Source organism: Pseudoalteromonas sp. SWXJZ94C, from assembly GCF_015864385.1.
In the GTDB taxonomy this organism is placed as follows: domain Bacteria; phylum Pseudomonadota; class Gammaproteobacteria; order Enterobacterales; family Alteromonadaceae; genus Pseudoalteromonas.
Map to the genome: position 1 here is coordinate 57,672 of NZ_JADYXF010000004.1, position 57,671 is coordinate 115,342.

52 protein-coding genes and 2 pseudogenes (2 of these 54 cut by a window edge) are annotated in these 57,671 nt (G+C 38.6%); 21 read left to right on the forward strand and 33 right to left on the reverse strand.

All coding sequences use genetic code 11. From position 1 onward, the window contains the following. Positions 1 to 502 carry the 3' portion of a dienelactone hydrolase family protein gene (locus I6F65_RS02515; RefSeq protein WP_166109851.1) on the forward strand. It extends 233 nt beyond the left edge of the window, so 502 of the gene's 735 nt are visible here — the last part of the coding sequence; the start codon falls outside the window, past its left edge; the stop codon is at positions 500 to 502. 43 nt (positions 503 to 545) lie between these two features. Here I6F65_RS02515 and I6F65_RS02520 read toward each other — a convergent pair whose 3' ends face one another. Next, positions 546 to 1,469, reverse strand: coding sequence for a LysR family transcriptional regulator (locus I6F65_RS02520; protein ID WP_024612256.1), 924 nt, complete (start codon positions 1,467 to 1,469; stop codon positions 546 to 548). A 157-nt stretch (positions 1,470 to 1,626) separates the two neighbouring features. On the opposite strand from I6F65_RS02520, the gene I6F65_RS02525 reads away from it, so the two are divergent. The 4 genes from I6F65_RS02525 (at position 1,627) to I6F65_RS02540 (ending at position 5,891) form a co-directional block, all read left to right on the forward strand. Further along, complete coding sequence (locus I6F65_RS02525) at positions 1,627 to 2,310, forward strand: type 1 glutamine amidotransferase domain-containing protein (protein WP_166109844.1); 684 nt, start codon at positions 1,627 to 1,629, stop codon at positions 2,308 to 2,310. Between the two features lie 161 nt (positions 2,311 to 2,471). Next, a complete protein-coding gene (locus I6F65_RS02530) occupies positions 2,472 to 3,053 on the forward strand; it encodes a rhomboid family intramembrane serine protease (RefSeq protein WP_166109841.1) in 582 nt (193 codons plus the stop codon). Positions 3,054 to 3,307: 254 nt separating this feature from the next. Further along, the gene (yghU, locus tag I6F65_RS02535; RefSeq protein ID WP_197111420.1) at positions 3,308 to 4,147 is read left to right on the forward strand and encodes a glutathione-dependent disulfide-bond oxidoreductase; all 840 of its coding nucleotides are present in this window, start codon (positions 3,308 to 3,310) and stop codon (positions 4,145 to 4,147) included. Between the two features lie 364 nt (positions 4,148 to 4,511). Then, positions 4,512 to 5,891 carry a VCBS repeat-containing protein gene (locus I6F65_RS02540; protein ID WP_197111422.1) on the forward strand — a complete coding sequence of 460 codons (1,380 nt, stop codon included), beginning with the start codon at positions 4,512 to 4,514 and terminating at the stop codon, positions 5,889 to 5,891. Positions 5,892 to 6,016: 125 nt separating this feature from the next. Here the strand turns inward: I6F65_RS02540 and I6F65_RS02545 are convergent, their stop codons facing one another. Both I6F65_RS02545 and I6F65_RS02550 read right to left on the reverse strand, forming a co-directional pair. Further along, entirely contained in the window at positions 6,017 to 6,469 is a 453-nt protein-coding gene (locus I6F65_RS02545; RefSeq protein WP_024612251.1) for a hypothetical protein, read from the reverse strand. A 12-nt stretch (positions 6,470 to 6,481) separates the two neighbouring features. Next, positions 6,482 to 6,757 (reverse strand): EF-hand domain-containing protein, encoded by a 276-nt coding sequence (locus I6F65_RS02550; protein WP_024612250.1) that lies wholly within the window; start codon positions 6,755 to 6,757, stop codon positions 6,482 to 6,484. A 350-nt stretch (positions 6,758 to 7,107) separates the two neighbouring features. On the opposite strand from I6F65_RS02550, the gene I6F65_RS02555 reads away from it, so the two are divergent. Further along, positions 7,108 to 7,965: a PA4780 family RIO1-like protein kinase gene (locus I6F65_RS02555; protein ID WP_024610940.1), complete on the forward strand. Its 858-nt coding sequence runs from the start codon at positions 7,108 to 7,110 to the stop codon at positions 7,963 to 7,965. Positions 7,966 to 8,037: 72 nt separating this feature from the next. Here I6F65_RS02555 and I6F65_RS02560 read toward each other — a convergent pair whose 3' ends face one another. From I6F65_RS02560 to I6F65_RS02580, 5 genes and pseudogenes are all read right to left on the reverse strand, one after another. After that, complete coding sequence (locus tag I6F65_RS02560) at positions 8,038 to 8,712, reverse strand: response regulator (RefSeq protein WP_197111424.1); 675 nt, start codon at positions 8,710 to 8,712, stop codon at positions 8,038 to 8,040. A 93-nt stretch (positions 8,713 to 8,805) separates the two neighbouring features. Next, positions 8,806 to 10,251 carry an ATP-binding protein gene (locus tag I6F65_RS02565; RefSeq protein WP_197111426.1) on the reverse strand — a complete coding sequence of 482 codons (1,446 nt, stop codon included), beginning with the start codon at positions 10,249 to 10,251 and terminating at the stop codon, positions 8,806 to 8,808. Further along, positions 10,251 to 10,781, reverse strand: coding sequence for a hypothetical protein (locus I6F65_RS02570; RefSeq protein ID WP_024610943.1), 531 nt, complete (start codon positions 10,779 to 10,781; stop codon positions 10,251 to 10,253). The genes I6F65_RS02565 and I6F65_RS02570 overlap by 1 nt, the downstream gene beginning before the upstream one ends. A 9-nt stretch (positions 10,782 to 10,790) precedes the next feature. Continuing rightward, positions 10,791 to 12,370: pseudogene (locus I6F65_RS02575) on the reverse strand (YHYH protein). 99 nt (positions 12,371 to 12,469) lie between these two features. After that, positions 12,470 to 13,078, reverse strand: coding sequence for a flavin reductase family protein (locus I6F65_RS02580; RefSeq protein WP_166109812.1), 609 nt, complete (start codon positions 13,076 to 13,078; stop codon positions 12,470 to 12,472). Positions 13,079 to 13,184: 106 nt separating this feature from the next. Between I6F65_RS02580 and I6F65_RS02585 the strand changes: the two genes are divergently transcribed. The 3 genes from I6F65_RS02585 to I6F65_RS02595 all read left to right on the forward strand — a co-directional run bounded on the left by I6F65_RS02585 (position 13,185) and on the right by I6F65_RS02595 (position 15,802). Beyond that, positions 13,185 to 14,726 carry a cryptochrome/deoxyribodipyrimidine photo-lyase family protein gene (locus tag I6F65_RS02585; RefSeq protein WP_197111430.1) on the forward strand — a complete coding sequence of 514 codons (1,542 nt, stop codon included), beginning with the start codon at positions 13,185 to 13,187 and terminating at the stop codon, positions 14,724 to 14,726. A 2-nt stretch (positions 14,727 to 14,728) separates the two neighbouring features. Continuing rightward, on the forward strand, positions 14,729 to 14,863 hold the full coding sequence (locus I6F65_RS02590) for a DUF2256 domain-containing protein (protein WP_166109805.1): 135 nt from the start codon (positions 14,729 to 14,731) through the stop codon (positions 14,861 to 14,863). Between the two features lie 501 nt (positions 14,864 to 15,364). Then, positions 15,365 to 15,802 carry an OsmC family protein gene (locus I6F65_RS02595; protein ID WP_008136991.1) on the forward strand — a complete coding sequence of 146 codons (438 nt, stop codon included), beginning with the start codon at positions 15,365 to 15,367 and terminating at the stop codon, positions 15,800 to 15,802. Between the two features lie 84 nt (positions 15,803 to 15,886). Here I6F65_RS02595 and I6F65_RS02600 read toward each other — a convergent pair whose 3' ends face one another. Then, positions 15,887 to 16,072 (reverse strand): 2TM domain-containing protein, encoded by a 186-nt coding sequence (locus tag I6F65_RS02600; protein ID WP_166109802.1) that lies wholly within the window; start codon positions 16,070 to 16,072, stop codon positions 15,887 to 15,889. Positions 16,073 to 16,291: 219 nt separating this feature from the next. On the opposite strand from I6F65_RS02600, the gene I6F65_RS02605 reads away from it, so the two are divergent. After that, on the forward strand, positions 16,292 to 17,068 hold the full coding sequence (locus I6F65_RS02605; protein WP_197111432.1) for an EAL domain-containing protein: 777 nt from the start codon (positions 16,292 to 16,294) through the stop codon (positions 17,066 to 17,068). A 48-nt stretch (positions 17,069 to 17,116) separates the two neighbouring features. On the opposite strand, the gene I6F65_RS02610 is transcribed toward I6F65_RS02605, so the two are convergent. Beyond that, the gene (locus I6F65_RS02610) at positions 17,117 to 18,604 is read right to left on the reverse strand and encodes a dipeptidase (RefSeq protein WP_197111434.1); all 1,488 of its coding nucleotides are present in this window, start codon (positions 18,602 to 18,604) and stop codon (positions 17,117 to 17,119) included. A gap of 137 nt (positions 18,605 to 18,741) precedes the next feature. Between I6F65_RS02610 and I6F65_RS02615 the strand changes: the two genes are divergently transcribed. Next, the gene (locus tag I6F65_RS02615) at positions 18,742 to 18,933 is read left to right on the forward strand and encodes a DUF2986 domain-containing protein (protein ID WP_024610949.1); all 192 of its coding nucleotides are present in this window, start codon (positions 18,742 to 18,744) and stop codon (positions 18,931 to 18,933) included. Positions 18,934 to 18,935: 2 nt separating this feature from the next. Here I6F65_RS02615 and I6F65_RS02620 read toward each other — a convergent pair whose 3' ends face one another. From I6F65_RS02620 to I6F65_RS02630, 3 genes are all read right to left on the reverse strand, one after another. Then, positions 18,936 to 19,898 (reverse strand): TDT family transporter, encoded by a 963-nt coding sequence (locus tag I6F65_RS02620; RefSeq protein ID WP_197111436.1) that lies wholly within the window; start codon positions 19,896 to 19,898, stop codon positions 18,936 to 18,938. A gap of 216 nt (positions 19,899 to 20,114) precedes the next feature. Then, positions 20,115 to 22,289 carry a TonB-dependent receptor gene (locus I6F65_RS02625; RefSeq protein ID WP_197111438.1) on the reverse strand — a complete coding sequence of 725 codons (2,175 nt, stop codon included), beginning with the start codon at positions 22,287 to 22,289 and terminating at the stop codon, positions 20,115 to 20,117. Positions 22,290 to 22,422: 133 nt separating this feature from the next. After that, positions 22,423 to 23,721: a PAS domain-containing methyl-accepting chemotaxis protein gene (locus tag I6F65_RS02630; RefSeq protein WP_197111440.1), complete on the reverse strand. Its 1,299-nt coding sequence runs from the start codon at positions 23,719 to 23,721 to the stop codon at positions 22,423 to 22,425. A gap of 360 nt (positions 23,722 to 24,081) precedes the next feature. Between I6F65_RS02630 and I6F65_RS02635 the strand changes: the two genes are divergently transcribed. Beyond that, the gene (locus tag I6F65_RS02635) at positions 24,082 to 25,281 is read left to right on the forward strand and encodes an MFS transporter (protein WP_197111442.1); all 1,200 of its coding nucleotides are present in this window, start codon (positions 24,082 to 24,084) and stop codon (positions 25,279 to 25,281) included. A 57-nt stretch (positions 25,282 to 25,338) separates the two neighbouring features. On the opposite strand, the gene I6F65_RS02640 is transcribed toward I6F65_RS02635, so the two are convergent. The 4 genes from I6F65_RS02640 to I6F65_RS02655 form a co-directional block, all read right to left on the reverse strand. Then, positions 25,339 to 26,385 (reverse strand): NAD(P)-dependent alcohol dehydrogenase, encoded by a 1,047-nt coding sequence (locus I6F65_RS02640; RefSeq protein WP_197111444.1) that lies wholly within the window; start codon positions 26,383 to 26,385, stop codon positions 25,339 to 25,341. Between the two features lie 416 nt (positions 26,386 to 26,801). Beyond that, complete coding sequence (locus tag I6F65_RS02645; protein WP_197111446.1) at positions 26,802 to 27,515, reverse strand: DUF1499 domain-containing protein; 714 nt, start codon at positions 27,513 to 27,515, stop codon at positions 26,802 to 26,804. A gap of 108 nt (positions 27,516 to 27,623) precedes the next feature. After that, positions 27,624 to 28,964, reverse strand: coding sequence for a DUF1501 domain-containing protein (locus I6F65_RS02650; RefSeq protein WP_197111448.1), 1,341 nt, complete (start codon positions 28,962 to 28,964; stop codon positions 27,624 to 27,626). A 10-nt stretch (positions 28,965 to 28,974) separates the two neighbouring features. Further along, complete coding sequence (locus tag I6F65_RS02655; RefSeq protein ID WP_197111449.1) at positions 28,975 to 30,882, reverse strand: DUF1800 family protein; 1,908 nt, start codon at positions 30,880 to 30,882, stop codon at positions 28,975 to 28,977. Between the two features lie 171 nt (positions 30,883 to 31,053). On the opposite strand from I6F65_RS02655, the gene I6F65_RS02660 reads away from it, so the two are divergent. Continuing rightward, positions 31,054 to 31,269, forward strand: a complete 216-nt coding sequence (locus tag I6F65_RS02660; protein WP_024610844.1) for a hypothetical protein — start codon at positions 31,054 to 31,056, stop codon at positions 31,267 to 31,269. A gap of 408 nt (positions 31,270 to 31,677) precedes the next feature. Here the strand turns inward: I6F65_RS02660 and I6F65_RS02665 are convergent, their stop codons facing one another. The 5 genes and pseudogenes from I6F65_RS02665 to I6F65_RS02685 form a co-directional block, all read right to left on the reverse strand. Continuing rightward, complete coding sequence (locus I6F65_RS02665) at positions 31,678 to 33,198, reverse strand: diguanylate cyclase (protein ID WP_331461412.1); 1,521 nt, start codon at positions 33,196 to 33,198, stop codon at positions 31,678 to 31,680. A 278-nt stretch (positions 33,199 to 33,476) separates the two neighbouring features. Then, positions 33,477 to 33,821, reverse strand: coding sequence for a hypothetical protein (locus tag I6F65_RS02670; RefSeq protein ID WP_166109766.1), 345 nt, complete (start codon positions 33,819 to 33,821; stop codon positions 33,477 to 33,479). 64 nt (positions 33,822 to 33,885) lie between these two features. Beyond that, a pseudogene (locus tag I6F65_RS02675) lies at positions 33,886 to 34,349 on the reverse strand (nuclear transport factor 2 family protein). A gap of 98 nt (positions 34,350 to 34,447) precedes the next feature. Further along, a complete protein-coding gene (gene hrpB, locus I6F65_RS02680; RefSeq protein ID WP_197111451.1) occupies positions 34,448 to 36,874 on the reverse strand; it encodes an ATP-dependent helicase HrpB in 2,427 nt (808 codons plus the stop codon). Between the two features lie 83 nt (positions 36,875 to 36,957). Continuing rightward, positions 36,958 to 37,371, reverse strand: coding sequence for a group II truncated hemoglobin (locus I6F65_RS02685; protein ID WP_197111453.1), 414 nt, complete (start codon positions 37,369 to 37,371; stop codon positions 36,958 to 36,960). Positions 37,372 to 37,650: 279 nt separating this feature from the next. Between I6F65_RS02685 and I6F65_RS02690 the strand changes: the two genes are divergently transcribed. After that, positions 37,651 to 37,848: a CsbD family protein gene (locus I6F65_RS02690; protein WP_007581220.1), complete on the forward strand. Its 198-nt coding sequence runs from the start codon at positions 37,651 to 37,653 to the stop codon at positions 37,846 to 37,848. 68 nt (positions 37,849 to 37,916) lie between these two features. Here I6F65_RS02690 and I6F65_RS02695 read toward each other — a convergent pair whose 3' ends face one another. Next, positions 37,917 to 40,178, reverse strand: coding sequence for a xanthine dehydrogenase family protein molybdopterin-binding subunit (locus I6F65_RS02695; RefSeq protein ID WP_166113202.1), 2,262 nt, complete (start codon positions 40,176 to 40,178; stop codon positions 37,917 to 37,919). Beyond that, a complete protein-coding gene (locus I6F65_RS02700; protein ID WP_166113205.1) occupies positions 40,175 to 40,672 on the reverse strand; it encodes a (2Fe-2S)-binding protein in 498 nt (165 codons plus the stop codon). The genes I6F65_RS02695 and I6F65_RS02700 overlap by 4 nt, the downstream gene beginning before the upstream one ends. Positions 40,673 to 41,114: 442 nt before the next feature. On the opposite strand from I6F65_RS02700, the gene I6F65_RS02705 reads away from it, so the two are divergent. Further along, positions 41,115 to 41,312, forward strand: coding sequence for a hypothetical protein (locus tag I6F65_RS02705; RefSeq protein WP_024610635.1), 198 nt, complete (start codon positions 41,115 to 41,117; stop codon positions 41,310 to 41,312). 87 nt (positions 41,313 to 41,399) lie between these two features. Here the strand turns inward: I6F65_RS02705 and I6F65_RS02710 are convergent, their stop codons facing one another. The 3 genes from I6F65_RS02710 to I6F65_RS02720 form a co-directional block, all read right to left on the reverse strand. Further along, on the reverse strand, positions 41,400 to 41,849 hold the full coding sequence (locus tag I6F65_RS02710; RefSeq protein ID WP_166113208.1) for a hypothetical protein: 450 nt from the start codon (positions 41,847 to 41,849) through the stop codon (positions 41,400 to 41,402). Positions 41,850 to 42,171: 322 nt separating this feature from the next. Further along, positions 42,172 to 42,654, reverse strand: coding sequence for a hypothetical protein (locus tag I6F65_RS02715; RefSeq protein WP_197111455.1), 483 nt, complete (start codon positions 42,652 to 42,654; stop codon positions 42,172 to 42,174). A 198-nt stretch (positions 42,655 to 42,852) separates the two neighbouring features. Beyond that, positions 42,853 to 43,620 carry a hypothetical protein gene (locus tag I6F65_RS02720; RefSeq protein ID WP_166113214.1) on the reverse strand — a complete coding sequence of 256 codons (768 nt, stop codon included), beginning with the start codon at positions 43,618 to 43,620 and terminating at the stop codon, positions 42,853 to 42,855. A gap of 168 nt (positions 43,621 to 43,788) precedes the next feature. On the opposite strand from I6F65_RS02720, the gene I6F65_RS02725 reads away from it, so the two are divergent. Next, positions 43,789 to 44,349: a hypothetical protein gene (locus I6F65_RS02725; RefSeq protein WP_197111457.1), complete on the forward strand. Its 561-nt coding sequence runs from the start codon at positions 43,789 to 43,791 to the stop codon at positions 44,347 to 44,349. A gap of 78 nt (positions 44,350 to 44,427) precedes the next feature. Here the strand turns inward: I6F65_RS02725 and metH are convergent, their stop codons facing one another. The 4 genes from metH to I6F65_RS02745 form a co-directional block, all read right to left on the reverse strand. Further along, positions 44,428 to 47,058, reverse strand: coding sequence for a methionine synthase (gene metH / locus I6F65_RS02730; RefSeq protein ID WP_197111467.1), 2,631 nt, complete (start codon positions 47,056 to 47,058; stop codon positions 44,428 to 44,430). 9 nt (positions 47,059 to 47,067) lie between these two features. Then, entirely contained in the window at positions 47,068 to 48,141 is a 1,074-nt protein-coding gene (locus tag I6F65_RS02735; protein ID WP_101163016.1) for a homocysteine S-methyltransferase family protein, read from the reverse strand. Next, on the reverse strand, positions 48,131 to 49,078 hold the full coding sequence (metA, locus tag I6F65_RS02740; RefSeq protein WP_010555178.1) for a homoserine O-succinyltransferase: 948 nt from the start codon (positions 49,076 to 49,078) through the stop codon (positions 48,131 to 48,133). Before metA ends, I6F65_RS02735 begins: the two co-directional genes overlap by 11 nt. A gap of 215 nt (positions 49,079 to 49,293) precedes the next feature. Further along, positions 49,294 to 49,947, reverse strand: a complete 654-nt coding sequence (locus tag I6F65_RS02745) for a porin family protein (RefSeq protein WP_197111469.1) — start codon at positions 49,945 to 49,947, stop codon at positions 49,294 to 49,296. Between the two features lie 340 nt (positions 49,948 to 50,287). On the opposite strand from I6F65_RS02745, the gene ettA reads away from it, so the two are divergent. The 4 genes from ettA (at position 50,288) to I6F65_RS02765 (ending at position 54,014) form a co-directional block, all read left to right on the forward strand. Continuing rightward, on the forward strand, positions 50,288 to 51,961 hold the full coding sequence (gene ettA / locus I6F65_RS02750; RefSeq protein ID WP_024610671.1) for an energy-dependent translational throttle protein EttA: 1,674 nt from the start codon (positions 50,288 to 50,290) through the stop codon (positions 51,959 to 51,961). Positions 51,962 to 52,117: 156 nt separating this feature from the next. Next, positions 52,118 to 52,486 (forward strand): PilZ domain-containing protein, encoded by a 369-nt coding sequence (locus I6F65_RS02755; protein WP_024593523.1) that lies wholly within the window; start codon positions 52,118 to 52,120, stop codon positions 52,484 to 52,486. Between the two features lie 53 nt (positions 52,487 to 52,539). After that, positions 52,540 to 53,448 (forward strand): histone deacetylase, encoded by a 909-nt coding sequence (locus I6F65_RS02760; RefSeq protein ID WP_166113226.1) that lies wholly within the window; start codon positions 52,540 to 52,542, stop codon positions 53,446 to 53,448. A gap of 62 nt (positions 53,449 to 53,510) precedes the next feature. After that, positions 53,511 to 54,014: a TlpA disulfide reductase family protein gene (locus tag I6F65_RS02765; RefSeq protein WP_197111471.1), complete on the forward strand. Its 504-nt coding sequence runs from the start codon at positions 53,511 to 53,513 to the stop codon at positions 54,012 to 54,014. A gap of 1 nt (position 54,015) precedes the next feature. Here the strand turns inward: I6F65_RS02765 and I6F65_RS02770 are convergent, their stop codons facing one another. Together I6F65_RS02770 and I6F65_RS02775 are read right to left on the reverse strand one after the other, a co-directional pair. After that, the gene (locus tag I6F65_RS02770) at positions 54,016 to 55,017 is read right to left on the reverse strand and encodes an AraC family transcriptional regulator (protein WP_024610673.1); all 1,002 of its coding nucleotides are present in this window, start codon (positions 55,015 to 55,017) and stop codon (positions 54,016 to 54,018) included. Continuing rightward, positions 55,001 to 55,921 (reverse strand): GGDEF domain-containing protein, encoded by a 921-nt coding sequence (locus I6F65_RS02775; RefSeq protein ID WP_197111481.1) that lies wholly within the window; start codon positions 55,919 to 55,921, stop codon positions 55,001 to 55,003. The genes I6F65_RS02770 and I6F65_RS02775 overlap by 17 nt, the downstream gene beginning before the upstream one ends. 297 nt (positions 55,922 to 56,218) lie before the next feature. Here I6F65_RS02775 and I6F65_RS02780 point away from each other — a divergent pair, with 297 nt between their 5' ends. Continuing rightward, a protein-coding gene (locus I6F65_RS02780) for a TonB-dependent siderophore receptor (RefSeq protein ID WP_197111483.1) crosses the window boundary here: on the forward strand, positions 56,219 to 57,671 show its 5' portion. 851 nt of this gene lie beyond the right edge of the window; 1,453 of the gene's 2,304 nt are visible here — the first part of the coding sequence; it begins with the start codon at positions 56,219 to 56,221; its stop codon lies beyond the right edge, outside the window.

The following is a 57,671-nucleotide window of genomic DNA, read 5'->3' on the forward strand; positions in this document are numbered from 1 at the left end:
CGACGATGCAGGTAAAGATAAAGGCAATGCAGATAAGTGGGCAAAACCACTTGAGCATCATGATAGCGACACGCAAGCCATTATCGACTTTATAAAGCAGCAGCATTACTGCACAGGTACAGTGGGCGCTATGGGCGTATGTATTGGCGGGCATTTAGCTTACAGAGCGGCGCTTAACCCTGAAATTAAAGCGGCTTTTTGCTTATACGCGACTGATATTCACAGCGACACATTACCGGCAAAATCAGGTAATAACTCATTTGAACGCATGGCTGATATACAAGGCGAAATTCACTTTATATGGGGTAAACAAGACCCGCATGTGCCACAAGAAGGTCGCACTAAAATATACCAGCAATGCGTAAGCACAGGCATTAATTACCAATGGCAAGAAGTTAATGCCCAGCATGCCTTTATGCGTGATGAAGGTGAGCGATACGATGCAGCCCTTGCAATTAATATGTATCAACAAGCGGTTGCATTATTTAGCCGTACTTTATAAGTGTTTTATAAATGCTTTATAAATGCTTTAAAAGCGAAAATAATTAAACGCTTTTCAGCATACCCAAGGCGGTATGCTGTTTTACAAAATATGCTTTTAAGTAATCAATAAATAACCGTAGCTTTTTAGAGCCTGCAGCTCCTGGCGGAAATACTCCGTACAGTTCAATATCTTTGCTTTTATAATCATCTAATATTATTTCAAGCAGCCCAGCTTGTACTTTAGGCCACGCATCGTAAAGCGGAATACGCCCAATGCCATGCCCCGCTTCTACAAAGGCAGTACGTGCAGCTGCGTTATTAGTACTTAACCCTCCTTGCATTATAATGTCGTGTTTTTTACCATCTTTTGAAAGTGTTAACGTTTTACTTCCTAGCTGATAAACCACCCATTGATGATCTGCCAATTCTAAAGGTGTTTTAGGTTTACCAAAATGTGTAAAGTAATCCGGCGCGCCACAAATACAAGTGCTCATTGTAGTAAGCTTGGTTGCTTGCAAGTTGGAGTCACTCAGTGCCACACCCCTAATTGCAAAATCGAACCCATTTTTAATAATATCAACCACATCGTCAGTAAGCTGTAAGTCTATTTGAATTTTAGGGTATTGGCGCTTAAACGTATTTATTGCGGGCACAATTAGCTGCATTCCCACATTTACAGGGCAGCTAATTTTAAGTAAACCTTGTGGCTCACTCTTTATATTTTCTATTTGCTGATTAGCTGCATTAGCTTGTTCGGTAATTATTCTACAGCGCTCATAATAAGCAATACCCGCTTCAGTCAGCGCCATTGTGCGAGTTGAGCGATTTAATAAAGTGACTTCAAGCTGGGTTTCTAACTTTTTTAAATGATAACTTGCTACGGCTCGCGTAAATCCTAACTGTTTAGCGGCAGCGGTTAAGCTGCCCTGCTCTACAATTTGCGCAAATACGACCATGCTCTTTAACTGCTCAAACGACACCTTCATATGTGCTCCGTAGCGTATTTTAAATTCAACCCCTCCATTGTATCAATTATTAAACCAATAAAGTTAAATTTATCATCGTTGTTTAAAGCTCTGTTAGTGCATATAGTAGTTGGTAAGCAAGATAAACTAATTCAAATCATCAGAAGGAATATATTCAATGTCTAAAAAAATACTTATGGTTCTTACATCTCACGCAGAACTCGGTAACACTGGCGAAAAAACAGGTTTTTGGGTAGAAGAATTTGCAGCCCCTTATTATGCATTTGTTGATGCAGGCGTTGAAGTAACATTAGCGTCTCCAGCTGGCGGTCAACCACCAATTGATCCGACAAGTACACTTTCTGATTTTCAAACAGATGCAACTAAACGTTACGACGCCGATAGCGCAGCACAAACACTTATGGCAAACACTAAAGTGTTGAGTGAAGTGAAATCTAGCGATTTTGACGCTGTATTTTACCCAGGCGGTCACGGTCCATTATGGGACCTAGTTGACAACACTGATTCAATTTCGCTTATCGAAAGCTTTATTAAAGAGCAAAAGCCTGTTGCTGCGGTATGCCATGCAAGTGCTGCATTTTTAAATGTTAAAGATACAGACGGCAATGCATTAGTAGCTGGTAAAAAAGTAACCGGCTTTACTAACTCTGAAGAAGCTGCAGTGCAACTTACCGATATCGTGCCATTTTTAGTTGAAGACGAACTAATTAAAAAAGGTGGTGATTATCAAAAAACTGACGACTGGGGCGTATTAGCACTAGAAGACGGTTTAGTTATTACAGGTCAAAACCCTGCAAGTTCTGAACTAGCAGCTAAAAAACTATTAACTAAGTTAGGTTAATAGCGATTATTTACCTGAATTTTAGGTAATAAATCTCTTAGCCAGAGTTCGAGTTAATTAGTAAAATTAGCACAGCTTTTATGCTGTGCTTTTTTAATTGCTTTTCATTACTAAGTACAATTCCTATACTGGCAACTCTTAAAGTCAACTAGGACGATTATATGGCAGCTAAGCCAACCACACAGTTATTACTAACCAGCACACGCTTTGCAATTTTTAGCGTTGTTACTATTTGTTTTGTTTTGCAGATAATTAATAGTCTTCCCGGCATTAATCTCAATGGCTTAGGTATTTATCCGCGTAGCATTCAAGGCTTAATTGGTATTTTATGTGCACCATTTTTACATGGCAGCTGGTGGCATTTTGCCAGCAATATGATTCCTTTTGTGGTGTTAAGCTGGCTAATTTGCCAGTACAGCGTAAAACGCTTTTATAACGTATTTATTTTTACAGCTTTAGTTGGTGGGCTGTTGGTGTGGATGTTTGGTCGCAGTAATATCCATGTTGGCTTAAGCGGTGTTATATATGGTTTATGGGGTTTTATACTGTGCTACGGCGTAGTTAGGCGTTCACTAAAATCCATTATTATTGCCGTGGTTGTAGCAGTCCTTTATAGCGGTTTTATTTGGGGTGTATTACCACAACGTTTTCATATTTCATTCGAAAGTCACTTGTTTGGTGCCTTAAGTGGATTATTTTTAGGCTACAAACTTGCAAAAGCCGACAAGCTAAAAGGTCGATAAATTAAATATTAAAAAACACCTTTAATTAAATTTTTATGACCACACTTATTACTTATATCAATAGCATTAAATAAGTGAGCTATTATAGCGCAAATAAAATAGCACAATAACAAGGCGAAAATTATTCATATAGTTGTGCTACATAAATAATTTTTAATGCAGTTAGTGAGTTATTTAATGCAATAGAATGCTCATGTTTTTAATAAAATTGGTATTATCGCATTTATATGTATTTCATCTAACAGAGGTTATTTATGAGTGATCAAAACGAATACACGCCCCCAAAAATATGGACGTGGGAAAGTGAAAGTGGTGGCAAATTTGCCAGTATTAATCGCCCAATTGCTGGCGCCACTCATGACAAAACCTTATCAATTGGCAAGCACGCATTTCAACTTTACTCTCTTGCAACGCCAAATGGTCAAAAAGCCACTATTATGTTTGAAGAGCTTCTTCAGCTTGGCTGCACCGATGCCGATTACGATGCGTACCTTATAAATATTGGTGATGGCGATCAATTTGGGTCTGACTTTGTAGATATTAATCCTAATTCAAAAATCCCTGCGTTAATGGATCATTCAACAACGCCACCTACTCGTATTTTTGAATCAGGTTCTATTTTGCAGTATTTAGCTGAAAAATTTGACGTACTTATACCTAAAGATCTAAAAGCTAAAACAGAATGCCGTAATTGGTTATTTTGGCAAATGGGTTCGGCTCCTTATTTAGGAGGGGGCTTTGGGCATTTTTATAGCTATGCACCAAGTAAAATGCAATACCCAATTGATCGCTTTACCATGGAAACAAAACGTCAGCTTGATGTGTTAAACCGTCATTTAAGCGAAAATGAATATATGGCTGGTGATGAATATTCAATTGCCGATATCGCTATTTGGCCGTGGTACGGATCGTTAGTTCTGGGTGCTTTATATGATGCTGCAGAGTTTTTAGATGTTGCCTCATACACTCACGTTGTACGTTGGGCTACACAAATATCAGAACGCCCTGCTGTAAAACGCGGTCGTCGCGTAAACCGCACATGGGGACCTGAAGAAGAGCAAATGGCTGAACGTCATAATGACAGCGACTTCTAAATAATAGCCATTATTTATTAAAGTTCAGGTTAAATAAAAATCAGCTGCAATGGCTGATTTTTTAATTTTATAAACCTTCATTTTAAAATGGGTCTGTAGCAATTAAATTAATTACCAATTTATAACGTAAATATACACTCCCAATAATAAGTTCAATTACAAAAAATACATACTCAACCCTAATAACTTTAGTGCTTTATTTAATTAATTGTTACAACCATGCGCTTAATTAAATTGACATTAAAAAACTGGTTAACACATAACCTTACAATTACTTACATTGGGTTAATATTTTATAGTGTAGGCTTAGCCGCATAAATCTAATTACAACCGATATTTTTACTATCGTATAAAAGGAATTTGAATGTTAAAGCCACTTCGTTATAGCTTACTTATTTTACTTGCTCCTATCGCGGTATCCGCACAAACAATGATAATAAAAACCACTAATGAATTAGTCACAACCGACTCTGCATTGGTGTTTGCCTACAATAAAAAACTAAAACAATTAGAGGCTGTTAACTTATTGACCGAGCAAAGCAATGAACTTATTTTACCAAGCAATGCCATTGGCTTTGACGTAGCAACACTTGCCAGCACTGACGATAAACAAGCTATTATTTTAACTAGCGATGGCGTTTATAAAACTAGCAGCGACAAAGCAATACTATTATTTAATTACAAATCAGTACTTAATGATTTGCACGTGGATAAGTTTGAGAAGATAAATTTTATTTTTGATGCTAATAACGATGGATTAAGTGATATTTTACTTCCCGACTTAAATCACTCTATTTTGTACACTCAAAATAAACAGGGTGAATTTACTGCTCACTCATTTGGAAAAAGAGCACTTTTTGATGGTGAATTTACAAACAATGGATTAACTCTCGAAGTAGATATTAATAACAAACCCACTATTATCGATTTTAATCACGATGGACTAAATGATTTAGTTTTTTTAAATAAAGACGGCGCCAATGTACTTTATGCCAAAGTAGATGGTTATGCTGAAACCATGACCGCTGTAAATTTTAATATTGAATTAGGCGAGCTAAATAGTGGTGAAACCCGAAAAATAAAAGAGCTTATTGATATTAATAATGATGGGTATCTCGACTTTATAACCAAGCAATATAAACCAGCACAAGGTATGGATTCACTCGATATAAAAATGGCATATAATTTATATCTGGGTAATAAAAATGGCTTTAGTAATACACCAATTAAGTTATTGGAAACAGAGGGACCGAGTGAGCTGTTATTAAAAACAGATTTTAATAACGATGGTTTAATTGATCTGCAAAAAATGGACTTAGATATAGGCTTTGGCACTATTGCCTCAATGGCTATGGGTGGCGGTAGTACTGATGTAGATATCGAAATGAATATTTATAAACAACAACCTGATGGCTCCTTTGCCAGCGAATCAAGTATTGAGCTCGACCTAGAAGTTGAAATAAGTATGGACGGCGGCAATATTGATCCCCCACTCTACTTAGGTGATATAAATGGTGATAATAAAATTGATGCTGTTTATAAATACAGCAAAAAAACACTGTATATTTATTATGGCGAGCAAGATTCACTGCTTAATAAAAAACGTAAAAAACTTAAGTTAGCATTACCTAAAAATAATAAAGATATTCTTCTGGTCGATATTAACCAAGATGGTAAAAAAGATTTCGTATTTAAATTTACCGAAGAAGACGGCACCAGCAAAATAGAAACACGCCTAAATTAACCATAAACGCATAATTTTAAGCTGTTCAAAATTTATACGCATTGGTATAAATAAAAAAGCCCTGCATTAAAAAATAATGCAGGGCTTTACACCTAAAACATAAATCAAACTCTTTTGATTTATAATTACGCTTTAACACTCAGTATTGAATCACCTTGCGATAAACCGAATTTTTCTTGGACTGCAGATAAAATAGAATCTTTATCTTCATCATTAAGCTGGCTTGAATACTGCTCTAAAAGCTCATCTAAATAACTAACAACATCATCGGTATTTACTTGCTCAAGTGAATTTTGCGGCGGCGGAGGTGGACGCTGACCTTCTGGTCGAGATGCATCACCAATACTTTTAGCATCAAATTCAAGCTCGCCCATTAACTCGGCTAGCTCTTTTGTGGGTGCAATACCTTGTTCTTCAAAAGCGGCTTGGATGCTTTGTGCATCGTCGCTTGTTAAGTTTTCAGGGTCAAATTCAGAAAGTGTTTCTTTTACAAAATCACTTTGTTCTGTTGTTAACTTTGCTGCTTGGCTGCTTTGTTGCGGCATATAGCTCGCAGAACCACTAATACTGTTAATCATTTTAGTATCCTTTCAGCGTTCGCGGCGAGGTGGTTTATGATCGCTTAGTTCTTGTTCAGTAATTTCACCGTTACCGTCTGAATCTATTTCGTCAAAAATAGTTTGCGCATCACCGTGTGGTGGCTTTTTAGCGCTAAATTCTTCAAAACTAATTACACCATCACCATCGGCATCAATAGTCGAAAAATCAGGCTTTGGAGGACGTTCACTGTCACTTTTTGCAGCAACATTTGCTGAAAAAGCAACCGATAATAATGTGATAACTGCAAGTGATGATAAATTTTTCATGGTCGTAACCTTCTGTTTAGTTAATAACTAAACATTACTCTTTAAAAATGCAAACAATGTGCAAATAATGAGGAAATAAAAAATAAATAATCTAATTTAAAACAATCTTACTTTTTTATTCGTATAGCCATGTATTATTTTGCTATTTGAATAGCATTGTTTTAACTTTATTACTTAAATCAATAATTTCATCTATTTATATATTTTAATAGATTTTATAAACTGCTCTAGTTGCATTACTGCCCTTAATCTTTAAAGCTGATATACTGCTTGAGCCAATTATATAAACACATACAGAGCATTTTCGATAAAATAATGATTAATAACCAATCCTACTTAGCAGGCAATCTGTGAAAATACCTAAACGCCTACAACCTCTCGTCGATGACGGTCTAATCGATGAAGTTATCAGCCGACTAATGAGCGGTAAAGAAGCCGATGTTTTTGTTGTTCGCAGTGGTGAACACATACGTTGTGCCAAAGTTTACAAAGATGCTGTTAAGCGCAGCTTTAAAAAAGCAGCACAATATCAAGAAGGCAGAAAAGTACGTGGCGGTCGTCAAGCACGTGCTATGGGTAAACGTTCGAGTTATGGTCGTCAATTAGAAGAAGAAATTTGGCAAAATGCCGAAGTTGATGCGTTATCTCGTTTAGCGAATGCCGGTGTACGTGTACCAGAAACATACGGTTGCATTGATGGTGTATTACTTATGGAGTTAGTGTCTGATGATGCTGGCGACGTAGCACCGCAACTTGGTCATGTAACACTAAGCGAACAAGAAGCTATTGAACAACATAAACTAATGATGCACTACATCATGCTTATGCTTTGCGCTGGTATTATCCACGGTGACTTATCAGAGTTTAATGTATTAGTGGACGATAAAGGTCCCGTTATTATAGATTTACCGCAAGCAGTTAATGCTTCAGCAAATAACAGCGCCGAAGCCATGTTTACGCGTGATGTAAATAATATGCGCCGCTATTACAGTGAATTTGCTCCAGAACTGCTGCAAACTCAATATGCTAAAGAAATGTGGTCATTATTTGAAGAAGCAAACTTAACGCCAAACTCTACTCTTACCGGCGAGTTTGAAGATGATAGTGAAGATGCTGATGTTGGTGCAATACTGGAAGAAATTCAAGCAGCAGCTGATGAAGAACAAGAACGATTAGCGCGCATTAGCGGCTCAGATGACGATGAGTAACTTAAGTTACTCATCATGCTTATGTAATTTAACTAAAATATAAGCTAATTTAAAACGCTTTGTTTTTATTCACTACCCTTGTGGATGAACAAAGCGATAACCCACACCATAAACCGATTGAATTACACTGTCGGTTTGAGTTAACTCATCAAGTTTTTTACGTAACTTTTTTATATGACTATCAATAGTGCGGTGGCTCACAATGCGCTGATCGGCGTACATTGTATCCATTAAACTGTCTCGCGAATAAATACGGTTTGGGTTATTAAACAAAGGTTTAAATAACTGAAATTCAAAGTTAGTAAGCTCAATACAGCTGGTTTTAAATTTTACAGTGTAGGTACTTTCGTCAAGTTGCATAACCGTTGCTTTTGGCTCTTCGCTATTGAGACGTCTTAAAATAGCTTTTACACGAGCCACCAGCTCGGCATAACTAAATGGTTTGCAAATATAATCATCTGCACCGAGCTCTAAGCCAAGCAAGCGATCAATTTCTTCTACCTTTGCCGATACCATAATAATAGGCACATTAGAAAACTGTCTAATTGCTTTACACAATTCAATACCACTTTGACCAGGTAACATTATATCGAGCAAAATTACGCTGGGTCTGTTAATTTCAAGCCAAGGTAATACTTCATTTCCGTGATGTATTTGATGAGTAACAAAATGATGGCTGCTTAAAAAGTCACTCATTAAGTTAGCCAGCTTTACTTCATCTTCTACAATCAGTATTTGTTCGCTCATAGAGTTCTCTGTTATTAGTAATCCAAACTTAGGATGAAAATACCATATCAAATAAAGTGCAAGTTACGTATTTTTTATATTAATCAACTAAAGCTAAATAGCTGGTAGCCTAATAATAATAGCAAGACCGCCTAAAGTGGCTTTTTCAGCGGCTATTTCACCTTTATGCCCTTTAACTATATGCTGGCAAATAGATAAACCTAAACCCGAACCACCCTCTTGGCGATTACGCGAGCTATCTACTCGATATAAATACTCAAACAAATGCGATAAATGAGACTGTTCTACACCTACGCCATTATCTTCAATTATAAGCTCTAAGTAGGTTTGCCCTTTAATGCTTATATTGTTAGCCGTTAATGAAATAGTGGTGCATTGTGCATAATGCACCGCGTTCATTAAAATATTATCAAGCAACTGTAAAAGCCGGGTTTTATCTGCTTGTACCGTTATATGCTTAGCGCTATTTAATAGGTAAATTTTAATATTGTGCTGCTCAAGTATAACCTGATATTTTTGCTCAATAGTATTTAATAATAAAGCCATATCAGTAGGTTGCATAGTGTAATGCATACCACCTAACTCTGCGCTATTAAGCATATGCAAATCATCAATCAAGCGTTTTAAATGTAATGCCTCGTCGTTAGCCGAGTTAATGTTTTTTGCATTAGGCTCACGTATGCCAAGTAACATAGCTTCAAGCTCACCGAGCAAAATACTCATTGGCGTTCTAAGCTCGTGAGAAATATTGGCAAGCCAGCGTTTACGCACTTGCTCGTCTTTAGCGAGTGTAAATGCAAGGATATTAAAATCTTCGCTTAATTGACCTAACTCGTCTTTTCGCTCAAGTGTAAGCTTAGTCTCATAATTACCTTGCGTTAAGCGATGCATACCGTTAGCAATTTGCTTTACTGGGCTAACTAAGTGGCGAGACAATAAAAAGGTAACTAGCAATGTAAGCAATACCGCAGCTAAAGCAATAAACCATAAGTAGTTAGTTTGCTGCTGTAAAAAATCAAGCTCATATCCATCAACTAAGCTGTCTCTTTTAGATACGGCTAAATAACCAACTGTTTTATCGCCAACTATAATTGCTGTTTTTATATAGTTTAAATCGCTGAGGTATCTACCCATTATTCGCTGTTTATTTTCATCAAGTAATGCGTAGTGAGCAATATTTTCAGGTGGTGGGCGGCTTCCCATTCCAAAGCCAATATGATCCGGCGGCGGTCGTCGCATCATTCGCCCACGAGGACCTGGACTTTCGGATAGCCTAGGTAAAAACTGGCTATTTTCTAGTTGTGATTCAACAAGCTCTCTAAAGTTTTCGTCATCGCCAACAACACGTTTCCATGAGGGGGTTTGTTCGTACTGTTTTGACAGCTGCGCAACAAGTGGTTCAAGCGCTTTTACTTCTTTTGCATTAACAAAATCAATTACGCCTTGCCCTATACTCCACTGTATAAGTACCACCAGCCCTGCAATAACACTAAAAGTAAAACTAAATAGTATTAAAAAAAGTTTATTATGAATCTTCATTAATGCGTGTTTTCAACCTTGCTAGGAAAGCTTTCAAAACGGTATGTTATAAACTCTTTGGTTTGATCGTTAACATACAATGTAGCAACTATTTTTTTGCCCTGAGCGGTCCAATACATATGACCATGATTATTTAAAGTAACCGATACGGTATTTATACCACTTTTAAATAAGTTAGCAGGTAAATGTAATGCATGTCCGTAAATTCGCTGTATTTTAACCCCATTAATATACAAATGAGCATGTCCTCGTAAAAAACCAGTGTCATCGTTTGTAGTAACGCTCATCATTTGTTGCATGTTCATTGCGCCCTCAGGAGGCACAGATAAATCATAGCGCTGCGTATCTAAAATTAAGTTATAACCCGACATACTATCTTTTAATAGTTTAAGGCTTAATGCCGGAATTGGCGTATCACTTGGCACTGCTATAGGCATATGGCTATGATCCATCATTTCCTGCTGCGCAAAGAGCTTAAAGCTCAATAGCGCAGCAGTAGTTAGGATCAATGCGTATTTAAAATAACGCATAGTAACTCCTTACATTCCCGGTGGTGGACCCATTGTTTCGCCAGTATCACAGCGACCAATTGAATTATCGGCTAATTGGCCTTTAAAACGAGGCCCTATTTGATAAGGGAAAGAAGGCTGTAATTTACCATCACTGTCTAGCGTTAGTGTTATATGGTAATGATAACCCTTGCCATCGTTTGTATTATGTCCGTTATGCTCATCTAACTGTGCACCAGTTACTGTTTTTTGTGCATAGTAGAAGTCTTCAAAATAATAACCGTCATCAGCATTTAATGTATTACCTGAAAGCGTAGTCACTTCTGCGCCAATAGCAGGTCCTGCATCGCTTGTTTGTGTACCTAGGCTAACGTCGTATTGATCGACTAAAGTACAGCTTCGCTCACCCTCAGTACCACAACCACCTTCACTTTCTGACGCGCCATAATCACGCATTTCCCAGCCACTTAATGCAAGTTGACCGTTACTTTCATAAGGACCATAAAGTGGATAACCATCAGCTGCAAACCCATAAATAGGTGAATGCGCATCGCCATCATCTTCAAGTAAATCAGCTAAACAACTAGTGTAAAAATGGTGATGATATTCACCGTTAGCAGCATGTCCGCCACACACATCAACATCGTATTGCTCTGCAATTGGCGCTAGTGTATACCAAATATTATTACCGTAGCTCATACCATCGCCCCAGTTAAATATACTGGTACCATTAACCATTAAGCCAACTGTACCTAAACCTGTTTCACAAGTTTCAGTGTCAGATAAATCGGTAGGTGTTATCGGAAAATACGCCTCAACTGCTTGTTCTGTCGGGCAACCTGGTCCTGGAGGCCAATAGCCTGCACCGCCTGTGTCATCACAGTTTTCAGTGCTGCTGTTATAGCCAATATTTTCACCAAACGAAATAGTTTGACCTGCTGCTGCAGAGGTTACACCGTTATAAAAATCGGTAGCTGCACGCGGGCGATTATTTAGCGTGTCTACTTGGTCTTGTGTAAGCGTTACGTCATATTTAGGAATGTCAGTTGTTTGCACATACATGTATTCAACGTCAGCATCTTCCTCAGTAACGGTAACAACCTCAACTGATTGAACATCTTCAACCACTGCGCCATTGTTTTGTATATAAGTAGAGGTTGTATCATTATTAATTAACCAGCTAGAGAGTTTTACACTGGTATCACCATCATAATCTGATGACGCCACTACCGTAACCGTAACGGTATCAATAACAACATCATTAGTACCGTCATTTGCACTGAGTTCAAATACGAGTGCTTCATCGGTTAAAACTTCAGGTGCAACAAATTCAGTTGAGGTTGCTGTATTTGAAGATAAGCTAACGGTAGTGCCCGATGTTTGTGACCAACTAACTGATACTTCACCGTCATCTTCAACCGTTGAACTTAAATAAACGGTATCGCCCGCATTAACGGTTTGATCAATACCGGCATCAACTGTTGGAGCGCTATTTTCAACCACATCTGTTTCTGTTGAACTACTTGAATCGCTATTACATGCACTTAAAGCAATACAAAGCGCACTAAGTGTAAATACTTTACCTAAATTATAATATCTTGTTTTTGAATGCTTTTTCATGATCCAACCTTTATGTTAACGTTTAATAAAACAACATTAACAATTAAAAGTGCAAACAATGTGCATTAAATAAGGTAAATACCTCTCTTTTACAACTCAGGGCGCTTTACTGTAAATTTATCTCTCGTTGTTGAATAGTAATCACCACCCATTCGACCCACAGTGTCTAAATGTGCAGGATCAATATAGCCATTAACAAGCACTTCATCGTCAATACTAATGCCAACGATGTCTAGCAGCATCATTTGCCCACCACCGGGTTCGTTTGAAAAAGTAATAACGTCACGTAGCGTGCACTCGTAACGTACTTTCGAGCCAGCTACACTTGGAACTGCCACCATTTTGCTATCAACTTTAGCTATATTTGCAGCGTCAAACTCACTTACATCACTTGGATAATTAGCACAGCTTTGATTCATTTTTTCAACTAACTCATGACCTACAATGTTAATCACGCACTCTTTAGTCGCTAATAAGTTAATTAACGTGTCTTTAATTGCCTTATCGCGTGGATTTACTTGAGTAACGCTCAGTACCGGTGGATTACAACTTGCAATTGTAAAAAATGAATAAGGCGCTACATTAGCGACACCATCACTACTTAGTGTGCTTACCCATGCAATTGGACGAGGGCTAATACTACCAACTAAATACGAATAAACATTGAGATCTTTATTTGCGGTTAAATCTAAAAACATTACTTTCCTTATTAATACTTAAATACTAAATCGAAATTTTAATTAGCTACGTATACATGTAGTACTAAGCTAATTCATTTTCTCTTTTAAAACAATGTACTGATACATGAACAAAAAAATAAACATAGTCTGGTTTAAACGCGATTTACGCCTTAGCGATCATCAGCCTTTAAAAAATGCGTTCAACAATGAGCTACCTACCTTATTGCTTTACAACTTTGAGCCGTTGTTACTTAAAGACGCACATTACAATGAGCGGCATTGGCGTTTTGTATACCAGTCAATCGTTGATTTAAACAACCAACTAGCTCGATTTAATACTCGCGTTTATATATTTAATTTAAACATGAGCGACTTACTTGATTCATTAAAGGCACAATTTGAAATAGTAAATATATATAGCCATCAAGAAATAGGCTTAAACAAAACCTTTGAGCGCGATAAAGCTATTAAAATTTGGTGCCAGCATAACCACATTAACTGGCAAGAGTCGCAAACAGGCGCGGTTATTCGCGGTAAAAAAAATCGTAATAATTGGAACGAGCGCTGGCAGCAAACAATGCAAGCACCTATTGCTGTTCCTAATTGGAAAAACATAAAAACAATTACCCTCAACAACTACCAAGCACCAGCGCTACCAACTACCTACACGCAAGATCACGACAGCTTTCAACAAGGCGGTCCGCTGCATGCGCGAATTGTAATGCAAAGTTTTTTTGCCGAGCGTGGAAAAGGTTATCAAAAAGGAATATCGAGCCCAAGTTTAAGCCAAACACATTGCTCTCGGCTTTCCCCGTATTTAGCGTGGGGGAATATTAGCCTTAGGCAAGTGTATCAAATGGCAATTGATGAATATCATTCAAAACACCCTGATAAAAGAGGCTGGAAACGCCCACTAGCAGCGTTTGTATCGCGCTTGCATTGGCACTGCCACTTTATGCAAAAGTTTGAGAGCGAATGCTCTATGGAATTTTTAGCCCTTAATCCGGGTTATCATGTATTTCCGTACCGTGATGATGAACATGTGAAAAACGATATTGAACGTTGGGCGCAAGGTCAAACCGGTATTCCAATTATTGACGCTTGCATGCGCTGTTTAAAAGCCACCGGCTACATAAACTTTAGAATGCGCGCGATGCTTGTGAGCTTTGTAACGCATCATTTAAATATAAGCTGGCAGCAAGCAAGCTTTCCTTTAGCTAATTATTTTTTAGATTTTGAACCAGGTATTCACTACCCGCAAATTCAAATGCAAGCCTCAGTAACCGGCATTAATACCATTAGGCACTACAACCCAATTAAGCAGTCGGAAGATCAAGACCCAACTGGCGCATTTATAAAAAAGTGGTGCCCCGAACTTGAAAAACTCCCCATTGAATACTTACATCAGCCTTGGGAGCAAACTCCGATGGAAGCACTCTTTAATGACTTTAAACTAGGAGAGGATTACCCAGAACCCATGCTTGATTTAACCACTGCCTCAAAAGAAGCACGCGAGCGCTTATGGCAATACCGTGAGCGAGCCGACGTTAAACGCGCCATAGGGAAAATTCTTAGAAAGCACGTTGCAATTACACCAAAAACAAGCCAAGCGAAAAATAAAACTAACACTAAAAGTATTACTGAAAGTAACAGTAAGGCTAAGTAAGTATGGCGCACAAAAAACTAAACTTGCCTCAAAAAATATGCCCTATTTGCAATAAACCTTTCGCATGGCGTAAAAAATGGCAACGCGACTGGGATAACGTTATTTACTGCTCAGAGCGTTGCAAGCGTAATAAATAAAACCAAATCTTCTTTAAGAAAAAATGATTGACTACCAAATCATCTAAAAAAAAATTTATTTACTCCTTTAAATAAATCTATAAATGACAACAACATAACTCAACTGACGAAACCGTCAACTAAATCATTGATAATAAAGGCTTTTATTTGATTTAAATCTACTATATGCTGTATTTTAATAATCAAATACAGGAGAAGTTTAAATGAATATCTCATTTAAAATTGAGGGTGAATTAACTATAAATCGAGGAGTGATTTTTTTATTGCTTCAACTATTCATTCCCTTATTTTAGTAATAAACACAGTTACATGAGGAGCCAAATACCTTTAAATTAAATATTACTATTTATAGATTTAATTTTTCTGTAGTTAGATCTCATGTAACTGGCGTCTATTTTGCAACATCATCAGTAATTAGTGCTTTAAGGCTTTTATTTAGACTTATTTTGTAAATAACGCCTATCTAGTCTGAAAAGCTTACATTCAAGCAAGGAGAAGATGATGACGATTAAAAAAACGGCAAGTTCAACATGGTCTGGCGACATTAAAACAGGCAAAGGTAGCATATCAACTCAAAGTGGCGCGCTTAATAAACAACCTTATGGTTTTAATACCCGCTTTGAAGATAAAGCAGGCTCAAACCCTGAAGAATTAGTAGGTGCAGCGCACAGTGCATGTTTTAGCATGGCGCTTTCACTTGCATTAGGTGATGCAGGCTTTACCGCAGATAAAATTGATACTAAAGCCACTGTAAGCCTTGATGAAGTAGATGATGGTTTTTCGGTGACGCATATTGCCCTTGAGGTAAAAGCGCGTATTGATGATATTCAAAATGAGCAGTTTCAAGCATTATGTGAGCAAACCAAAAAGAACTGCCCTATATCAAAACTCTTAAATACCGAAATATCACTAGATGCGACACTTCAATCAGCATTTTAACTATTTAGACTTAACTATTTAGATTCAACTATGTAGACAGTTCCTTACTAAAAAAGCCAAGTAAGTAATTACTTGGCTTGCTTATTATAAAGAATTATTTTTAGGTTTATTCCAGCTCAAAGTACTTACTACAAGCCCTATTCCCATCCCAATTACTGGCCATACTATCCATATATAACTAGGCGAAGTTAGTAAATTTATAACGGTGAGTAAAGTTAAAATAAGTAGATATGTTTTAATTTTTTTGCCTAATGTCATTGTATTGCTCATTTTTATTCTCCAAATAATGTATGCCACTATTATTGTTTTAACAAGCACCGTGCACAGCTGCTAAATGTCATTAAATAGCATGACATTAGTCATTACTCCCCACCTAAAAATGTAGTTATTTATCATGCATCAATGCATAAAACCCAATACTTTAATCCGTTTGTGTTAGGCTCTAATTTCAACTAACCTTAAACAAATAAACATAAGAGGATGAGCTAAATGAGCGAAAAATCAAAAGATTGCGAAAAAGTTACGTGTAATAACTGTGCTGATGCTAACGATCTCGAATTTGATTTTTCAATGGCTTTTCAACCAATTATAAACTGTAAAACTAACCTTATTTATGGCTATGAAGCACTGGTTAGAGGTTTAAATGGCGAGTCTGCTTATTCTATTATTTCAAAAGTGAATGAAGACAACCGCTATGCATTTGATCAGCTTTGTCGTATTAAAGCCATTCAACTAGCCTCAAAGCTGGGCATAACATCAATGCTAAGCATTAACTTTTTACCTAATGCTATTTATAAACCTGAGCGATGTATACGCACCACACTAGAAGCGGCAAAAAAGTATAACTTCCCAATTCAAAATATTATGTTTGAATTTACTGAAGTAGAAAAAATAGAAGACACCGCACACATTAAACGCGTTGTTGATTACTATCAGTCTCTCGGATTTAAAACCGCCACCGATGACTTTGGTGCAGGTTATTCTGGTTTAAATCTACTGGCTGACTTTCAAACAGATATTATTAAGCTTGATATGGCGCTCATACGCGATATAAGCAACGACAAAAAACGCCAATTAATAGTAACTCATTGCTTAAATATGTTTCGCGATTTAAACATAACCCCATTGGCTGAAGGGATTGAAACAGTACAAGAATATATATGGCTTAAAAACGCAGGTGTTGAGCTTATGCAAGGGTATTTATTTGCCAAACCAAGCTTTGAAAACTTGCCTGAAGTAAATTTTGAGGACATAGGTGCTGATTAATACTCAACACCTATTATTTAAATCTTATTGAATCTAAGTACGCTTAAACTACATATTACCTAGCTCTATCATCATTGCTGTGTACATACGTAAATTAAGCTTAAGTTGCTCAATGGTCATAAATTCATGCTCTGAGTGACCGGTGTAGCGCTTACCTGGCATTGAAGGACCAAACGATACCGCGTTATCAAACAGCTTTGCGTTAGTGCCACCACCTATTGATACAAAGTCAGCTTTTTCGTCGCCCGTAAAATGCTTGAAAATATCAAGCAGCTTTTGTGCATGCGGCGCGCTATCAAGCAGCATAGGTGTGCCAATAATTGTTTCTATGTTGGCAAGCGTTACATTGTTAGTGGCTTGCCAATTAGCGAGCGCATCATCAATTTGCTTTTGTAATACAGCTTCGTCTTTACCCATAGGGCGACGTGCATTTACAGCAAGTGTTAGCGCATTACCATCGCGCTCAATAACTGTTGGTGCCACTGTCATCGGACCCATAAACTCGTGCTTATAGGCTATTTCGCCAAACTGTTTACCATGAATATCTAAACCAATTAACTGATTTACAAAGTCGATTAGCTCGCCGTCACTGTTATTTTCAAGCTCCACGCCTTTAAATAACTCAGCTAAATACGCAATCGCATTTATACCCGACTCCGGCTCTGATGAATGCGCCGACATACCTTTAACACTTATTGCTAAGGCATCATTTTGCTCACTAAAGTTAAACTCAACTTTATTTAATGTTTTGGCTTTTGCTTTTAATGTATTAATAAGTGCAGCGTCTGCATTGTGAAGTACTAAGCTGGCGTCTTCTGGAATTTGGCTTCTAAACGCACCGCCAGTTACATCCTTTACATATAAACCCGTTTGTGGCGATGTTGCATTAAAGGTAGGAGCAATTAAGCTCCAGCCTTTCTCGGCAACCACTACAGGATATGATGCATCAATCGTTACTGCATATTTTGGTTGCTCATACGTTTTCATAAATTTAGTTAGCGGACCCCAATCAGACTCCTCAGCAAGATAAATCATCAGCTCAATACGGTTATTAAGCGTTATGCCTTTATCTTTAATTGCTTTCATGGCGTAAAGCGCTGTTGCTATTGCACCTTTATCGTCTTCCGTACCACGACCAACTAATTTACCCGGCTCAGATGTATCAATAATAAAAGGACTTTGTTTCCATTTGCTAGCATTAGCAGGTTGCACGTCGCCGTGCGTTACTACCGTTACTTTTTCGCTTTGCTCGCCCATACCTATTAATACGGTGTACCCTAAATCTTGATAGTCAAAACCAAGCTCTGCGGCTTTCATTTTTAAAAGTGCTTTAAACCCAATAAAATCGGGATTTTGAGGAGCGGCAATATCGCTCTTATTAACGGTCGGAAAAGCCACTAAGTTAGTAAGTGTGTGTATTTGAGCATTTTGGTAGGTATTTACTGCGTAATCGGCAACGCTATCAATATTTTTATTTAACTGCGCATGAGCACCAAACGCAAATAAAGCAATACTGGCTAAAGCTAACTTTTTCAAAACAATTCCCATTTAATTAATAACTAAGAGCGGTAATTATAACGCTATGAAGCGCTTACTTATAGCTCTTTACGCTAAACACACAGGTAACTTAAGCTGAATATTTATATAGCAGCTTTTATGAGGATGGCTGTATAATGCGCGACTTAAAATTAACAGGGTATTTAATTGTGAACCGTCGTAAAAAAATCGTCACTAAATTTCAAAAGAAAGATAAACGCACTAACGCTAAATTGCACAAAGGCAATAAACCGTCTTATGTGTCAAAAGCTGAGCGCGAAAAACTAGCTGAACAAGAAAGTAATGAGCCACAGGTAATCCAAGAGTAACTTTACGTTACCTGTTGTTTTGATAATTTAAAGTGGCAAAAGTACCGACCACTTACATAACACACTACTGCCGTGGCAACTATAAGCTCAAACGTAGCTAAGTAATTAACTGCATCTACATATGGTATTGCGAGGTTTATACTTTGCATCCAATCAGCCATTTTAAATAATGCAGTTGCCCCAATAACCATTGGAAACGTAAAGGCAGCGTAGCTAGGCGTAAAAGGTCTGCGTAATAACTTTATAAATAACACATAAACAATCAGTGTTTTTATTATCGCTAATATAAATAATGCGCCCACTATAAAGAGTGATGGATTAGCTACAATATGAAAATATCCCGCTAATGTTAAACTGGCAGGCGCTGCTAAAATGGCAAGTGTTGGCTGTATTTCGTAGTCACTTTTTAATGCTAATAAAAAGCGATAAAACATAATTGGCAGCATTATGGCGTAGGTTGATATACCAATGACTAACGCACTATAAGCTAACCATGCTAATGTCGGATTTCCCGAAAAAGTAACATCTGCAATAATTATCCCCACTGGCGGCACAAACCAGCTGGGCGCCATATCCTCAAAGTTAAACTTTTTTGCTCGCTGGTATAAAAAACTCACCAAAAATGTGAGATGCAGCACAAAAGCTAAAACCCACATAATATCACCAGCTAATGAATTAAATTGCCCAACTGAGTTTGAAATAACAAGATTAGCCATTGCAAATGTAGGGATCACACTTCCTGCAACTGGGTGTGCTAAATCGGCTTTTAATAAATGAGGGTGTAGTAAAAACTTAGCAGCCAAAAGTAAAACTAATACGCCAGCTAGTACCGCTCCCAAAAATTGCCCTTGGGAGTTTAAATTAAAAACGTTCTCCCATGCCCACCCCATACTAGCAATACCCAAAGCTAAACCGGCCATAGCTGTTGGCGCACCCATCACTTTATTTTTAAATTGCTTAAACACTGTATTTCCTAATTATTGGGTGATGAACAAGTTACTGCTTTTTACTGCATTGCCTTAAAATAACGCTGTAAAATTAATACAAGCGTGTTTAATAGAACGCTTTTTGCGTACAAACATTTCATAAAAATAAGTTTACGGCTTAATAATTAAAGCACATAAAAAAGCCATAACATGGTTATGGCTTTCGCTTTATTTTAAATTTGAATATGAGGTTATTTAAAACGCATAGCTAGCACTTACATTAAATGAGCGCCCCTGCCCTGCTAATTGCTCAAACCCGTTGCTGCTATCTTGTTTAAGCGCTGCAATACTTACACCGCCAAGTGGGAGCTGGTAATATTCATCAAACACATTACTTACTTCAGCGCTTAGCGTTAATGCGTTCCATGTTGCTTTAGAGCTTAAATTTAACAAGCTATAATTGCCTGTCTGGTTTTCAAAACGATTATTATCTACACGGCTTTTAGTATCTACCCATTGCCAAGATAACGCATTGTCAAATCGACCTATTTGCTGGCTAATACCTAGCTGAGTTTGCAATGGTTTAATTTGGTAAAGCGGTTGGTTAGTATCGTCGCGCTTGCCTCTCGTATTAGTAACATTAGCGTGTAACTGCCAGTTACCTAATTGCTTAGATTCATAAATGTTGGCTGTTAAATCTATTTTTGCACCATACAAAATAGCATCTACATTAGTAAACTGAAAAATGTTACGCGCTGTATTGTCCAAATCATAACTATTGAAGCTTCTTACAATATCAGCATCAATATAGTCACTCACATCTGTATACCAAACATTGGTGCTTAATCGCCAGCGGTCATCTTTAGCCGATTTAATATAAGTAGCACTTATTGTATGCGCTGTTTCAACGTCTAAATCAGGGTTACCAATATAGCCATTACCATCGCCATACCAACCAATCATGGTGGTTGCCATGGTGCTTACACCCCAACTGTATCGCTCGTATAAATTAGGCGCTCGGTTTTTACGGGCAAGACCAAGTTGCAGCTCATCATAATTTGTTATTTGGTAGTTAATTAATAAGTTAGCATCAACTATAGTGTCGGTTTTATCTCTGTCGCCAGCATTAAAATTCTCAGCAGCGATGGTATTATCTGTAGACGTATCGCTCATGGTCATACTTTCCATACTACCCATGTCGCTCATATCGTCCATATCGTCCATATCCGTCATGCTCATACCATCGTTGTAAGATTGAACCTCTCCAACGTGGGTATTAATACTTTCAATACGTACGCCTGCGTTTAACCATAACTTTGTATTTATTTGGCTCTCAAATTCTGCAAATGCCGCTATTCGTTCTCGTTTACCGTTATTTATATTTACGTAATCGTCTGGTCCCATCATGGTTGAGCCTTCAATACCTGGCCACCAATCATCAATGCTGTAATTGTAATATTCTTGACCGAGTAAAATACTGCTGTTTTTATCAAGCGCGATACGCCATTTAAGCTGCGTACTTATATCTTGTGCATCGGTTTTCATTCGCATCATGCCTGTTTTTTCTTCACTGAAAAAACCCATTTCGTGCTTTACACTATGCCAGTTAACTTGCCCTTCAAGTTCGCTGTTTTCAAAGGAGCGCTTGTATTGAGCTATTGCACCGTAACTGGTGTTATCGGTCATATCCATATACTGATTTGCAAATCCCTGATACGGGATTTTTTGATGCGTTAGCTTTATAACTAATTGCTGTTTATCATCGCGCATAGCTGCGGTTAAACTATGATTTTGTGCACGATACAATGTATCAAGCACTACATCGCCATTACCGTCTTCGTAACTATCTGCATCGCTAAACGAGCCTTGATAATTAAAACTAAACGTATCACTTGCTAAACGAGCACCCACGCCAAGTTTACGTCCATTATCAACACTACTGTACTTTGCCGACACATAACCCGAATGCCAGCTTAATTCACTGCTATCGCTGTACTGTGGTGAAATAGAGTTAACGCTTATTACACCGGCAATATTATCGCCACCCGCGCTTACTGGCGACACGCCGGCAACTACATTGTAAGACGTAATTTGATTAGCAGATATATACGACAGTGGCGGGTTCATATGATTAGCGCATGCAGCGGTTACATCTGCACCATCAACTAACACTTTAACTCTGTCGCCCATTAAACCATTTAAAATAGGTAGGTTAGATACGCCGCCCGCTGCTGAAAAGTCGACACCTAAATCACTTAATAACGATTCTGACGAACCAAGTGCTAAATGCTTATTTTGAGCATGTCCGTGTACTTCAATCACTTCTAAAGACGTATCGTCGGCAAATGCAAAAGGAGATAGCACACCGCTGATAAAAAGTGCGACAGGCGTTAGTAAATATGTTTTTTGAGTTTTGCTTTTATAAACCATTGTTAATTTATGCCACTGTAATAATTGGCGTAATTATATAATGAGTTGCAAAAGCAAAAGCGCGACATATTGTCGCACTTTATCAATTTAGAATGTTGTTAGGTGTGTTTAATCTAAAAGGTCATATAATAAATTAAGCATTTAACTTAGCGACCGTTTGAGAAACAATATCTGCTCCGCGTTCAATCTCTTTAATGACCTCAGATACATTAGCAATAAGCTCTCTTCCTTGCTTTGATGAATCTGAAACTGACGTTATTTGCTTTGATATATCATTAGTTAACTCTTGGTTATTTTTAACAACCGTTGCTATTTCATTAGTAGAACGACTCGTACTGGCTGCAAGTTGCCTTACTTCATCTGCTACTACCGCAAAACCTCGACCGTATTCACCAGCACGTGCAGCCTCTATGGCTGCATTAAGTGCCAATAAATTAGTTTGATCTGCAATGCTACTAATTGTAGAAACAATAGAGCCTATTACAGCAGATTGCTCATTAAGGTCTTTTATTAAATCTACCGATTTAAGTACTTGGCTTACAATTGCGTCGGAGTTTGCTATGGATCTTTGCAGTATTTCAGATCCTTTTTTAGCTGTTTCTACTGTAGAAACGGCCGATTCGTGTGCGATTGCAGCGGCTTCAGTCACTGCATTATTATTGTTTATACGATCAGTAATGTTTGATGCAAACTTGATGATTTTAGTTACATTACCTTTGCTATCTAATATTGGATTGTAAGTAGCCTCTAGCCAAATTTCTGAACCATCGGCAGCAATGCGTTTAAACTTTCCAGACTTAAATTGACCCTGCGCTAATTCATTCCAAAAGCGTGGATTTTTCTCATAAAACACTTTAGTGCAAAACATTTTATGATGCTTGCCTACAATGTCTTTTAAGCTATAACCTATTGTTGCTAAAAAGTTTTGGTTTGCTTTTAAAATATTACCCTCAGGGGTAAACTCTATTGCAGCTAATGCTTTATCGAGTGCATTTGCAATAGCTTCTTGCGCCTTTCTTTGTACATAACTGGTTGTAATGTCAGAGGCTATTTTAATAACTTTGGTTACTACGCCGCGCTCTTCTACAGGAAAGTAAGTTGCTTCAAGCCAAAGCTTATCGCCATTAGCTTTGTATCTTAAAAATGATCCTGCTTTAGAGTTTCCTGCTTTTAAAGCTTGCCAAAACTGGCTGTATTCGCTTGAGTTTGCATAATCACTTTCGCAAAACATGCGATGATGATTACCAATTATTTGCTCTTTTCTGTAACCAATGGTTGTTAAAAACAATTGGTTTGCGTCTAATATTATTCCTTCAGGTGTAAATTCAATATAGGCCACATGCTTGTTAATTGCCGATAAAATAGATTGTTTTTGAATTAATTGAAGCTCCATTTCTTCAATTTTTGCGTTTCTTTTAGAAATACCAAACATATAAAAACCTTAAGGAGTGAATTAGTACAAAAATTAGCAAATTAATGTGATATCAATATGTAGCTGTACTGTAAATATAAGCTTTAAATAACCTTTCGGCTAATATTTAATATCTTATATATATATGCTTTATAAATAGTTTTTTTATTTTATAAATGTTAAGTAGTATTTTCTTCTAATTAACATTTTAAAAACCTAATAAAACCACTAATTTATGCATGACTCTGTACTTTTTTTAACTTAAAATAGCGCCCTCACAGACTACCCTCTCACACCAAAATTTAAGCATACACATAATATTTCCTATTCAAGATCTATTGTGCAGTTTCATTTTTAAAATTAAACCTTAAGGGATCATCTATGACATCAGATGTAACGTCGGCATCTAGTCAACTTAACAGAACCGCTATTTTACTCGTATTAGCACTTGGCACATTTATTTTAGGATTATCTGAGTTTTCAATGATGCCTATGCTGCCACTAATTAGCGAAACATTTGGCTCAACGCCCTCACAAAGTGGTTACGCAATTAGTGCTTACGCCATTGGTGTTGTAGTTGGTGCCCCTATTTTAATGCTCACTACTGCTAATATGAGAAAGCGCAAAGCATTGCTCATTTTTATAAGCTTAATGTTTATTTCAAATGGGTTGAGCGCTATGTCAACTTCGCTTGAGCAACTTGTCATATTTAGATTTTTAAGTGGTTTACCTCATGGTGCATATTTTGGCGCGGCTATTTTATTAGCATCTGATATTGCCCCAAAAGGTAAGCGTGCTAGTTTTATGTCAAAAGTGTTTATGGGATTAACTGTTGCAACAATTGTGGGTGTACCTATTGTTACACTTGTTGGACAAAACCTAAGCTGGCGATACTGTTTAGCAGGCGCTGCCGTACTTGCATTTATTGCTTTTATTTTTGTTTATAAAGTTGTTCCAAATGTTGATAATGCTAAGCCATCTAATTTACTTAACGAATTTGGCGTACTAAAAAATAAGCTTGTGTGGTCTATTTTAGGCATTGTAATTATTGGTTTTGGTGGTGTATTTTGTATTTATACTTACATTGCAGATACTATTTTAGATGTAACAAAAACAGCGCCTTATACAATATCTATTGCAATGGTAATGTTTGGTATAGGCTCAACCCTCGGTAATTATGTACTTGGTAAAGCAGCCGATAAATCTGCAATTAAAACCACTGGTTTGGTACTTATTTGTACTACTGTATTCGCTTTTGCTTATGTAACCGCTAGCCATAATATTTGGATGCTTTATGCGGTAATATTTTTTATAGGTTGTAGCCTAGGTTTAGCCACACTTGTACAAACATTATTAATGGACGTGTCGCCTGATGGACACGCAATGATTGGCGCATTAGTGCAGTGCGCATTTAATGTTGCTAATGCAATTGGTCCTTGGGTAGGTGGAATTGCAATAGCGCAAGGTGCTGCGCCTAATCAAACGGGCTATGTTGCAGCCGCTTTATTTGTAGGTGGATTTATTATGTGGATTCTTAGCTACTTTCAAATGAATAAAAAGAGCATCGCTGCTGAGGTTTAATAACTCAAATAAAAAGAGCTGCATATTAGCAGCTCTTTATTAAATAGTTAGCGTTAACTATGCGCTTAACGATTCCATATCAATAACAAAACGATAACGAACATCAGAGCGTTCCATTCGCTCGTATGCTGTATTAATTTCGTCAATGTTGATCATCTCACACTCTGGTAGCACATTATGTTCACCACAAAAATCGAGCATTTGTTGCGTCTCTTCAATACCACCAATTAACGAACCGGCAATACGACGACGCCCCGTTAATAATGGTACTGTATTTACTTCATCTACCGGACCAACCTGACCAACAATAACTAAAGTACCATCTACATCAAGCAATGGTGTATATACAGATAGGTCGTGCTTTACCGGTACAGTGTCTATAATTACATCAAATGCTGATTGTGCTTTTTTCATGTCTTCGTCATTCGATGACACTAAGTAATGCTGAGCACCTAATTTAACGGCATCATCTTTTTTAGATTCACTACGACCAATAACCGTTACGCTTGCACCCATCGCAACTGCATTTTTAACAGCCATATGACCAAGTCCGCCTAAGCCAACTACACCCACTCGGCTACCTTTTTTTACGCCCCATTTATGCAGTGGTGAGTAAGTAGTAATACCAGCACAAAGCAATGGCGCAACGCGCGAAAGGTCTAAACTCTCTGGTACTGAAAGTACAAACTCTTCACGTACAACAACATGTTTAGAATACCCACCTTGGGTCATTTCACCTGTAATACGGTCTTTACCTGCGTATGTACCTATCATGCCTTCTCTGCAAAATTGCTCTTCGTGATTATCACATTGATCGCAACTTTGACACGAGTCAACCATGCAACCAACAGCAACAGTGTCGCCTTGTTTATATTTTTTCACGTCGCTACCTACCGACATGACTTTACCTACAATTTCGTGACCAGGCACTAGCGGATAATCACTGCCACCCCAATCGTTTCGCACGGCGTGTAAATCTGAATGGCACACACCACAGTATAAAATTTCAATTTCTACATCGTTATCTCGTAAATCGCGGCGCTCAAAAGAAAACTCTGAAAGTTCAGAACATTGACTTTTTGCTGCATATCCTACTGTTTTCATAATAACTCCATAGTTGTTAAAAATTTAAATCATCAATAGCATAGTACATTGCCTGTGAATAGAACCTGACAATATAAAATAGGCACAAAAAAAGCCCAAACAGTGTTTGGGCTTAATTGTTAGTGCTAGGGCGTGTTGTTCTTTGTGGATTGAAATTTGTTCAATCTAGGGGGGATTTAATCGCGGCGCGAGGTTTGTAACCTAGCGGGCTAAGTAAAAACCGAGCAACAAAGAGTTAATCGTCCCTAGAAAGAACCCAAAGGGCAGCGCATGTTTGGTATTTATGCTGCGTTATCGCCTATTTATGGGAAGTAACCACACTACATAGGCTCTGCCTTGCCTAAAAACCAAACATACTGCTGTAAATTCACCCACGAAAGGTCAACACGCCCTGGTAACTTAGGCGCTAAATTTAGTTATTTTGTCAGTACAGCATTTAGCTCATTAATTAATGTATGAATGCGCTCTGCATTTTTTCCTAAATCACTACGACCAACGCGCGATTTACTACGAATATCAACAAAACGTTCACTGCCTTCATCATTAATACGCACAACTACATCGTCTTTAAAGCCAAACCATGCTGTTGTTTCTGTTGCCTCAACAATGCCTTTACTTATATCTGTATTTACTAACTCCCAACCTAAGTTTTGAACTGCTTGCTCTGTTGCTTTAACAAGATCTGTTTTTGATTGGGCAAAATTAAGTGTTGCGAGTTCTGGATAAGCTTTACGTTGTTGTACTGCGGTTTCTTCACCTGCATATTCCACAGGATTTGACGCATCAGCACGAAGAGGGGCAATAGCTATAAATTCCGGCGGGTTAACTAAATCGGTAGAAATATCATGAATTGGCGGTACACTTTTAGCTGTGTTCATCATATTTAAAGGCATTGCAATTGCTATCGCCGAAAATATAACAGCAGTTGCAGCACTACCAAGTGTGACTGTTTTACGCATAAAAATAACTTGCACTAAAAGCAGTAAAAGCGCTGCACCACCAGCGTAAACACCAAATTTAAAGCCAGCAAAAGCAGTACCTAGCTCTACAACGCCAAACTTATACAAAGGACCCGGTAACAAAACCAGTAAAAAGGCGATTAAGCTTACAAGGCTTACTAAAATTTTCATTAAATTGCTCCATTATTATGTGTGATTATTATTTTTCAAACAGCCTAGTGCGACTAGCCGACTACTTTGTACGTTAATAAATGTTTTTGGATTACCATTAGCGGCTAATTAAACAAAAAAGTCCAATGTTGTTTGATCAAAATTATTTAAGTTAGGGAAAATATCAACAAGTTCTGAACGCGGTACGCCAAACCATTGAGCCAATGTAGCAAAATACTGCTCATTAGCTACTTGTGGTATTAAACGCCCACCACCTGTGTCTTGCAGTCCATCTAAATGTTGAGTTAAAAGCTCACCATATATATCACCACCCTTTACAGCACCACCCATTACTATTTGGTTTCCTGCCCAACCATGGTCAGTCCCATCACCATTAGAGGTAAGTGTGCGACCAAAATCCGACATAGTAAACGCAGTTACCTTGTCGGCAACATCAAGCTCTTTCATAGCACTATCAAATTCGCTAAGCCCTTGGGCTAACGTACTTAATAATGCAGGGTGTGTATCAAGTTGATCATCGTGCGTATCAAATCCACCCATAGATACAAAAAACACTTGGCGCTGAGTACTTAATTTTGACTGCACACTAATAGTTTTAGCTACCGCAGCTAATTGCTCTGATAAACTCGTATCACTAAATGACGTAATTAGCTCAGGCGCTGTTTCGAGTGCATTGTTCATCGCTTGGGTGTTATTAATTGCCGACTTAAAACTATTAGCATAAGCACTGCTAAGCGGGTGCTGAGTATTGCCCATTATACGGTTCATTATATTGGTTACGTGATCTGTACGAGGCTGGTAGCCACCAAATGCATTAATTTTACTGATTCCACTTTTGTTAAGTGCAAATGCTTTAGTTTGACTACCCGTTTGCCAAAGGTTTGTGCCATCAAGCGATATATTAGCGGCAAACTGATCTTGCTGATCTAAACGCTCCAATAAACGTGCCCCCCAGCCACTATTTAAAGACTGTTTTTCACGTCCATACATCCACGACGCCTGCTGATCATTATGCGAAAATAAATGCTTGGGAAGCACCACTGTTTTATTTTTATAATCATCAATTGTTGTAGGAGCAAGTAAAGTGCCAAGCCCGCCAACAAACGCTAAGTTAGAAGAGTCAAACACACTTTTAATTGGTAAAAGAGAAGGATGCAGCCCTACTCCACCAGCAAATACAGTTGTACTATTTAGTGCAATAGGCGAAGCTACTGCAAGGTTTTGTCTGCTCTGTTCATACAAATTACGCTGCTCGCCCTCTAATGGTACTAGCATATTAAGCGAGTCATTTCCGCCATATAAAAATATACATACCAAGGCTTTATAGTCGCCCAGTTCAACGGCATTTGCCGAACCTGTTAATGCTTGAAGTTGTAAACTAGTTAACGCCGCTGCCGATACGCCACCTTTTACACATAACGACAAAAACTGTCTTCTATTAATGCTCATTATGCCTCTCCTAATACTGCAAATTAAATTCAGGTGAAATAGCAATCATATAAAGCAAATACGATACCCGTTCTCGATATTGGTCATCATCAAAGTACGCATCTAAATCAAGCAATGCTTGGCGAGTGTCGGCACTCATTGAGCCTGCAAAATATAAAACGTTGTACTCATCAAGCAAAGTATTAATACCCTCCTTTTTTAAGGTGTTCATATCATTTTTAATATATACGTATAATCCGCTTGAGTTTAAATCGTTATGCCCCTCGGCTGCGCTCCATACTAAGTCGGCAAAGTGCTCATTCATGGTGCCTATTAGCGTCGCATCGCCTGCAATTTGTAATTCGGGGGCTACTAATTCATCATCACGTAATTGAGCTGGCTGGTAATCGGGTCTAAAAAAGTTAAATACCGATGACGAGCGCATTGGTCCTTGTCCGTAGTTATCAAACATATTCCATGTTCTGTAATATCCTTCTAAAGACTTTGCATCGAGGTTACGCCAAAACTGCACTGTTTTTAATAAAGGCTCTTTTAGCTTCCCCTGATAACTTAAAACTGAGCCAAAATGGCGTGCTTCGTCATCTAAATAAATTGCCTTAATAACAGCGGCTAAATCACCACGCACACCATTACCATTATCGTTAAACACATTCGCCACTCGCTCAATATATTGAGGTGTTGGGTTTGATGTAATTAAACGTTGAATTAGCTGCTTAGTAATAAACGGCGCTACATTGGCGTGATTAAATAAATTATCGAGCGCTATTTGCAATGACTCTTCGGGCCCGTAACCCTCAGGAATAACTTCATCGTTTAAAAGTGTTTTTTGCTTACTTGAATGGTACTCACTAAACGCTTCCATTGGCTTTATATAATCACGACTTTTGCGCTTAAATGTTTCGCTACCCGCAAATGTCCAACCAGTAAACACCCGTGCAAAGCCTTCAATTTGCGACTGGCCATAAGTGGCTATTGTATTACCTTGTGCATCAAGCTTTGCAGTTCCGTCTTGGTTTAGCTCTTCAAGCCCGATGGTAAATAACTGCATTACTTCACGTGCGTAATTTTCGTCTGGGCGAATGTTAAGTGCATCGTCTGCTTTTTCGTTACCTAAATGGCTTAAATAAGTACCCATAATAGGCGAAAGCGTTACATCTTCTAATAACTCTCGGTAATTACCAAAAGCATTTTTAAGTAATAAATCGTAGTAGTTAACCATACCCTCAGGTTGAGAACTCAAACCGCTATTTGCATCCGACACGACTAATATTTCGCTCAGTGCAAATGCAACCCGCTGACGAAGCTGATCGTCACTGCGTAGCGTTGCTTTCCACCAACTATCAATACGGTTGATATACCTAAATTCATCCTCGCCTTGGCTTTTAACTAAATAGCCACGATGATACTCAATTGGTAATGCAATTTGGCTTTCAAGCCATTGCTGCTCACTTAATCCTTGGGCTTTGCGTATTTCGCTAAGTTTTGGTCCCATACTGCCTTGATGCAGTAAACGTGCTGCAGTAAATTCGTCCATCGAGTTTCTGGCAACAAAGCTAACCGTTTTAACATTAGTTGCACCTTCGTTGTCGGTTGCCGTTACGTTAAAGGCATACTCTCTTGGTGCATAACTCAACGCAGGAGGAAGGTTTATTGTTACAGTGTTTGCGCTTATTGGTTCATCAAGTACTTTGAGCCCAGCAGTTTGCTCCCAGATAACACTTGTAATTGTGCCGTCTTTATCACTCGCTGTTGCAGCTAATTGAATAGTTTGGTTTTTGGTTATATCGTTTTCAATATTCGCTATTGATAAAATGGGGATTTTATTTCCGTTAATGGTTGGCGTATCATCTGTGCCAGAACCACCGCAAGCACTAAGTAATAAAACAGAGCTTGCCATTAAAACAAATTTATAATGCATGTAAAGTCGTCATCGTCTTTTAATAAAGGTACGTTAATGTGTACCGAGTTTGATGCATTTATTGAAACACAAAATTTACAATTAAACTCTTTATTTTTTGTAACCGAAACTTAAACACCCCTCAAAAATACGCAAACTGTGGGGTTTAACTTAGCCAGAGCCTTATTATTTATGAAAACAGAAATTAGCTATCGTTTTGAATCCTCACAAGTTGCTAACCGATTTTTACACGAGCTAAAAGACTGGTCGGTAAACGACGTAAAAACGCGTCTTTTTAATGGTGGCGACAGCGTAAAAGTTATGTATGAACACGACGAAAGTGGATTTGATTACACAATTACAGAGCTTGATGACTTAGCCGAAAAGCACAGTGGTAAAGAAGTTTAAGCGGGTTCGTTATAAAAATAGCTGACATATTTTTAAGCTTTATTTAAATTATACAAGTTTAGGGCGTGTTGAGCTTTGTGGACTGAAATTTGTTCAATCTAGGGGCGATTAAATCGCGGCGCGAGGTTTGTAACCTAGTGAGCTCGGTAACTGCTCCTGCATTACCCTACTGGCTACATCCATGTAAGAATAAGTAAAAACCGATCAAAGCTTCCGCGTCCTGCTCACGCCCCTTACCTGCATTCATGTAGGCAACAAAGAAGAGTTAGCCGTCCCTAGAAAGAATCTAAAAGGTAGCGCGTAATTACAATTAATATATATTTATCAGGTGTTTATGGAAAAACACACATCACAGGCTCTGCCTTGCTTAAATACCAAACACACGGCTCTAAATTCAACCACCAAAGATCAATACGCCTTAGTTAATGCTTTATTTCTACCAGAATTTTTTGCCTCGTAAAGCATTTCGTCAGCTTCTTTAATTAATAATTGAGTGGATATATTGCCACTAGCTACTGTTTCTTTTGTAGCAAATACACACCCGGCACTAATTGTTAAATATTCACGTACAGGTGACGCCTCATGAGGTAAATTTAATTCTTTAACAGCTAAAAGCAATTGCTGAGATATATTTACAAACTCTTCATAAGAAAGCTGTTTAAAGAATAATATAAACTCTTCGCCGCCATAGCGTGCCACCGTACCAGTGTTTAACTTTGCTATTTGCTTCAGTTTATCGGCTAGCAGTTGTAAAGCGGTGTCTCCGCCTTGGTGACCATAAAAATCGTTATAATTTTTAAAGTGATCTACATCAAGTAATATTACCGCAAAGGTACTTTTTTGTTGTTGGGCCTGCCCCCATTGCGCCGCAATAATTTCATCAAAGGCTCGTCTATTATAAATTTGAGTTAACCCATCAATTTTACTTATTTTTTCAAGCTTAAAGTTTTGTTCTTTTACCTGTTTAATTAACGCATTAAAACCGCTAATTAAAACACGCATTTCTAAAAATTGATTAGTGAACCTCAAAGGCTGCAAATCGTTTTTAACCAACATTGAATTAATAGCGGACGCACCATTAATAAGTGGCTCAATAAAGTAACGATTCACTATATAAAAACCCAATAACGACATTACAAAAAACATTAACAAAATAAGTTTTAAATAGTGATCAAATAAAACTGGCAGTGTTTGATGGTGGTGCTTAATGTTCAAAGCAAGAAGTGGATTACCGTTTACATCTAGAATCACCCTTTTCCTTTGAGTGGCAATGTCCTCTCCTTGAAGGCTCCCTTTGAGAGTTACGATATTGTTTAAAGAACTAGCGTGTTCTATTTTTGAATAGCTAAGCTCTACTTGTGCAATCTCAGCTAAGGATTTGATCAACGACGTCCTTACCTTTTTTATAAAAACAATACTACCAACAGGCTCGCCTGTTTTATCTGTTCGCTTTATAACATGCGATGCAAACATGACAGGACCATCCTCTGTTTGTAAAAAACCAGAATGCCTTAAACTGTTGTCGTCTTCAGAGGCTTTTGAATTAGGAATAATTGTGCGGTTTAGCTTATTAACCTGTAAATCTAAATCAGGCGCATCAAACTCAATGTGTTTAATATAGTCGTACGCTTGCCCGTAAACCATATTAAAATTCATGTCATAAATAAATACGCCATCTATTTTAAGTGAGTAGAAGGTGTCCCCTACAAAGTTTGAATCTACGTATTCTGCGTCAAAATCAGCCATATAATTATAGGTATCATCCCATACGGCGTAGTCATAATTGAGTGTTTCTAAAAATATAAACTCTTTATCAAGCGCAATTTTAAGACTTAACAATTCACGATTTTGATAATCTTCAATACTATTATTTATAGTCGGCAGGCTGAAAAATAGCGGTATCCAACTAATAAACTTGTTACAAAGCACATTAAAATTAAAGTACCTATTATTACAAAAAATCTTAATGTCATAGTCTCTATCTAATCGTGTAAAATTAAGTCAAAGTAGCTTACGTTTTGTGTTTTAGACTTACTACACCTAAACAATAAATAATTAGTTTCTTACTAAAGCGTAGTATAAATTCATGAGCAAGAATAAACAAAGCTTACTATTAATTTTTATAACGTTAAGATGTTTAGCCCCTTCAATAATACATTTAATATAGACATAAAATTACATATTTACAGTAGTACAAAAAACTGAAATCATTCCTCTACAGAAAATTCCACTTTTGATGAAGATGAACTAGCAAGCTCCAATACTTCATAATAATTTAAACCATCTATTTTTTTGCCAATAATAAAGTAATTCATTTCGCCCATCATGGTCGGGTCGCCCATAATATCTTCTACGCTTTGCACGTCAGAAAATTGAATTGAGATTAAGGCGCCTAAAAAGCGCATTGAATCTTGAGGCTTTAATGCTTTTAAAACTTTATTAACTCCCATTTGAGTTGACTCTGGTGTGGAGCCATCAAATCTAAAATCACTTTTTGTACTAACGCATGCACTAAGCATTAATATTGATAGTGCGATAAGTAAATGTTTCATATATATCCTTATTTGTTTTATTAGTTATTCGTTTATTCGTTTATTCGTTTATTCGTTTATTCGTTTATTCGTGATACTTGCGGATCATCGCCACTTTGCCGTTTTCAATTTCGATCACTTCCAGCATTGTGGAGGTGTACTCTATTGGCTGCTTATTTTGCGGATGAATACCTTTTACATAGTTTTTATAACGAATAGCAAAGCCTGTATCGTTAAATACGAATATATTAAGCAGTGTGCTTTCAAACAACGAGTGCGCACCTAAGTAAAAGCTCATACCTTTGCGCATCTGCTTTTTGCCATCAGGAGTACGTGAGTCATCCGGTTGATACGGAATGTGCTGATTGCCAATATCATCGGTTAACAATGCAAGGTAAGCCTCAAGCTCTTTAGTACCTGCGTTAGGTGCTTGTGTGGCGGTCATTGTTTTATAGTACAGCTGCGCAAACGCATTTAAGTCGAGTGGCTTTTCAGCATACGCGAAAAAGCAGTTACTAAGGCCAAGCCTAACGTTAAAAGTAGCTTCATCACTTATCACTTCCCTGTAGTTAAAAATATTGATTCATTTATAGGAACACTATATTAATATGTTCAACAATAAAACAAATAACTTTAAGTAACTAACATCACATTTTGCTTTTCACTCTATTGGTTGCAACGCTGTTGGCAGGGTCGTCTGGCCAAAAATGCTTAGGGTAGCGGCCTTTCATTTCCTTTTGCACATCGCGGTAACTGCTAGCCCAAAAGTGTGCTAAATCTTGAGTTAGTTGCAATGAGCGTTTACCTGGCGATAGCAGCTCCATAAGCAGTGGCAGTTTACCGTTGGCAAGCATAGGCGTACTGGTCAAGCCGTAAACTTCTTGCATGCGCACGCTTAGCTTTGCGGGGCCATCAAGCTGGTATTCTATTTTTATATTTGAGCCACTTGGCACCGTTAATCGCAGTGGTAACAGTGCTTTTAAAGCGGTTTGTTGTTGCCAATCAAAACAGTTTTGTAATGCTTCAAAGTAGTTAAACTTTTTAAGCTGCGTGAGCGTTTTAATATCTTCTAAAAACACACCTAGCCACTGCGTTGCATTTTGAATGAGTTGTTGCTCATTTATTTTTGGGAATTTATCGGGCATTAAATTACTTGCTAAGCTCATACGTATCAGCAATTGCTGCGCATCAGGTTGCTCGTTAAATAATGCAAAACCGTGTTTAGCAAATAAGTTAAGCCACGCTTTAGCACGCTCGCTCTTATCTAGTTTTTGTTTACTAGGTTGGCTGGTGAGTGTTATAGCCCCGAGTTTTACTTCATCTTGATGAATAAAACGTGCTGATTTTTCGTCAAACTCACAGCGAGTAAGTTCACTAAATAAATGCGGTAAAAATTCTTGTAACTCAAATGGGTTAAGCGCAGTGGCTGTAAATATACGCCCTCCTTTGTGCCCGCCCATGGTTGCTATAGCTAAGTAATCGTCGTTGTGCCAGTAATCGGCATTTAACTCAGCACCTGCACCATTGGCAAGTAGGTAACCATTACCGCGTTTTTTAGCAATACGATCGGGGTATGCCAATGCCACTAGCAAACTAATATAATGCGTATTTAATTCGCTGTTTTCGTCTTTTACTTTTAAACGGCTTTGCCAATATTTTAACTGTTGCTTAAATACCGGATGCGGACGTTGCTGTTGGCTATGCAACGCTAAACTCAACTCGTTTGCACTGTTTACTCGGCTCTCAAGTAATGCCACTAAATAAATAGCGAGCCTAAAAATACCAGGGAGTTGGTCATCAAGTATTTGTGCTTTTAATAGCATATGTGCCAAACGAATATCAGCACCAAATCCTAATATTTTACTGCCAAGCGGTGTAAGTTTACCTTTTTTATCAATAGCTTCTAGCATGTTAAGCAGGTTACTTGCTTGCTCGCCTTGTTGCTCAGTGGGTTTATCGAGTAAGGTTAGCTCATCAATACTGGCTCCCCACTGCTTTGCCTCAAGCATAAGTTGGCTTATGTCTGATGTGAGTATTTCGGGATTGTCGTGACTATTACGTCGCTCAAAGGTTTGCTTTGAGCCAATTCGATAAACAATGCCCGGCTCTATTCGTCCTGCACGCCCTGCACGCTGCACAGCAGACGAGCGCGATATACTTTGTGTTGTGAGCTCAGTAACACCTGTTTTTAAATTAAAGGTCGCTGCACGGCGCTTGCCGCTGTCAATTACAATGCGTATGCCTTCAATAGTTAAACTGGTTTCGGCTACATTGGTGGTAAGCACTACTTTGCGCATGCCGTTTGGTGCAGGAGCAATAGCAGCTTGCTGATTAGCTTTATCTTGCTCGCCAAATAGCGTTGCGACTATGCAGTTACTGGGTAAATCGTTCAGTGCTTGTTGCACACGTAGTATCTCAAATTGCCCAGGTAAAAACACCAATGCGCTGCCTGTTTGCTCATTAAGTGCTTGTTTTATTATGGTAGGAATTGCATCAAGCCAACGGCTTTCATCTTTTATGGGTATGTATATTTCGTCTATTGGGTAGCTGCGACCGCTTGATTGAATTACAGGGCAATCAAAAAACGCAGTGTAACGCTCAGTATCTAGCGTTGCCGACATAAGCATAATGGTTAAATCTTCACGCAGTGCACTTTGGGTCTCGAGCGCAAAGGCAAGTGAGGTATCGGCTGCAATTGAACGCTCATGAAATTCATCAAATATAAGTAAATCTATATCGCTTAATTCGGGGTCGTTTTGCAGCATACGCGTTAGCATGCCTTCGGTGACTATTTCGAGGCGCGTATTAGCACTTACTTTACTCTCGCCCCTAATCCGCAAGCCCACACTTTGCCCAACACTCTCGTTTTGGCACTTTGCTAAATAACTGGCAATATTACGTGCAGCTATTCGGCGAGGCTCTAGCATTACAATACGTTTAAAATGCCCGTCGCGCATAAGCTGTAACGGCAACCACGTAGATTTACCCGCACCAGGCGGCGCTTGTAATAACGTAATAGGATTACTTTGTAATGTAGTAACGAGTTGTTGATATATGTCTTGAACAGGCAGCACAGCTATTTACCCTAAATTGCTTTGCAGGCATTGTAACAAAAAACCAAAGCCTAGCTGCGGTTGATGTTTATTAATAATTGCTATTAACTACCCGATACTAATCTAATTCGCTCTGCAGGCACTCGTAATTGCTGCATTAAGTAAATTTTAAATGGTGCTTCGTAAGGTTGCTCATCAACCGCTTTTTGCATGCACAAAAGCCATGCGTCACTTTGCTCAATTCCTACATGTAAATGTTTATGCGCTTGAGGTATGTTAATACTACCAAAATGTTCAGCGTATAATTTAGGACCACCTAACCAGCCCGACAAAAAATAAGTGAGCTTTTTACGCGATGCCGATAAGTCTTTTGAATGCATACTCCTTATATTTTCAGCCTCTTTTAAAGCGTCCATATTATCGTAAAACGCATTCACCAATTGTGTAATACCTGCTAACTCACCTGCCATTTTGTACGAGCAGTCATCCACTCCGTATTCACACGTTTTTGTATTCATAACTCACTCAGGTTAACTACTTTATTTAATACCTGCATATTAGCTTAAAACAAAAGTTTAAGAATGAGTTACATCAAAGCGGCGTAACTTAGGTAAGCAATAATTACAGGCTGCTATGTATATTTTTTAATAAAAACGCAGTATTGAAAACAAATAAACTCAATCTAAAAGTATAACCAGTTGATAATAAAAGCAATAAATTAATTATTATCTCTTGGTATAAGGCTTGCTACTTTATAACTGACAGTTAATTCACTAACCTAAAGTAAGGATAAACTTATGAACAGCGATCGTATCGAAGGTAATTGGAAAGAACTTAAAGGTAAGGCTCAACAAAAATGGGGCGATCTTACCAACGACGATTTAGATAAAATTGAAGGTAGCCGTACAGAGCTAGTTGGTAAAATCCAGCAGCAATACGGTAAATCTAAAGAAGAAGCAGAGCGTGAAGTTGATGAGTTTGAAAAAGGTCGTTAAACCGCGTTAACCGCTTTTAAAAAAACCGCCATTTGGCGGTTTTTTTGTTTAAGCTGTAGGTTATTTAGCTACGCTTTTAATTGGTTACCAATCGGTAACTGCCTAATACGCTTTCCGCACGCTGCAAAAATAGCATTACATAATGCTGGCGCATAAACCGGTGTAGATGGCTCGCCTACCCCTGCTGGTGGTGCATCGCTTTGTACAATTTCAACTTCAATCTCAAGAGGTGCGTCGCTCATACGCGGTACGCGATAATCATGAAAATTACTTTGCTGTACGCGCCCTTTATCAAAGGTAATACCATCGCTGATTGCAGTTGTAATACCGTAAATAGAGCCACCTTGGGTTTGGTTTTTAACAGTGTCGGTGTTTACAACCGTACCCGCATCAATGGCAACCCAAGATTTAATTACTTTTAAATCGCCAGCATCCGACACTTCTACTTCAACTACCGTAGCTACGTAAGTTAAAAAGCTTCTATGTGCTGCTATGCCTAAACCTCGACCTTTAGGAAGTTCTCGACCCCATTTACTCATGTCAGCTACTTTTTCAATAACATGGCGCAGTCTGCCAATATCTAAAGGATAAACCGCTTTATCGCCACCATAATTATCGTATGTGGCATTTTGCTCAGTTACATCAACAATACGACTCGGACCTATAGTGTCTAGTAAATAGTCTTTTTGGTCGCGACCGGCTTTGTGCGCTGCTTCGCCAATAAATGACTGAATAGCAAAGGCATGAAAAATATTTGATACAGAACGCATCCAACCAATTCGTGCTTTGGCAGGCGCATCACCGTTTTCTAACTTCATGTTAGGTGTGTTAATAGGGTTATCGGTAAATCCTAAGCGCAGTTCAAAGCTTCCTGGCGTAGTCGCCCCTTCTGAAAAGGTAGAGGTAATTGGTGAAAACGCGGTGCGGTGTAAATACGATTCTATTGCGCCATTTTTATCTAGCGATGCTTCAATGTGCTGAGCCGAAACTGCATGGTAAAAACCATGTTGTATGTCGTCTTCACGCGTCCATTGCACACGAATAGGCTTGCCTACTTTCATTGAAAGGTAAGCTGCTTCTGCTGAAAAGTCAGGTTTTGATTTACGCCCAAAACCGCCTCCTAACATGGTAACGTTAACGTTAATTTTTCTCTCATCCATGCCAAGCATTGCCGCCACTGTTTTCATATCGGCTTGTGGATTTTGCGTAGCAGCCCATATATCAACACTGTCTTTGTTGTACATAGCTGTTGCACAAGGCGGCTCCATTGGGGCTTGAGCAAGATGCGGCGCGTAATAATCAGCTACCAATTTATTGCTCGATTTAGCCAACACGCCCATGGCATCGCCTTTATCACGTATGTTTGCCTGTGGAGTTTGTACTGTTTTTAATAATGACTTTTTAAATTCTTCTGAATTGTAATCGCCATTTTTGCCATCATCCCACACCACTTTTAATGCTTTACGCCCTTGCCATGCAGCCCATGTATTTTTAGCTATAATCGCAATTCCGCCTTTTGGCTGAAACTGCGGCGCGCCTTTTGGTGCAGGAATTTCAATAACATCTATAACTCCGTTTATCGCTTTTGTAGCACTGGCATCAAATGACTTAACAACACCGCCTACTACAGGTGGGCGTTCAATTATAGCCACCAGCGCTTGTGGTTCGCGTACATCAGCTGCAAATATAGCTTTGCCTGTTACTAAATCGGCTAAATCTATGTGCGCCATGCCGGTATTAATGTAGCGCCATTCTTTGCGTGTTTTAAGTGTTAGTTTGTCAGCTTCTGGTGGCGTTATTGTAAATGCTAAGTCGATTAAATCTTTATAAGTAAGCGATTTACCTGAGCTGTGAGTAACAACGTGCTGGACTGCGGTACATGTTTCTGGTTTTACACCCCAATGCTTAGCGGCAGCATGCTGCATCATGTAACGCACACTTGCGCCCATTTCACGCAGGCGCTGCATGTTGTAGCGAATACTGCGCGAGCCATCGGTATTTTGATCGCCGTATTTAGGATCGCCCTTACCCTGAATAACGATTACCTTATCCCACGCGGCTTCCATTTCATCGGCAACTATTTGTGCAATCGCGGTGCGAATTTGCTGCCCCATTTCAGAGCGATGGCACGTTATTTCAACCATGCCGTCTGGGCGCAGTGCAATAAATAAGTTTGCACGTTTTGCCAGCTCAGATGGCTGCTCTAACACACCAGCAATCGCTCTTGGCGCACTGCCTACAAAATAAGTACCGAGTACCAACGCACCTATTGCACTGGTTTTTAAAAACTTACGGCGGTTTAAATCAAAATATTTGTTATCTTGGCTCATACTTCTTCCCCTTGTTCATTTGGGTCAAAATACTGAACACTCGCCATTGTTTTAGCAGCCGACTTAATTGCTTTATGAATACGCGGGTATGTACCACAACGGCAAATATTACCCGACATATTACTTACTATTTCATCGTCGGTTGGGGTTGGGTTTGCTGCTAATAAACTCGCAGCTTGCATCATTTGACCACACTGACAAAAACCACATTGCGGCACTTTATGCTCAACCCATGCTTGTTGCACTGGGTGGTCGCCATCTTCGCTTAACCCTTCAATTGTAGTAATTGAAAGACCCGCTACTGCCGCTACAGGTAATATACACGAGCGTTGAGCTACCCCATCAATATGCACGGTACACGCACCACACTGTGCCATGCCACAGCCAAATTTAGGTCCGGTTAAATTCAATTCGTCTCGGAGATACCATAATACTGGCGTTGACGGATCGCCAGAAAACTCATGTTTATTACCATTTATGGTAAGCGTGATCATACAAAACTCCTTGGCAAAGCGCTTTAAAAAACGGTTCCTTGTTGCGCGAGAACTATTTTTAATTACTTACTATTTTATACTTACTACTTTTAGCCTACCACTTAGATCTGTTTTATAAAAATACTAATTATTAGAACGTTTAAATTTTCACCTTATTGAATAAAAACAAAAAATCGAGTACTACCTAAAACAAAGCATGAAATAGCTCTATCTAAACACGTTATTACATTAAAGTGATCAAACTCATGCCAGTAATAATTGCAGCCTGTTATGTATATTTTTTAATAAAAGCTCAGCCTCAAAATTAGCCCACACAACATAAATTACGCAACCCTATAATATTTATTAAATTAGTGAATAAATGACTTTTTGGTACAGGGCTTGCTACTTTATATGTGTAGGTTTATTTCAACCTAAAAGATCCAATAATTAGGAGTCACTCATGAGCAGCGATCGTATCGAAGGTAATTTAAAAGAGCTTAAAGATAGAGCCCAGCAAAAATGGGACAAACTAACGAGCGATGATTTAGACGAAGTAAAAGATAACCGCAAAGAACTTGTTGCTAAAATTCAGCAAAGGTACGATAAAACCAAGCTAGAGGCAGAAACCGAAGTAAATGATTTTGAAAAAGGTCATTAGTTAAATGCATTTTACACTTTTATAAATCATGAACCGCCAATGTTGGCGGTTTTATATTGCGTATTACATAGTAACAACGGTTTAAATTTATATATAAGATAGTTCTACATCTATTTTTACTACGTTATTTTTAGTAGCCCATTGGAATGCAGGACTGTTTTCAATAAAAGCTTTAAAACTATTAACTTCATTTAACGCAGAACACCACTTACTCGTTGTTGAAAGCGCAAGCGCAAACGCAGTCTCACTTGGCAAAAACTTAAAGGTCGTACTAAGTTGCTGCATGGCATCTGTTGCGTCATCTACGTCTTCTAAATCAGGGATTATTTGGCGTGTAATATCAACTATAAAATAGTCTTTACTTAAACTATCTCGCCCACACTGAAAAAGAAGCATATCGCCATCATTCTCCATCACCGTGTTTTCAATACGATCGCCCTCGTATAAATCAATAACAAGGTTTATTAGCTGCTCAGTATCGTTATTTTTATAAAATTCAGAGTTTTCAATTTTAAATTTTATGTCTTCTATTTTCATAACAGACCTTAATACATAATAATTTGGTGGGTTAAATAATATTTAATTTTAGTTATTAGTTTACACTTTGAAGTTTTCTAATTTTATAAGTTGCGATAGAACATACTAGCGCTGCATTTACAGAATCACTAAATGCATAAATAATGAGGGAAATAACATAGTAATATCTTTATTTAAAAGCGGGTTACCGGCTTTTTACCATAAATAAAAAACCGCTGTTTGGCGGTTTAGTTTATTTAGGTCGTTTTACTGTAGTGTAAATTAATATTTAACTACTTAGCTAAAAAGCTAAAAAGCTAAAAAGCTAAATTTAAGCATAACGTTACGCTTGAGGCCATGCAGCGGTTCTATATTTTTCAAGCCCTGGCCAAGTATCCATATTTTGAGGATCGTTAATTTTAAAACCACTTTTAGCGCCAAATTCTTCGCGAGTTTCATCTAAAAGTAAACTACTCCACAAAAACGTTCTATTGGATTCACCTAAACAATTATGACGAAAAACTGAAATATGAGTAACTACCTCTGATTCACTCATAACGTTTAAAACCTTATTCGCCATATTTAGAAGTTCTTCATGTTCAGAATAAAGCATAATAAAATATAAATTATCTGTCGCTTTAACATTTCTTTTATATTTAATATCATCAGGTTCAATTTCAGAATCGATAGCCGTATCAATAGCACTAATAAATGGCGTAATATCTTTCTCTGCGCTTATAAGAATAAAACATGGATCATCGTAACCACCCACCGTATTAAGTTGTTCTTGAATTAAAGGAGGTATACTTTTTAAAGATTTGCTCATTATTTACTGCCTATTACTACTTATTATTAAAATATATCGAGAGCCTGTATTTACTCATTTAAAAGTTATATCTATCGATATACAGCCTCTAGCCGAGTATTAATTTTGGGGCAATAAGCCTGAACAGAGTCTGTATTTTTGATTTTATTTATATTTAGCCTTATATAATGACTCGTTTTTATTAGCTTGATCATAATTTTATGTATCTGTACCTACAGCACTTATTACATCTTCAGATAAAAGCAGTTCATCGTCTTTGTATACTTCAAGCCAACCTGGCGGTGATGTATCGCAACCAATAATAGTTACCTGTAACACATAACTATAACGACCATTTTTAAACGTATAACTGTGATTTCCGCCACTGCCACTAAACTTTATATCGCCATTTAATAAAACCACATCGGGCTTATCGCTAGGCTTTTTATTAATACTCCACGATGTATACCTAAAATCATGATCGCCTAAATCATCAACACGAATATGGTATTTAGCTGTTTTCCAATCGAGTACTGGTTTTTCAAAAGTATTAATACTTGAATGCAAAGATTGCTTATCGTCTTCAATTAAGCTTTTAGCAAGTGCCTGCTCTTTAGTATTTTGTGTATTTACAGCAATAATTTTACCTTCGGTATCTACCCACATAACGCCGTTATTTAGCATAATGCCGCGCCAACCTACTTTCTCCCAATCAGTATCAATGTTTGAACTGGCAATAACTGTCACTAGCTCATCATTAAATACTTCATCAAAGCGGTTAATAAGCTCAACCTCATCTTTAATGTCAGGTATCGGGTATCGTCGTTTTAGCGGGTAACGTACAAGCGAGGCAATTGCGGCTTTATCATGAGCTTCAAATGCAGTAATAACAGGTGAAACACTCTCGTGATATTTCTGCTCAAGCGCAAATGTGTTCGCGGTTAAAAATAGAGATAAACATAATGCGGTGTAACTTAAAAACTTCATTTATAGTCCTTTTATGAATAATACATTTAAATTGAATACTGTAACTTGACTCCAACGGGTCGCGAATGCAAGTATAATTAATAACATACAACAAAATGTATAAAACTCAGCCAATCTTGTACATACCAAATTGAGGTACACCTTAAACAGGTGATTAAAGGGAATTTAATGAAACCTGAAAAATTAACGTTAAGTGAAAATATAAAGCGTGTTTTTTTCTTTATTTTCTTCTTTATAATCACTATGGCTTTGCCCTTTATGTCATACAATGAGGTGGTGTCAGTCTTAGAGGCGCTAAATAAACATGAGCTGGTTTTTAATGAGAAGAGCCTTGCTCCGAGCTTCATTTTGATCATCCCATCGTTTGCAATGCTCACTCGGCTACTATTATTAAAAGTAAGAAATATTGAAATAGAGCCTGAGCTTTTAATTAAATGGTATAAGGTCTGTGGAGCTACTTTAATTTTGGTGTTATTTTCAGTTCCTACTTATACTTACTTTATTGAAAGTAAAATTAAAAGTGAAGGTTACACTGTTTGTAATCCTTACAGTAGCTCTAGGGGATCAGATGTATGGGTTACCTCCCAAAGCTACTGCATTAAAAAAGGTTATAGAGTCAGCTCAAAAATAATAGATTGGTTACAACAACAAACTAATGAGCCAACACCAGAAGATGTCATAAAAAAAGTAGATGAGCTACTCGCGAATAGTCCTTTCAATAGTCCTTAATGACTTTTTAAAATGCACAAAAAAACGAGCCTAATTAGGCTCGTTTTTTGTTTTAACTTATAGCTTACCGCTTCGCTATTACTCCGGATCATACCCCAAATTAGGCGATAGCCATCTTTCAGCTTCTGCTAGCGTCATATTGGTTCGTTTAGCGTAGTCTTCAACCTGATCCTTTTGTACCGCTGCTACTGCGTAGTACTTAGCTTCGGGGTGTGAAAAGTACCAACCTGAAACAGCAGCACCTGGCCACATCGCGTATGAGCTGGTTAGCTGCATGCCAATGCGCTTTTCGGTATCGAGTAATTGCCAAATTTTCTTTTTCTCGGTGTGCTCTGGGCACGCTGGGTAACCAGGGGCTGGGCGAATACCTTGGTAGTTTTCGCGTATTAGCTCATCGTTTGCTAGGTTTTCGTCTGGTGCAAAACCCCAATACTCTTTACGTACTTTTTCGTGTAGGTATTCTGCAAACGCTTCTGCGAGCCTATCGGCAACCGCTTTAATCATTATTTTGTTGTAGTCGTCTTGCTGTGCGTCAAACGCATTTGCCAAGTCGTCTTCTTCTAAACCGCCTGTTACTGCAAACGCGCCAAAATAGTCTGGAGTGCCTTTGGGTGCTATGTAGTCGGCTAGGCAGTAGTTAGCAAAGTCGGTTTTTTCGGTTTGCTGACGTAAATGGCATGAAGTAGTTAACAGCGTTTTGCGTGTTTCGTCGGTGTATATTTCTATGTCGTCCCCAACGCGGTTTGCAGGGAATAAACCAATTACGCCAAGTGGTTGCAAACTGCCGGCTTTTTCAAGGTCGTCTAACATGTCGTTAGCGTCTTTAAATAAGCTTTGCGCTTGCTCGCCTACTACTTCATCGGTCATTATGCGCGGGTATTTACCGGCAATTGACCACGTCATAAAGTATGGCGTCCAATCTATGTATTTACGCAAAGTGGCAATTGATACGTTTTTAAACTCGATCACGCCAAGCTTTTTAGGCACTGGTGGCGTGTAGTTATCCCAATCGAGTTGTGCTGCGTTATCGCGTGCGCGCTGAATTGTAACAGGCTTAGAACGTGGTTTTTTGCGCGCTTGTTGCTCGCGTACTTTTACATATTCCGCTTGCGTTTTAGCTAAAAAGTCGGGTTTAAATTCTTTTGATAATAAGTTTGAAACCACACCTACTGCACGGCTGGCATTACTTACATACACTACGCCTTTGTCATATTGCGGCTCAATTTTTACTGCGGTGTGCGCTTTAGAAGTAGTAGCTCCACCAATTAACAGCGGCAGTTCAAAGCCACGGCGTTTCATTTCTTTTGCTACGTGTACCATTTCGTCAAGCGATGGGGTAATTAAGCCCGATAATCCAATAATATCGGCTTTTTCGTCGATGGCGGTTTGGAGTATTTTATCAGCCGGTACCATTACGCCTAAGTCGATTACTTCATAGTTATTACATTGCAGTACAACACCCACAATATTTTTACCTATGTCGTGTACGTCACCTTTTACGGTCGCCATCACTATTTTACCGTTAGTTGAGCCTTCTTCTTTTTCAAGCTCAATGTATGGGTCTAGGTAGGCTACGGCTCGCTTCATTACGCGCGCCGATTTAACAACTTGTGGTAAAAACATTTTACCTGCGCCAAATAAGTCGCCTACCACGTTCATGCCGTCCATTAACGGCCCTTCAATTACGTGAATAGGTTTAGCTGCTGCGGCGCGGCATTCTTCGGTATCTTCATCTATAAAGGTAGTAATACCTTTAACAAGCGCGTGCTCAAGGCGTTTTGCAACAGGCCATGTGCGCCACTCTAAATCTTCTACTCGCTCGGCTTGCGCCATACCCGAGTATTTTGGTGCAAGCTCTACTAAACGCTCGCCTGCGCCTGAGTCGGTGTTAAGTATTACGTCTGTAACGGCTTTACGTAGTTCTTCTGGTATATCATCGTAAACGGCTAGTTGCCCCGCATTTACAATACCCATGTCCATACCAGCTTGAATAGCGTGATATAAAAACACCGAGTGAATGGCTTCACGTACGGGGTTATTACCCCTAAACGAAAACGATACATTTGATACACCGCCCGACACTTTACAGTGCGGCAAATTTTGCTTAATACGGCGAGTGCCTTCAATAAATTCTACGGCGTAGTTATCGTGCTCTTCAATACCGGTGGCTACGGCAAATATATTAGGGTCGAATATAATATCTTCTGGCGCAAAGCCAATGTCTTCTACCAATATTTTATAACTGCGCGCACATATTGCGAACTTACGGTCTGCCGTGTCGGCTTGCCCGTCGGTATCAAACGCCATTACAACAGCGGCTGCACCAAAGCGTTTTATTATTTTAGCTTGGCGAATAAACGGCTCTTCACCCTCTTTTAGCGATATTGAGTTAACAATTGCCTTGCCTTGAATACACTTTAAGCCTGCTTCTATTACTTCCCATTTTGAGGAGTCGACCATAATTGGTACGCGAGAAATATCAGGCTCTGAGGCTATTAAGTTTAAAAACTTAACCATGGCGGCTTTTGAGTCCAACATGGCTTCGTCCATGTTTATATCAATAACCTGTGCGCCATTTTCTACTTGTTCGCGTGCCACTGTTAGCGCGGCTTCAAAGTCTTCTTCCATGATTAAACGTTTAAACATGGCAGAACCCGTTACATTGGTACGTTCGCCGACATTAGTAAATACTGCTATTTGTTGGGTCATGTTGGCTCCTTAATTTAAGTTACAGGCTTCAAGGCCTGATAAACGCATGCGTACTTCAAGCTCTGGTAGCTGGCGTGGTTTAACGCCCGCTAAACCTTTTGCAAAAGCGCGAATATGCGCAGGCGTGGTGCCACAGCATCCGCCTACTATATTAATAAAGCCCGATTTACCCCAATCGATAATTTCGGTTGCCATATCGCCCGCTTCTAAGTCGTATTCACCAAACTCATTTGGTAAGCCCGCATTAGGATGTACCGATGTAAAGGTTTCGCACACGCGCGATAACTCTTCTACATACTGGCGCAGTAAATCAGGACCAAGCGCACAGTTTAAACCAATTGAAATAGGCTTAATATGGCGAATAGAATTATAAAATGCTTCGGTTGTTTGCCCCGAAAGCGTACGACCAGAGGCGTCGGTAATAGTACCCGAAATCATAACTGGTAATTTACGTCCTGCTTGCTCAAAGGCTTCTTCTACGCCAAACGAGGCGGCTTTTGCGTTAAGGGTATCGAATATAGTTTCGATTAGTATTAAATCGGCGCCGCCTTCCATTAATGCAAGTGTTGATTCAATATACGCAGTAACCAGCTTGTCAAAGGTGACATTTCGGTAACCCGGATCGTTTACGTCTGGCGAAATTGAACACGTTTTAGATGTCGGCCCTAAAACACCGGCTACATAACGTGGTTTTTCTGGCGTTTTAGCCGTAAATTCATCACAAATGGCGCGTGCTAATTTAGCCGACTCTAGGTTTATTTCACGACTTAGGCTTGCCATGTCGTAATCTTCCATCGAAATAGTGGTCGAGTTAAACGTATTGGTTTCGATAATATCGGCGCCCGCTGATAAAAAACCACGATGAATATCAGTGATTAAATTAGGCTTGGTTAGGCTTAATAAATCGTTATTACCTTTAATTAATACATGCCAGTCTTTAAAACGCTCTCCGCGATAGTCTTCTTCTTCTAGCTTATGATCTTGGATCATGGTGCCCATAGCGCCATCTAAAATTAAAATGCGTTCTTTTAATGCGGCGCTTATTTCGGCTTGCTTATTATTTGTAGGAGCGTTATTCGGCATAGTTGTTAGTCCTCACGTCTTGGCTAACTAAATTAATATCATACGGTGTGGTTTGGTACACGTAGTAATTTAACCAGTTCGAAAAAAGTAAAAAAGCATGGCTTTGCCACGTTTTTGAAGGTTGTTTGGTTGCATCGTCATCCGGAAAATAATTTTCGGGTTTTGGTGCATTAGGGCTTTTTTTACAATCGCGGTCGTATTCTGCTTTTAGCGAGTCGGCGTCGTACTCTGGGTGGCCGGTTATAAACACTTGGCTACCCGATTTATTTTTAAGTAAGTAAGCCCCTACTCGCTCAGAACCAGCCAGTACAACTAGCTCATCGCAGGCGTTTATTTTATTTATATCAATGTGGCCATAACGTGAGTGCGGTACTAAAAAGGTGTCGTCGAATCCGCGAGTCAGTGCGCCGTGATCAAAGTAACATTGGTGGGTAAATACACCACACAGTTTGTCGTCTTTTAAATCACGCTTTAAATTGTAACGGTGATATAGCGCTGCATGTGCTGCCCAGCACGAAAATAACGTAGAGGTAACATGTTGCTCAGCCCAATCAATAATGACCTTTAGCTCATCCCAATACGCTACATCGTCGTATTCTAAATGGGCAAGTGGCGCACCGGTTACAATTAACGCATCGTAATTGTTGTCTTTAACCTCAGAAAAATAACGATAAAAGGTATCAAGGTGCTCTTCTGAATTACTGCTACTGCGGTGAGTGTCGAGGCGCAGTAGTTCTACATTTACTTGCAAAGGCGAGTTGGCAAGCAAACGAATAAACTGAACTTCGGTTTCTACTTTATTAGGCATTAAGTTTAAAATAGCCAAACGCATTGGGCGTATTTCTTGCGTTTTTGCACGTGTTTTTGGCATTACAAATACGTTTTCTTGACGTAAACGTGCAATAGCCGGTAACTCGTCTTTTACTGTAATTGGCATATTTTTACTCCTGCTCATAAAAACCGAAAGTTAATTATGAACTGAAAGTAAAAAATATCAACCTCTAGATGTATAGATGTCTAAATGAAATTTATTCATTCTATTAAATTAGGATTTACCGAGATGATGTGTATGAGGAAAAACACCTTTATTATAAAACAACCAGCTTTAATATTTTGAAGTAGCGCTACTAAAAACGAGTAGCGCATATGCAGTTAAAAACGGTAAATCACAGATAAATTAAGTGCGTAAATATCGCCTTGATCTGCATCAAAATATTGATACTCTGCACTTACTTGCCATTGTTGACTTAACATATAGTCAACTCCAGTTCCGTAAGTTACGCCGCCTTCATCATAGTTTTGCTCAGTTATAAGCGAAGTTTTTGTATCTGTACCAATTATTGATTCTGCCAGGTTTCTTAAGTCGCCTTCATTATAACTTAATTTATTTCTGCCATAGCCCCCAAATAAAAACACATCAGCTCGAGATGAAATTGGGTAATTAGCTTTTACAAATATACTTGTTTGCAAATCAAGGCTTGAATCAATTTGGCTCTGAATGGGTTCTGAGGTGAGCGAGCCGTCTTGTGGGTTTTGAGTAAAAACAACTCCATTTAAAGGTGCTAATTCATCATTTAATCCAAACCCTACACGCCCTTCTAATGCAAAGTATTGCGAAAACTGATAACCAAACCGTCCGTAAAGCGTTGTAAATTGTAAGCTATCACTTTCATGAACATCAATCTGTGTTGAGCCCATACCTACTCCATGGTAATAGCCGCTTACACGGAGCATGTCTGCGTGGCTCGAAAATGAATATAAACCTAAAAGTAACGCGCTTAATTTTATAACTGTTGTTGTTTTCATGTTCATTCCTTAAACGTAATTAATACTAGATGACTACTTATGATTTAAAACAAGTTTTAGACTAACTCTTAAAATTTGTTTCTTTTTTGTAACCTGTAAACATCTTGTCTCTTTTTTACTCAAATTGAAATATCTTCGAACAATATAAAACAATGCATTACATTATCTTACACATTACGGACTTTGTAATAACCGCATTTTAATGAGCTTTTAATAAGCTATAAACGCATCCATTACCAACACAAGTGTATAGTTCTATACAGCATTCGTTGACTGTTTCACCCGTCAGCCACTACAATACAACATTGAAATTTTTATTATTATTTGAAGGCTTTCCTCCATGGTTTTACCTGATAAATTTATATTCTCGATGAGTCGAGTATCTAAGGTTGTGCCACCTAAGCGCACTATCTTAAAAGATATTTCGTTACACTTTTTTCCTGGCGCTAAAATTGGTGTGCTTGGTTTAAACGGTTCTGGTAAATCTACGTTACTACGTATTATGGCCGGTGTTGACCAAGATTTTGAAGGTGATGCACATCCTCAGCCTGGTACAAAAATTGGTTATTTACCGCAAGAGCCTGTTTTAGACGAAAGCAAAACAGTTCGTGAAATTGTTGAAGAAGCTGTTGGCGAAGTTAAACACGCACTTAAACGTCTTGACGAAGTGTATAACGAATACGCCATGGAAGACGCTGACTTTGACGCACTTGCAAAAGAGCAAGGCGAGCTTGAAGCTGTTATTCAGGCGCACGATGGTCACAACATTGATAACGTTTTAGAGCGTGCTGCTGATGCACTTCGTTTACCAGAATGGGATGCTAAAATTGAGCACCTTTCAGGTGGTGAGCGTCGTCGTGTTGCTATATGTCGATTATTGCTTGAAAAACCAGACATGCTTATTCTCGATGAACCAACTAACCACTTGGATGCTGAGTCGGTTGCATGGCTTGAGCGCTTCTTACACGATTACGAAGGCACTGTTGTGGCGGTAACGCATGACCGTTACTTCCTTGATAATGTAGCTGGTTGGATATTAGAGCTCGACCGTGGTGAAGGTATTCCATGGGAAGGTAACTACTCTTCTTGGCTTGAACAAAAAGATGCGCGCTTACAGCAAGAACAAAAATCTGAAAAGGCACGTCAAAAATCAATTGCGCAAGAACTTGAATGGGTTCGTTCAAACCCTAAAGGTCGTCAAGCTAAGTCAAAAGCACGTATGGCTCAGTTTACTGAAATGCAGCAGTCTGATTACCAAAAACGTAACGAAACTAACGAGATGTTTATTCCACCAGGTCCGCGTTTAGGCGACCAAGTACTTGAAGTAACTAATCTTCGTAAGAGTTTTGGCGATCGCGTTTTAATTGACGATTTAAGTTTTAGCATGCCAAAAGGTGCCATTGTGGGCATTATTGGTGCGAATGGCGCGGGTAAATCAACGCTGTTTAAAATGATCAGTGGTGAGCAAAAGCAAGACAGCGGTAGCATTACTATTGGCGAAAGCGTACACATTGCTACCGTTGATCAGTTCCGCGACGGTATGGACGAAAGCAAAACTGTTTTCCAAGAAATATCAGACGGTCAAGACGTACTGAAAATTGGTAACTTTGAGTTCCAAAGCCGTGCGTATGTAAGTCGCTTTAACTTTAAAGGTAACGATCAGCAAAAGTTTGTTAAAGACCTATCAGGTGGTGAGCGTAACCGTTTACACCTTGCTAAGTTATTAAAAGCTGGCGGTAATGTGTTACTACTCGATGAGCCAACCAATGACTTGGACGTTGAAACACTACGCGCACTAGAAAACGCTATTTTAGAGTTCCCTGGTTGTGTAATGTGTATCTCGCATGACCGTTGGTTCCTTGACCGTATTGCTACGCACATTTTAGATTACCGCGACGAAGGTCAAATTAACTTTTTTGATGGTAACTATACTGAATACGAAGAGTGGCTTAAAAAGACACTTGGTGCAGCAGCAACTGAACCTAAACGTATTAAGTACAAAAAAATTGGTTAATATTTACCGTAATTAATTTATTACAGTAATACTAAGCCCTGCATTTATGCGGGGCTTTTTTATGCCACCAGCATTACAGGAGCATATCCTGCTAGCATGTAGAGAATTACCCGCTATGCTTAATTTATTATAAAAACAGTAAGGCTAAATTAGGTTATGCAAAATCGTCGTCAGTTTTCTCGTGTTTTATTTTCAACCGATGCACAAGTAATTTTTAATGATCACCAATACCCATGTAAATTACTTGATGTATCTTTGCATGGCGCATTAATCACTAAATGCGATGCTTTTATAAGTAACACTAATTCTAATGCAATACTGCGTTTTATACTTCCTCAAAGCGAAATAGAAATAAAAATGGAGGTTGTGGTGTGCCATATAGAAGCCGATCATATTGGTTTAAAATGCCACCATATTGATATAGACAGCATTACTTATTTAAAGCGTTTAATAGAGCTAAACTTAGCTGATGACGAACTATTACATCGCGAACTCGCTATGTTGATTCACGACACACAAGAATAGACTCATTTGGATTAGTTGATTACCATGGTGCAAACTTTTCAACTTGTGTAAACATGACTTTAAATCCACATTTACCTTTGGTGTATCACCCTAACTACTCGTTTAATTTCGATCCAAAGCATCGTTTTGCAATGAGTAAGTTTGCACATTTATATCAGCATGTAGCAGAGCTGGGCTTGATTGGCGATAACCTGGTTGAGCCAATATTAGGCACGCCAGAGCCACTTGAGCTAATACACTGCGAAAATTACATACACGATTTGTGGAATAACCGCTTAGATGAAAAAGCAATGCGCCGCATTGGTTTACCTTGGTCAAAAGAGCTTATGGCACGTACCTTTACAGCTCCTCAAGGTACGTTACAAACAGCTCGTTTAGCACTTAAACATGGTATAGCGTGCCACTTAGCCGGTGGTACACACCATGCGCATACCGATTTTGGCTCAGGCTACTGCATGGTTAACGATTTAGCCTTTACCACGCAAACTTTAATTGAATCGGGTGAAGTAACTAACGTACTTATTTTTGATTTAGACGTGCACCAAGGTGATGGCACAGCCGCAATGTTAGAGCATCAAGCATACGCTTATACTTGTTCTATTCATTGTGAAAAAAACTTCCCTTTTAGAAAATCCGCTAGCGATTTAGATATTGGCTTAGCCGATAACATGAAAGACGACGAATACCTTGCCATAGTTGACGACACCTTGAGTTATTTACTTAAAGAGCTAAACCCAAGCTTGGTACTTTACGATGCTGGCGTTGATATTTGGCAAGGCGATGGCTTGGGTAAATTAGATATTAGCTGGGATGGCATAGTTAAGCGCGACCATTTAGTGCTAAAACGCTGCCTTGAACACAACACACCCGTTGCTACAGTAATAGGTGGAGGATACGATAAAGACCATCTTCGGCTCGCTAAACGCCACGCTATTGTTGTTGAGCAAGCCGCTCGCTTTTAGTTTGAAATAAAAATGTTAAATTCTCGTTCTTATTTAATATGTAAAATAAGAACGAACATATTATGAAGCAACTATTTATTGCCATCGCACTAATTTTTATAAGCTTTACAAGCTATTCTCAAGAAGAAAGTACGCAAGAAACATACCCTAAGCTACCTACATTAAATTTACAAATGGCTGATGGGTCGCCACTCAATACTCAAGATTTATTAGGTCAACCTTACGTTTTACACTTTTGGGCAACGTGGTGTCCGTACTGTAAAAAGCTGCAGCCAGCACTTCAAAAATTTGATGATATGGGCTTAAAAGTTATTGCCGTGAGCTTTAAAGAAGATGACGATGCTACTCCCGCTAAAGCCCTTAGCGACAGAGGTTATACTTTTAAAACAGCCGTAAAAGCCGATGCAATAGCACAGCAATTAGGTATACGAGGCACACCTACTACATTGTTTGTAAATAAAGAAGGCAATGTAATTTGGCTGACTAATACGTCAAACCCAGAGGACGCAAACCTACATTTAAAGGCACGAACATTGTTGCACTCCATCGACATGGCAACTGAGTAACTTATTGCGCTTTTAACTGATTAGGTGTTAAGCCTGTCCAGCGTTTAAAAGCGCGCCGAAAGTTAGGTATATCGTAAAAAGCTAAATGCTCAGCGACTTGTTCGTTATGTTTAGCGCACAGAGTAAGTAGGTAAATAGCTTTGTGCTTATTTTGCTCATCTATTAACGCTGAAAAGCGTACCCCATTGAGTTTGAGTCTGCGCTTAAATGTAGCTGAGCTCATAGCAAAGTGCTTTGCGGTACACTCTAAATTAGCACTTGGGTGAGAGTATAAGTATCTGCAGACGGCTTCAATAAAAGTCATGCTAACTACGCTTTTATTATGTAGCTGCGACTGCGCTTGCATAAATCGTAATTGACTCGCATGCGGGTTTTTAGCCCTTAACATGGTTTTATTTAATACCCAGCGAGTACATGGCTTATCAAAACTTACCTTTAGCCCTAAATTTTGTTCGTACTCTTGAATATGCCGAGGGCGTTTAAAAGCAAAGTCGAACTGACAATGCGGGTAACTTTCGCTCACTCGTTTAAGTAAACTATAAAATGCAGTGCTGTATATCTCTAGCACATAGTGGTAAAGGCTTTCATCAAGCCCATGTGCTGGCTGAATATAAATATAAACATTATCGTTTTTAATATACGTTTGGCTAAACAATAAAGGCGCTAATTGCATTCTTAAAAGTGATAATTGCTTTAATACTTGAGCTAAATTATCGCTATATTTTAATGCCTGAGCTTCGGCTCGAGTGTCGTTAATAAGTTGGCTACCGAGTAAAAAACCACTGTCAGTACTTTTCATCAACAACTTAAATTGAGCTAATAAACGCACCTGCTGAGACACACTAAATGTATGCTGAAAATTAAGTAAGTCTTGTTCAAAAATACCGGTACCGCGTAGCAGCTTATGTAAATTTATGTTTCGGCTTTGAGCAAGCTCTACAGCTGACGTAATAAGCCCTTGAGCGCTTAAATATTTATCGTCTTGGCTAACAAACATGTGCACGGTGCGCTACTTTTTGTTGATGCTTTTTTTGTTGTAATTGACTATGCAGTTGGCTTGTTAGTTTACCTGTACTGCTATGCTTATTACCTTGTATTAAGGCGGTAGTGACATATTGAAACTTTGCTTTTTTAGATGCTTCAACTTTAAATGCACAATGCTTTAGAGCTCCTTTAATTTGTGCCATCAACTCTTTAGCTTGCTGCTCTGTAGTGGCTGGCATTAGTATCATAAAGCAATCTCCTGCGTAGCGGCACACTACATCACTTAGTCGGCAATTCATTAACAATAGATCGCTAATTTCACGCAGTAACCGGTCGCCCTCACTAAAACCAAACTCACTATTAAAATGCGAAAAATCACGAATATCAATAGCCCCAAGCCAGAGTGGTTGTTTGCTCGTAAGTTGCTCTTTGATTGCTGAATCTAGGTACTGCGCCTTATAAAGACCTGTAACTGAGCACACCTTATCGTGCTCACGTAAATGTGCTTCACGGCGGCGTAGCTGACGATTTAATACGTACTGCTCTTGATGCCAATAATACAAACCCACACTCGTTAACAACATACCTAAAGGTGCTGGCAGAGATTCAATCCAACTGAGCCATTGATGGGCGGGATGCATTAGCCATTCATCAAGTAAATCTAGGGTTGCCGAGAACATAAATAGCCCAACACCTATCACTAAGTAAGTGGTTACTTTACTCGGTGGTCTTGATATTAATAACGCGGCAATCCATACAAGGGTCATTAATACAATACCGCCCTCCCCCATAATATCGAGCCACTGAATACTGGCGTAAGTTTTTAATACACCTAAGTAACTACTTAAAAACACAGCGCTAAAAAACATCGCAATAATAGCGTTTATTAATAATCGGTGGCTGATAAAGGGATTAAATCGCATGTGCGGTATCTCGTTTATAAATGAGTTTTAAAGTTAGTTCATACAAGTTTTTGTTAGCAGGGTCATATTAGCTCAGCTATATGACAACGAGATGATACCTACTTTAAAAACAGCCCTGCACGGTACATAACACCTGACTTTACAAGGAGTGATAAAAGCTCAGTACGCTCTACATATTACTCAAACACCTCTAAATACATGTATTTAAACTAAACACTGTCACATTTACGTAACCAAATATCTTTAGCTTGCTCGCCATACCAAGAAACAACCCAGTAATAACCAAGAGCAAATACAATGAAACACTTTAAAATAAAAGTACTGGTAGCCGCATTAGCCTTATGTAATTTAACGGCTTATGCAGAAGATGATGCAAAAGAAACTACAAAAAAAGATATCGAAGTTTCTGACAAAATTGTTGTATATGGTGAAATTGGTTACAGAAACCGTTCTGACGAACTCGCACCAACCTTAGAATATTCACAAGAATACTTTCAACGTTTTGAACCTTTAACCGCAGGCGATGCATTAAAACGAGTACCCAGTGTTACATTTTTATCGGATGTACTTGAATCGGATGGTGCACGTATGCGGGGGTTAAGCCCTGCTTATACAAAGGTGCTTATAAACGGTGAAGAAGTACCTGGCGCTGGTGCCGATCGTTCATTTTTTGTTGACCGAATTCCGGCTGAGTTAATTGAACGCGTTGAAATTATTCGCTCATCAAGTGCTAACCGCTCAGCCGATGCTATTGCGGGCACATTAAATATTGTATTGCGCGATGGTTACAGTTTAGATGGCGGTTACTTGCGTGCTGGTGGCTTGTTTTATGATGATGGTGAATTTAAAGAAAGCTTAGCTGCAGTGTACGGTACTGAATTTGCTGGTGGGCGCTTATTACTTGGTGCAAATTTACAAGGCAGATATAACCCAAAACAAAAAACTAGTTTGCGCTACGGCGATAGCCCTGAAAACAATATAAATTTTCAAACAGAAGAATTTGATAACCGCGAAGACCAATCTGACACTCGCGATGGCGACGACACGTCACTTAACTCCAGCTACGAAATTGTTTTTGACGACGATAGTCAGTTTAATATTAGCGCTATGTGGGTTGATACAGAGCGTACTGAGGATGAACGTTCATTTGAATACAACGACCCAACTGCAACCAATAACGATATTGTAAATGGCGGTAACTTAGAAACAGATAATGCCAATGTTAAATATATTGACCAAACTAATTACAACATCAATACCGCTTATGAATTTCCACTACTAAGTGGCACAAGTAAGTTTAAATTTGGCTTTGCTAGGTTTGAAGAGTCTGTTTATGAGGAAGAAGTCGAATTAGATACCTCAGAGCTGCCCATGATATTTGAAGAAGAGCAAACTAAAAGTGAAATAGATGATAAAGAATGGACTCTACAGTGGCAACACAGCCAACCTTGGGGTGACAGCAAAGAAATTCAGTTTGGTGCATTTTTACAAAATAAAAAACGCGACAGTGAAATTTTAGAATCGCAAAACGAATTAGAACTTGCACTTACCAGTTGGGATCAATACGCAGCAACACCTTTAACGCTTGCTGCATTTAATAGCGAGTACGAAGCGGTTACTGGTGGTGTAAATACTTTAGAAGAAGATCGCTTTGACTTATTTGCCCTTGTTAAGCACAAAGATGATTTATTTGCTTGGGAGCTGGGCGTTCGCTGGGAGTCTACCGATTCTAAAATTAATGATAAAACAA

Excerpts from the sequence above, each read along its gene's own strand:
- I6F65_RS02520 (WP_024612256.1), bottom strand. The coding sequence starts at position 1,469 with ATGAAGGTGTCGTTTGAGCAGTTAAAGAGCATGGTCGTATTTGCGCAA.
- I6F65_RS02525 (WP_166109844.1), top strand. The coding sequence starts at position 1,627 with ATGTCTAAAAAAATACTTATGGTTCTTACATCTCACGCAGAACTCGGT.
- I6F65_RS02530 (WP_166109841.1), top strand. The coding sequence starts at position 2,472 with ATGGCAGCTAAGCCAACCACACAGTTATTACTAACCAGCACACGCTTT.
- yghU (WP_197111420.1), top strand. The coding sequence starts at position 3,308 with ATGAGTGATCAAAACGAATACACGCCCCCAAAAATATGGACGTGGGAA.
- I6F65_RS02540 (WP_197111422.1), top strand. The coding sequence starts at position 4,512 with ATGTTAAAGCCACTTCGTTATAGCTTACTTATTTTACTTGCTCCTATC.
- I6F65_RS02545 (WP_024612251.1), bottom strand. The coding sequence starts at position 6,469 with ATGATTAACAGTATTAGTGGTTCTGCGAGCTATATGCCGCAACAAAGC.
- I6F65_RS02550 (WP_024612250.1), bottom strand. The coding sequence starts at position 6,757 with ATGAAAAATTTATCATCACTTGCAGTTATCACATTATTATCGGTTGCT.
- I6F65_RS02560 (WP_197111424.1), bottom strand. The coding sequence starts at position 8,712 with ATGAGCGAACAAATACTGATTGTAGAAGATGAAGTAAAGCTGGCTAAC.
- I6F65_RS02565 (WP_197111426.1), bottom strand. The coding sequence starts at position 10,251 with ATGAAGATTCATAATAAACTTTTTTTAATACTATTTAGTTTTACTTTT.
- I6F65_RS02570 (WP_024610943.1), bottom strand. The coding sequence starts at position 10,781 with ATGCGTTATTTTAAATACGCATTGATCCTAACTACTGCTGCGCTATTG.
- I6F65_RS02580 (WP_166109812.1), bottom strand. The coding sequence starts at position 13,078 with ATGTTTTTAGATTTAACCGCAAATAAAGATCTCAATGTTTATTCGTAT.
- I6F65_RS02585 (WP_197111430.1), top strand. The coding sequence starts at position 13,185 with ATGAACAAAAAAATAAACATAGTCTGGTTTAAACGCGATTTACGCCTT.
- I6F65_RS02590 (WP_166109805.1), top strand. The coding sequence starts at position 14,729 with ATGGCGCACAAAAAACTAAACTTGCCTCAAAAAATATGCCCTATTTGC.
- I6F65_RS02595 (WP_008136991.1), top strand. The coding sequence starts at position 15,365 with ATGACGATTAAAAAAACGGCAAGTTCAACATGGTCTGGCGACATTAAA.
- I6F65_RS02600 (WP_166109802.1), bottom strand. The coding sequence starts at position 16,072 with ATGAGCAATACAATGACATTAGGCAAAAAAATTAAAACATATCTACTT.
- I6F65_RS02605 (WP_197111432.1), top strand. The coding sequence starts at position 16,292 with ATGAGCGAAAAATCAAAAGATTGCGAAAAAGTTACGTGTAATAACTGT.
- I6F65_RS02615 (WP_024610949.1), top strand. The coding sequence starts at position 18,742 with ATGCGCGACTTAAAATTAACAGGGTATTTAATTGTGAACCGTCGTAAA.
- I6F65_RS02625 (WP_197111438.1), bottom strand. The coding sequence starts at position 22,289 with ATGGTTTATAAAAGCAAAACTCAAAAAACATATTTACTAACGCCTGTC.
- I6F65_RS02630 (WP_197111440.1), bottom strand. The coding sequence starts at position 23,721 with ATGTTTGGTATTTCTAAAAGAAACGCAAAAATTGAAGAAATGGAGCTT.
- I6F65_RS02635 (WP_197111442.1), top strand. The coding sequence starts at position 24,082 with ATGACATCAGATGTAACGTCGGCATCTAGTCAACTTAACAGAACCGCT.
- I6F65_RS02640 (WP_197111444.1), bottom strand. The coding sequence starts at position 26,385 with ATGAAAACAGTAGGATATGCAGCAAAAAGTCAATGTTCTGAACTTTCA.
- I6F65_RS02645 (WP_197111446.1), bottom strand. The coding sequence starts at position 27,515 with ATGAAAATTTTAGTAAGCCTTGTAAGCTTAATCGCCTTTTTACTGGTT.
- I6F65_RS02650 (WP_197111448.1), bottom strand. The coding sequence starts at position 28,964 with ATGAGCATTAATAGAAGACAGTTTTTGTCGTTATGTGTAAAAGGTGGC.
- I6F65_RS02655 (WP_197111449.1), bottom strand. The coding sequence starts at position 30,882 with ATGCATTATAAATTTGTTTTAATGGCAAGCTCTGTTTTATTACTTAGT.
- I6F65_RS02660 (WP_024610844.1), top strand. The coding sequence starts at position 31,054 with ATGAAAACAGAAATTAGCTATCGTTTTGAATCCTCACAAGTTGCTAAC.
- I6F65_RS02670 (WP_166109766.1), bottom strand. The coding sequence starts at position 33,821 with ATGAAACATTTACTTATCGCACTATCAATATTAATGCTTAGTGCATGC.
- I6F65_RS02685 (WP_197111453.1), bottom strand. The coding sequence starts at position 37,371 with ATGAATACAAAAACGTGTGAATACGGAGTGGATGACTGCTCGTACAAA.
- I6F65_RS02690 (WP_007581220.1), top strand. The coding sequence starts at position 37,651 with ATGAACAGCGATCGTATCGAAGGTAATTGGAAAGAACTTAAAGGTAAG.
- I6F65_RS02695 (WP_166113202.1), bottom strand. The coding sequence starts at position 40,178 with ATGAGCCAAGATAACAAATATTTTGATTTAAACCGCCGTAAGTTTTTA.
- I6F65_RS02700 (WP_166113205.1), bottom strand. The coding sequence starts at position 40,672 with ATGATCACGCTTACCATAAATGGTAATAAACATGAGTTTTCTGGCGAT.
- I6F65_RS02705 (WP_024610635.1), top strand. The coding sequence starts at position 41,115 with ATGAGCAGCGATCGTATCGAAGGTAATTTAAAAGAGCTTAAAGATAGA.
- I6F65_RS02710 (WP_166113208.1), bottom strand. The coding sequence starts at position 41,849 with ATGAAAATAGAAGACATAAAATTTAAAATTGAAAACTCTGAATTTTAT.
- I6F65_RS02715 (WP_197111455.1), bottom strand. The coding sequence starts at position 42,654 with ATGAGCAAATCTTTAAAAAGTATACCTCCTTTAATTCAAGAACAACTT.
- I6F65_RS02720 (WP_166113214.1), bottom strand. The coding sequence starts at position 43,620 with ATGAAGTTTTTAAGTTACACCGCATTATGTTTATCTCTATTTTTAACC.
- I6F65_RS02725 (WP_197111457.1), top strand. The coding sequence starts at position 43,789 with ATGAAACCTGAAAAATTAACGTTAAGTGAAAATATAAAGCGTGTTTTT.
- metH (WP_197111467.1), bottom strand. The coding sequence starts at position 47,058 with ATGACCCAACAAATAGCAGTATTTACTAATGTCGGCGAACGTACCAAT.
- I6F65_RS02735 (WP_101163016.1), bottom strand. The coding sequence starts at position 48,141 with ATGCCGAATAACGCTCCTACAAATAATAAGCAAGCCGAAATAAGCGCC.
- metA (WP_010555178.1), bottom strand. The coding sequence starts at position 49,078 with ATGCCAATTACAGTAAAAGACGAGTTACCGGCTATTGCACGTTTACGT.
- I6F65_RS02745 (WP_197111469.1), bottom strand. The coding sequence starts at position 49,947 with ATGAAAACAACAACAGTTATAAAATTAAGCGCGTTACTTTTAGGTTTA.
- ettA (WP_024610671.1), top strand. The coding sequence starts at position 50,288 with ATGGTTTTACCTGATAAATTTATATTCTCGATGAGTCGAGTATCTAAG.
- I6F65_RS02755 (WP_024593523.1), top strand. The coding sequence starts at position 52,118 with ATGCAAAATCGTCGTCAGTTTTCTCGTGTTTTATTTTCAACCGATGCA.
- I6F65_RS02760 (WP_166113226.1), top strand. The coding sequence starts at position 52,540 with ATGACTTTAAATCCACATTTACCTTTGGTGTATCACCCTAACTACTCG.
- I6F65_RS02765 (WP_197111471.1), top strand. The coding sequence starts at position 53,511 with ATGAAGCAACTATTTATTGCCATCGCACTAATTTTTATAAGCTTTACA.
- I6F65_RS02775 (WP_197111481.1), bottom strand. The coding sequence starts at position 55,921 with ATGCGATTTAATCCCTTTATCAGCCACCGATTATTAATAAACGCTATT.